Source organism: Mycobacterium sp. ITM-2016-00318 (genome assembly GCF_002968285.2).
GTDB lineage: Bacteria > Actinomycetota > Actinomycetes > Mycobacteriales > Mycobacteriaceae > Mycobacterium.
Map to the genome: position 1 here is coordinate 1,139,167 of NZ_CP134400.1, position 57,671 is coordinate 1,196,837.

Annotated in this window: 53 protein-coding genes and 1 pseudogene (2 of these 54 only partly in view); 33 read left to right on the plus strand and 21 right to left on the minus strand. The window is 65.1% G+C overall.

Annotated elements, in window-relative coordinates; all coding sequences use genetic code 11:
• From C6A82_RS05575 to C6A82_RS05620, 10 genes and pseudogenes are all read left to right on the plus strand, one after another.
• Nucleotides 1–188, plus strand: the end of a protein-coding gene (locus tag C6A82_RS05575) for a cytochrome P450 (protein ID WP_105348471.1). 1,060 nt of this gene lie to the left of the window's left edge; 188 of the gene's 1,248 nt are visible here — the last part of the coding sequence; its start codon lies off the left edge, out of view; the stop codon is at nt 186–188.
• Nucleotides 185–589: pseudogene (locus C6A82_RS05580) on the plus strand (nuclear transport factor 2 family protein); the annotation flags it as partial. The gene C6A82_RS05575 and the pseudogene C6A82_RS05580, both read left to right, overlap by 4 nt.
• Nucleotides 590–848: 259 nt before the next feature.
• Complete coding sequence (locus C6A82_RS05585; protein ID WP_199193942.1) at nt 849–1,619, plus strand: ABC transporter permease; 771 nt, start codon at nt 849–851, stop codon at nt 1,617–1,619.
• A 4-nt stretch (nt 1,620–1,623) separates the two neighbouring features.
• Entirely contained in the window at nt 1,624–2,487 is an 864-nt protein-coding gene (locus C6A82_RS05590) for an ABC transporter permease (protein ID WP_233217135.1), read from the plus strand.
• A 1-nt stretch (nt 2,488) separates the two neighbouring features.
• On the plus strand, nt 2,489–3,838 hold the full coding sequence (locus C6A82_RS05595) for an MCE family protein (RefSeq protein WP_105348467.1): 1,350 nt from the start codon (nt 2,489–2,491) through the stop codon (nt 3,836–3,838).
• 31 nt (nt 3,839–3,869) lie between these two features.
• Nucleotides 3,870–4,898, plus strand: a complete 1,029-nt coding sequence (locus C6A82_RS05600; RefSeq protein ID WP_105348508.1) for a virulence factor Mce family protein — start codon at nt 3,870–3,872, stop codon at nt 4,896–4,898.
• Complete coding sequence (locus tag C6A82_RS05605) at nt 4,895–6,142, plus strand: MCE family protein (protein ID WP_105348506.1); 1,248 nt, start codon at nt 4,895–4,897, stop codon at nt 6,140–6,142. Before C6A82_RS05600 ends, C6A82_RS05605 begins: the two co-directional genes overlap by 4 nt.
• On the plus strand, nt 6,139–7,440 hold the full coding sequence (locus tag C6A82_RS05610; protein WP_105348465.1) for an MCE family protein: 1,302 nt from the start codon (nt 6,139–6,141) through the stop codon (nt 7,438–7,440). Before C6A82_RS05605 ends, C6A82_RS05610 begins: the two co-directional genes overlap by 4 nt.
• A complete protein-coding gene (locus C6A82_RS05615) occupies nt 7,440–8,576 on the plus strand; it encodes a virulence factor Mce family protein (protein ID WP_105348463.1) in 1,137 nt (378 codons plus the stop codon). Before C6A82_RS05610 ends, C6A82_RS05615 begins: the two co-directional genes overlap by 1 nt.
• A complete protein-coding gene (locus tag C6A82_RS05620; protein ID WP_105348462.1) occupies nt 8,577–10,031 on the plus strand; it encodes an MCE family protein in 1,455 nt (484 codons plus the stop codon).
• A gap of 33 nt (nt 10,032–10,064) precedes the next feature.
• On the opposite strand, the gene rfbC is transcribed toward C6A82_RS05620, so the two are convergent.
• From rfbC to C6A82_RS05650, 6 genes are read right to left on the minus strand one after another with little or no spacing between them, the layout of a single operon-like run.
• Nucleotides 10,065–10,664 (minus strand): dTDP-4-dehydrorhamnose 3,5-epimerase, encoded by a 600-nt coding sequence (rfbC, locus tag C6A82_RS05625; RefSeq protein ID WP_311101701.1) that lies wholly within the window; start codon nt 10,662–10,664, stop codon nt 10,065–10,067.
• A 1-nt stretch (nt 10,665) separates the two neighbouring features.
• Nucleotides 10,666–11,652: a dTDP-glucose 4,6-dehydratase gene (gene rfbB / locus C6A82_RS05630; RefSeq protein WP_105342053.1), complete on the minus strand. Its 987-nt coding sequence runs from the start codon at nt 11,650–11,652 to the stop codon at nt 10,666–10,668.
• Nucleotides 11,653–11,679: 27 nt separating this feature from the next.
• Complete coding sequence (locus tag C6A82_RS05635; protein WP_105342051.1) at nt 11,680–12,531, minus strand: LLM class F420-dependent oxidoreductase; 852 nt, start codon at nt 12,529–12,531, stop codon at nt 11,680–11,682.
• Nucleotides 12,532–12,557: 26 nt separating this feature from the next.
• Nucleotides 12,558–13,433, minus strand: coding sequence for an LLM class F420-dependent oxidoreductase (locus C6A82_RS05640; RefSeq protein ID WP_105342049.1), 876 nt, complete (start codon nt 13,431–13,433; stop codon nt 12,558–12,560).
• A 38-nt stretch (nt 13,434–13,471) separates the two neighbouring features.
• A complete protein-coding gene (locus C6A82_RS05645; protein WP_105342047.1) occupies nt 13,472–14,971 on the minus strand; it encodes an ATP-binding protein in 1,500 nt (499 codons plus the stop codon).
• Between the two features lie 34 nt (nt 14,972–15,005).
• Nucleotides 15,006–16,703, minus strand: a complete 1,698-nt coding sequence (locus C6A82_RS05650) for an FAD-dependent oxidoreductase (RefSeq protein WP_311101702.1) — start codon at nt 16,701–16,703, stop codon at nt 15,006–15,008.
• 295 nt (nt 16,704–16,998) lie between these two features.
• Here C6A82_RS05650 and infA point away from each other — a divergent pair, with 295 nt between their 5' ends.
• From infA to truA, 8 genes are all read left to right on the plus strand, one after another.
• Nucleotides 16,999–17,220, plus strand: coding sequence for a translation initiation factor IF-1 (gene infA, locus C6A82_RS05655; RefSeq protein ID WP_003418601.1), 222 nt, complete (start codon nt 16,999–17,001; stop codon nt 17,218–17,220).
• Between the two features lie 44 nt (nt 17,221–17,264).
• Nucleotides 17,265–17,378 (plus strand): 50S ribosomal protein L36, encoded by a 114-nt coding sequence (gene rpmJ, locus C6A82_RS05660; RefSeq protein ID WP_003879483.1) that lies wholly within the window; start codon nt 17,265–17,267, stop codon nt 17,376–17,378.
• A 154-nt stretch (nt 17,379–17,532) separates the two neighbouring features.
• The gene (gene rpsM, locus C6A82_RS05665; RefSeq protein WP_105344209.1) at nt 17,533–17,907 is read left to right on the plus strand and encodes a 30S ribosomal protein S13; all 375 of its coding nucleotides are present in this window, start codon (nt 17,533–17,535) and stop codon (nt 17,905–17,907) included.
• A 4-nt stretch (nt 17,908–17,911) separates the two neighbouring features.
• The gene (gene rpsK, locus C6A82_RS05670; RefSeq protein ID WP_105344211.1) at nt 17,912–18,328 is read left to right on the plus strand and encodes a 30S ribosomal protein S11; all 417 of its coding nucleotides are present in this window, start codon (nt 17,912–17,914) and stop codon (nt 18,326–18,328) included.
• 15 nt (nt 18,329–18,343) lie between these two features.
• Nucleotides 18,344–18,949: a 30S ribosomal protein S4 gene (gene rpsD / locus C6A82_RS05675; RefSeq protein ID WP_105344213.1), complete on the plus strand. Its 606-nt coding sequence runs from the start codon at nt 18,344–18,346 to the stop codon at nt 18,947–18,949.
• A gap of 74 nt (nt 18,950–19,023) precedes the next feature.
• The gene (locus tag C6A82_RS05680; RefSeq protein WP_105344215.1) at nt 19,024–20,076 is read left to right on the plus strand and encodes a DNA-directed RNA polymerase subunit alpha; all 1,053 of its coding nucleotides are present in this window, start codon (nt 19,024–19,026) and stop codon (nt 20,074–20,076) included.
• Between the two features lie 58 nt (nt 20,077–20,134).
• A complete protein-coding gene (rplQ, locus tag C6A82_RS05685) occupies nt 20,135–20,776 on the plus strand; it encodes a 50S ribosomal protein L17 (protein WP_105344217.1) in 642 nt (213 codons plus the stop codon).
• A gap of 13 nt (nt 20,777–20,789) precedes the next feature.
• A complete protein-coding gene (truA, locus tag C6A82_RS05690; RefSeq protein WP_105344219.1) occupies nt 20,790–21,683 on the plus strand; it encodes a tRNA pseudouridine(38-40) synthase TruA in 894 nt (297 codons plus the stop codon).
• On the opposite strand, the gene C6A82_RS05695 is transcribed toward truA, so the two are convergent.
• From C6A82_RS05695 to C6A82_RS05710, 4 genes are read right to left on the minus strand one after another with little or no spacing between them, the layout of a single operon-like run.
• A complete protein-coding gene (locus C6A82_RS05695) occupies nt 21,680–22,381 on the minus strand; it encodes a cutinase family protein (RefSeq protein WP_199193701.1) in 702 nt (233 codons plus the stop codon). The genes truA and C6A82_RS05695 overlap by 4 nt on opposite strands.
• 58 nt (nt 22,382–22,439) lie before the next feature.
• A complete protein-coding gene (locus tag C6A82_RS05700) occupies nt 22,440–23,084 on the minus strand; it encodes a cutinase family protein (protein WP_105344221.1) in 645 nt (214 codons plus the stop codon).
• A gap of 5 nt (nt 23,085–23,089) precedes the next feature.
• Nucleotides 23,090–23,752, minus strand: a complete 663-nt coding sequence (locus C6A82_RS05705) for a cutinase family protein (protein WP_396836782.1) — start codon at nt 23,750–23,752, stop codon at nt 23,090–23,092.
• A 32-nt stretch (nt 23,753–23,784) separates the two neighbouring features.
• Entirely contained in the window at nt 23,785–24,807 is a 1,023-nt protein-coding gene (locus tag C6A82_RS05710; RefSeq protein ID WP_105344223.1) for a DMT family transporter, read from the minus strand.
• Between the two features lie 75 nt (nt 24,808–24,882).
• Between C6A82_RS05710 and C6A82_RS05715 the strand changes: the two genes are divergently transcribed.
• Nucleotides 24,883–25,437: a CGNR zinc finger domain-containing protein gene (locus C6A82_RS05715; protein WP_199193702.1), complete on the plus strand. Its 555-nt coding sequence runs from the start codon at nt 24,883–24,885 to the stop codon at nt 25,435–25,437.
• Between the two features lie 3 nt (nt 25,438–25,440).
• On the opposite strand, the gene C6A82_RS05720 is transcribed toward C6A82_RS05715, so the two are convergent.
• The 8 genes from C6A82_RS05720 to C6A82_RS05755 form a co-directional block, all read right to left on the minus strand.
• Complete coding sequence (locus C6A82_RS05720) at nt 25,441–28,563, minus strand: FAD-dependent oxidoreductase (protein WP_105344227.1); 3,123 nt, start codon at nt 28,561–28,563, stop codon at nt 25,441–25,443.
• Nucleotides 28,560–28,964 carry an SCP-2 sterol transfer family protein gene (locus C6A82_RS05725; RefSeq protein ID WP_105344228.1) on the minus strand — a complete coding sequence of 135 codons (405 nt, stop codon included), beginning with the start codon at nt 28,962–28,964 and terminating at the stop codon, nt 28,560–28,562. The genes C6A82_RS05720 and C6A82_RS05725 overlap by 4 nt, the downstream gene beginning before the upstream one ends.
• Nucleotides 28,957–29,979 carry a hypothetical protein gene (locus C6A82_RS05730; protein WP_105344230.1) on the minus strand — a complete coding sequence of 341 codons (1,023 nt, stop codon included), beginning with the start codon at nt 29,977–29,979 and terminating at the stop codon, nt 28,957–28,959. The genes C6A82_RS05725 and C6A82_RS05730 overlap by 8 nt, the downstream gene beginning before the upstream one ends.
• Nucleotides 29,976–30,251: a hypothetical protein gene (locus C6A82_RS05735; protein WP_311101703.1), complete on the minus strand. Its 276-nt coding sequence runs from the start codon at nt 30,249–30,251 to the stop codon at nt 29,976–29,978. The genes C6A82_RS05730 and C6A82_RS05735 overlap by 4 nt, the downstream gene beginning before the upstream one ends.
• On the minus strand, nt 30,248–30,706 hold the full coding sequence (locus C6A82_RS05740) for a hypothetical protein (RefSeq protein WP_105347992.1): 459 nt from the start codon (nt 30,704–30,706) through the stop codon (nt 30,248–30,250). The genes C6A82_RS05735 and C6A82_RS05740 overlap by 4 nt, the downstream gene beginning before the upstream one ends.
• Nucleotides 30,703–31,890 carry a polyprenyl synthetase family protein gene (locus tag C6A82_RS05745; protein ID WP_396836800.1) on the minus strand — a complete coding sequence of 396 codons (1,188 nt, stop codon included), beginning with the start codon at nt 31,888–31,890 and terminating at the stop codon, nt 30,703–30,705. The genes C6A82_RS05740 and C6A82_RS05745 overlap by 4 nt, the downstream gene beginning before the upstream one ends.
• Nucleotides 31,868–32,683 (minus strand): hypothetical protein, encoded by an 816-nt coding sequence (locus C6A82_RS05750; RefSeq protein WP_105347988.1) that lies wholly within the window; start codon nt 32,681–32,683, stop codon nt 31,868–31,870. The genes C6A82_RS05745 and C6A82_RS05750 overlap by 23 nt, the downstream gene beginning before the upstream one ends.
• Nucleotides 32,684–32,791: 108 nt before the next feature.
• Nucleotides 32,792–37,132: an AAA family ATPase gene (locus C6A82_RS05755; protein WP_199193916.1), complete on the minus strand. Its 4,341-nt coding sequence runs from the start codon at nt 37,130–37,132 to the stop codon at nt 32,792–32,794.
• 496 nt (nt 37,133–37,628) lie between these two features.
• Between C6A82_RS05755 and C6A82_RS05760 the strand changes: the two genes are divergently transcribed.
• The gene (locus tag C6A82_RS05760; protein WP_233217110.1) at nt 37,629–39,092 is read left to right on the plus strand and encodes a PE-PPE domain-containing protein; all 1,464 of its coding nucleotides are present in this window, start codon (nt 37,629–37,631) and stop codon (nt 39,090–39,092) included.
• A gap of 139 nt (nt 39,093–39,231) precedes the next feature.
• Nucleotides 39,232–40,614, plus strand: a complete 1,383-nt coding sequence (gene eccB / locus C6A82_RS05765; RefSeq protein WP_105347985.1) for a type VII secretion protein EccB — start codon at nt 39,232–39,234, stop codon at nt 40,612–40,614.
• Here eccB and mycP read toward each other — a convergent pair.
• Nucleotides 40,579–41,970 (minus strand): type VII secretion-associated serine protease mycosin, encoded by a 1,392-nt coding sequence (mycP, locus tag C6A82_RS05770; protein ID WP_105347983.1) that lies wholly within the window; start codon nt 41,968–41,970, stop codon nt 40,579–40,581. The genes eccB and mycP overlap by 36 nt on opposite strands.
• Nucleotides 41,967–43,349, minus strand: coding sequence for a type VII secretion integral membrane protein EccD (eccD, locus tag C6A82_RS05775; protein ID WP_105347982.1), 1,383 nt, complete (start codon nt 43,347–43,349; stop codon nt 41,967–41,969). Before eccD ends, mycP begins: the two co-directional genes overlap by 4 nt.
• Nucleotides 43,350–43,455: 106 nt before the next feature.
• Between eccD and eccCa the strand changes: the two genes are divergently transcribed.
• The 6 genes from eccCa to rpsI all read left to right on the plus strand — a co-directional run bounded on the left by eccCa (nt 43,456) and on the right by rpsI (nt 50,388).
• Nucleotides 43,456–47,223, plus strand: a complete 3,768-nt coding sequence (eccCa, locus tag C6A82_RS05780) for a type VII secretion protein EccCa (protein WP_105347980.1) — start codon at nt 43,456–43,458, stop codon at nt 47,221–47,223.
• 65 nt (nt 47,224–47,288) lie between these two features.
• Nucleotides 47,289–48,383 (plus strand): type VII secretion-associated protein, encoded by a 1,095-nt coding sequence (locus tag C6A82_RS05785; protein WP_158261664.1) that lies wholly within the window; start codon nt 47,289–47,291, stop codon nt 48,381–48,383.
• Between the two features lie 70 nt (nt 48,384–48,453).
• Nucleotides 48,454–48,777: a WXG100 family type VII secretion target gene (locus C6A82_RS05790; protein ID WP_105347977.1), complete on the plus strand. Its 324-nt coding sequence runs from the start codon at nt 48,454–48,456 to the stop codon at nt 48,775–48,777.
• An 11-nt stretch (nt 48,778–48,788) separates the two neighbouring features.
• Nucleotides 48,789–49,085, plus strand: coding sequence for a WXG100 family type VII secretion target (locus C6A82_RS05795; RefSeq protein WP_105347975.1), 297 nt, complete (start codon nt 48,789–48,791; stop codon nt 49,083–49,085).
• A gap of 341 nt (nt 49,086–49,426) precedes the next feature.
• Complete coding sequence (gene rplM / locus C6A82_RS05800) at nt 49,427–49,870, plus strand: 50S ribosomal protein L13 (RefSeq protein ID WP_105347973.1); 444 nt, start codon at nt 49,427–49,429, stop codon at nt 49,868–49,870.
• Between the two features lie 77 nt (nt 49,871–49,947).
• Complete coding sequence (gene rpsI, locus C6A82_RS05805; RefSeq protein WP_105347994.1) at nt 49,948–50,388, plus strand: 30S ribosomal protein S9; 441 nt, start codon at nt 49,948–49,950, stop codon at nt 50,386–50,388.
• A 52-nt stretch (nt 50,389–50,440) separates the two neighbouring features.
• Here the strand turns inward: rpsI and C6A82_RS05810 are convergent, their stop codons facing one another.
• Nucleotides 50,441–51,196: an AIM24 family protein gene (locus C6A82_RS05810; RefSeq protein ID WP_311101705.1), complete on the minus strand. Its 756-nt coding sequence runs from the start codon at nt 51,194–51,196 to the stop codon at nt 50,441–50,443.
• Nucleotides 51,197–51,618: 422 nt separating this feature from the next.
• On the opposite strand from C6A82_RS05810, the gene C6A82_RS05815 reads away from it, so the two are divergent.
• From C6A82_RS05815 to C6A82_RS05840, 6 genes are all read left to right on the plus strand, one after another.
• Nucleotides 51,619–51,975 carry a hypothetical protein gene (locus C6A82_RS05815; RefSeq protein ID WP_105347972.1) on the plus strand — a complete coding sequence of 119 codons (357 nt, stop codon included), beginning with the start codon at nt 51,619–51,621 and terminating at the stop codon, nt 51,973–51,975.
• A gap of 151 nt (nt 51,976–52,126) precedes the next feature.
• The gene (gene glmM / locus C6A82_RS05820; protein ID WP_105347970.1) at nt 52,127–53,464 is read left to right on the plus strand and encodes a phosphoglucosamine mutase; all 1,338 of its coding nucleotides are present in this window, start codon (nt 52,127–52,129) and stop codon (nt 53,462–53,464) included.
• Nucleotides 53,465–53,509: 45 nt separating this feature from the next.
• Entirely contained in the window at nt 53,510–53,815 is a 306-nt protein-coding gene (locus C6A82_RS05825; RefSeq protein WP_105347968.1) for a type VII secretion target, read from the plus strand.
• Between the two features lie 3 nt (nt 53,816–53,818).
• Entirely contained in the window at nt 53,819–55,264 is a 1,446-nt protein-coding gene (locus tag C6A82_RS05830) for a hypothetical protein (RefSeq protein WP_105347967.1), read from the plus strand.
• 60 nt (nt 55,265–55,324) lie between these two features.
• Entirely contained in the window at nt 55,325–56,434 is a 1,110-nt protein-coding gene (locus C6A82_RS05835; protein ID WP_105347965.1) for an FAD-dependent oxidoreductase, read from the plus strand.
• A 16-nt stretch (nt 56,435–56,450) separates the two neighbouring features.
• Nucleotides 56,451–57,671, plus strand: partial view of a thiamine pyrophosphate-dependent enzyme gene (locus C6A82_RS05840; RefSeq protein ID WP_158261663.1) — the 5' portion only. The gene runs 405 nt beyond the window's last position; the window shows 1,221 of its 1,626 coding nt (coding positions 1–1,221); the start codon lies at nt 56,451–56,453; its stop codon lies beyond the right edge, outside the window.

Consider the following 57,671-nt stretch of genomic DNA (forward strand, 5'->3'; position numbering starts at 1 on the left):
AGCTTTCGCTCGGTCATGGCCTGCACTTCTGTCTAGGCGCATCGCTTGCCCGCTTGGAGGTGATCGCCATGCTCAACGCGATACTCGATCGCTACCAGACGATCGCACTGACGGATGATCCCGGCACCAAGCAGACCGCCAGCCTGCTCACCCATGCGTACGTCCGCCTGCCGCTGCAGCTGTCATGACCGCCACGAACGAGTCGTGCAATATCGCGGCCACAAAGGCGATCTACGCGGCGGTACCCGCAGGCGATCTGCAGACCGCGCTCAGCCACCTCGATTCCGACGTGCGGATCACCTATTACGGGACCGATGAGATTCCTTACGCGGGCGACTACCGCGGCATCGAGCAGGCCACGACGTTCTTCGCCAAGGTCGCGCAAACGATCGAGATCGTCGAGATGGAACCGTGGAAGTTCATTGCGGAGGGAAATGATCTGGCGACCTGGGGCCGGCAGCGGTTCCGCCGACTTGCCACCGGACACGAATGGGAGTCGGAGTTCGCGCACATCATCACCTTGCGTAACGGCCGCTGGGTTCACTTTCGCGACTTCATGAATTCCGCCCTTACGCTGCAGGCATTCACCGATGGGCGGGACCGCACACGCGATGGCGGAATTTCCGTATATGGGGGTACTGCAGAGATACATCATGCAGAATAAACAGCCGTTGTAATCGAAGTTTAGAGGCTAGAAGGCGGCTCAGAGCCGTATCATCTATAGACATTTAGGCTGCGAGCCGGGTAGCCTCGCGAGTGCCACTCGTCCACATTCGACCTGTCCGGAGGGCCAGCGTGAGCAACTCCACCCGGCGACAGAACATCGACCTCAAGTGGCTCGCGGCGCAATGGTGACCGCTGCGCAGGTCGCCTCCAAGCCCGTACGCGCGATCGGCGGGTTCTTCGCGATGGCACTGGACACGTTCGTGATGATGACCAAGCCACCGTTCGCGTGGCGCGAATACATCATTCAGACCTGGTTTGTGGCAAGGGTTTCCGTGCTGCCCGCCCTGATGTTGACGATGCCCTACTCGGTGCTGCTGGTTTTCACGTTCAACATCCTGCTCAATGAGTTCGGCGCGGCGGATTTCTCCGGAACCGGCGCCGCGATCGGCACCGTCAATCAGATCGGGCCGATAGTCACGGTGCTCGTCGTTTCGGGCGCAGGGGCGACCTCGATGTGTGCTGATCTGGGTGCGCGAACGATCCGCGACGAACTCGACGCCCTGCGGGTGATGGGCATCAATCCCATCCAGGCACTGGTCGTTCCGCGTGTGCTTGCCGCTACCACGGTGGCGCTGGCGCTTTCCGCATCGGTCATCATCGTCGGCCTCGCGGGTGCGTTCTTCTTCTGTGTCTTCATCCAGAATGTCTCAGCGGGCGCGTTCATCTCGGGCTTGACCTTGCTCACCGGCGCGGGTGACGTCGCCGTATCGTTGACCAAGGCAGCACTTTTCGGCTTGGCTGCGGGCCTGATCGCCTGCTACAAGGGTATATCTGTCGACGGCGGTCCTGCCGGGGTCGGAAACGCGGTCAACGAGACGGTCGTCTTCACCTTCATGGTGCTCTTCGCCATCAACGTCATTGTCACCGCCGTCGGCATCCAGTTCACGGTGTAGCGCGATGACCCACGCGAGCACGAGCGAGTCGAGGACGACCCATGGGTGGCTGCGCAAAACCGCAGCCGAGGGCGCCGCTACCTGGAATCGAATCGGCGGTCAGGCCCGCTTCTATGCCAGCACATTGGCCGCCATACCGGATGCGGTCGCTCACTACCGAACCGAGTTACTGCGACTGATCGCTCAGATGGGGCTTGGCACAGGAGCATTGGCGGTGGTGGGGGGGACGGTGGCGATCGTCGGGTTCCTCACCATGACCACGGGTGCGCTGGTGGCGGTGCAGGGTTACAACCAATTGGCGTCCGTCGGATTCGAAGCGCTTACCGGCTTCGCATCGGCCTTCTTCAACGTACGCCTGATCGTCCCCGGTACGACCTCCGTTGCGTTGTCGGCGACCATCGGCGCGGGCGCGACAGCCCAGTTGGGTGCGATGCGGATCAACGAGGAGATCGATGCCCTCGAGGTGATCGGTATCCGCAGCGTCGCCTACCTCGCCGCTACTCGGGTGGTAGCTGGGGTGATCGTGGTGATCCCGCTGTACTGCATCGCCGTGATGATGGCTTTCCTGGCTGCCCGGTACGGCACCACGGCCATCTATGGACAGGGTTCGGGCGTCTACGATCACTACTTCAACACGTTCCTCAGCCCGGCCGACCTGATCTGGTCCTTCTTCCAATGCCTCGCGATGACTGTCGTCATCATGCTGGTGCACACCTACTACGGCTTCACCGCCTCCGGCGGCCCCGCAGGCGTGGGCGAAGCGGTTGGCCGTGCGGTGCGTACCTCGATGGTCGTCGCCGCAGTGGAAATAGTGATGATTTCACTGGCCGTGTACGGCCAGACCGGCAATTTCAACTTGGCAGGTTAGCGTGCGGCCAAGGCCGGGCGAAGCTCGCCTCAAGAATGCGTGGTGGACCGCCATCCTGTTGGCGGCGGTCGTGGTGTTCCTGTTCGTCACTACCACATCCTTCGCCGGCACGTTCCGCTCTTATGTGCCAGTGACATTGACCTCCGACCGGACCGGGCTGGTGATGGAGACGGGCGCGAAGGTCAAGATGCGCGGCGTCGAGGTGGGTCGGGTCAAGACTGTCGGCGGCTTGGAGGGCCACGCCAGAATCGAATTGGCAATCGATCCCGACCAGATTCAGTTCATCCCGGCCAACGTGCAGGCACAGATCCAAGCCACCACCGCGTTCGGCGCGAAATTCGTCGATCTTGTGGTGCCCGCCGACCCGAGCACGGTGCGACTTGTCTCGGGCGCGGTGCTGCACTCGGAGAACGTCAGTACGGAGGTGAACACAATCTTCCAGAACGTGTCCGCCCTGCTGGAGATGATCGACCCGGCCAAGCTGAATTCGGTATTGACCGCTGTCGCCGACGGTGTTCGCGGTCAGGGAGAGCGGATGGGGCGCGCCACCACCGACTTGAATCAGGTGCTGACCGCCCTGAACGCGCGCAGCGACACCATCCGAGAGGATTGGCGATCCTTTCAGAGCTTCAACGAAACATACGCCGCCGTCGCGTCGGACATCGTCACCGTGCTGGACAGCGCCAGCACCACGAGCGCAACGGTGGTCAACCACGCATCCGACCTCGATGATTTGCTGCTCAACACGGTTGGGCTGGCCACGTCGGGCACCGAACTGCTTGCTTCCAGCAAGGACAGCCTTATCGGACTCGTCAGTTCTTTGGAGTCGACGACCAGTCTGTTGCTGAAGTACAACCCGGTATATACCTGCTGGTTACAGGGAGCGACCTGGTTCCTCGACAACGGGGGGTTCGACGTCTGGGGCGGGGGCGACGGCCGCTCGATCCAGCTTGATGTCGGCCTGCTGTTGGGAAACGACCCCTACAGCTACCCGGAGAACCTGCCGATCACCGCCGCGAAGGGCGGCCCGGGAGGCACGCCCGGGTGCGGGTCGCTGCCGGACGCCACCAAGAACTTCCCTGTCCGCCAGGTCATTACGAATACCGGTTGGGGGACCGGCGTTGACATCCGGCCGAATCCCGGCATCGGCCACCCCTGCTGGGCCGACTTTCTTCCGGTCACGCGCGCCGATCCCGAGCCGCCAAGCATCAGGCAATGTCTACCGGGTCCCGCGCCGGGACCGATTCCGTACCCCGGAGCACCGCCCTACGGGGCACCGCTCTACGCCCCGGGCGGCACGCCGCTGTTTCCAGGTGTGGCACCCGCCGACCCGCCGGCGCCGAAACCGTGAACGCACCCCGTCGACCGCAGGAGACAGCACCGTGAAAGACGACTTCAAGGGCGCGGCGTGGCGCCTGCTGATCTTCTTGACGGTGTGTGCATTTGGAGCGTTCGCGCTGCTGGCGGTGTTCGCCCAGTTCCGGTTCGGCGAGGGCAAGAGCTACTTCGCCGAATTCACCAACGTCTCTGGCATGAAGCGTGACGACATGGTCAGGATCGCAGGAGTCGAAGTCGGTCAGATCAAGAACGTCTCGTTCAACCCCGACGCGACGGTACGGGTGGAGTTCTCGGCTGACGATTCCGTCCTGTTGACCGAGGGGACCCGGGCCGAAATCCGCTACGACAACGTGATCGGCGGACGCTATCTTGCGTTGCAGGAAGGGGCCGGCGGCCTGGAGGCGCTACGGCCCGGCCACACGATTCCGGTAACGAGGACGCGGCCCGCGCTTGACCTGGACTCCGTCGTCGGCGGTTTCAAGCCGCTGTTTCGAGCGTTGGACCCCGAACAGGTCAATGAATTGAGCGGCCAACTGATTTCGGCTCTGCAGGGACAGGGCTCCACTATCGTGTCGTTTTTGAATCAGGCGGCGGTGGTTACCAACACGTTGGCAGACCGCGACCAACTCATCGGCGAAGTCGTCAACAACCTCAACGTGGTTCTATCCTCGCTCGGCGACCAGTCCGATCGGCTCGACAGCGCAGTGACGTCGTTGTCAGAGCTGGTGCATCGGCTCGCCGAGCGTAAGACAGACCTCTCGAACGCTTTGGCATACACCGACGCCGCGGCCGAATCGATCGCCGATCTGCTGGCCCAGTCGCGCGAGCCATTTGCGAAGGTGGTCCACGAGACCGACCGGACCGCCGCGATCGCCGTTGCCGACCACGACTATCTCGACAATCTGCTCAACACGCTGCCGGAGAAGTACCGAGCGCTCGGACGCCAGGGCATGTATGGCGATTTCTTCAGCTTCTACCTGTGCGACATCGTGCTCAAGCTGAACGGAAAAGGCGGTCAGCCGGTATATGTGAAGGTCGCCGGCCAGGCGTCGGGGCGGTGCGCACCGAAATGAAATCTTTCACCGAGCGCAACCCGATGGTGATCGGTGCCGTCGGCGTCGCTGTGGTCGCCGCCATCGTCGTCGCGGCGCTGCAATACCAGAATCTTCCGCTTGTCGGCCAAGGCAAGACCTACTCCGCCTACTTCGCCGACGCAGGGGGACTTCTCTCCGGAGCCGATGTGGAGGTGTCCGGGTTTCCCGCAGGCAGAGTCTCGCGGATCGAACTCGACGGAGCGCAGGTACTGGTGCACTTCAGGGTCGACAAGAACATCCGAATGGGCGAGGCTACTCACGCCGCCATCAAGACGAAGAGTCTGTTGGGCACCAAGGTGCTTGACGTCGTGCCCCGTGGCGGCGGAACGCTCACCGGACCCATTCCGATGAGCGCCACGTCGTCGCCGTACCAATTGCCTGATGCACTCGGCGATCTCGCGAACACCATCAGCGGACTGGACACTGATCAGCTATCGGCCTCCATGGCGACGCTGTCGGAAGCATTCACCGACACCCCGGCAGAACTGCGCAACGCCGTACAGGGAGTCTCGCGATTCGCCGAGACGCTCAACCGGCGTGACGCTCAGTTGCGCAACCTGCTCGACAATGCCGCAACCGCCACGGGCGTGCTGGCCCAGCGCAGCGATCAGATAGTCCAGCTCGTTGGTGACACCAACGCGGTTCTCGCGGAGCTACAGACGCAAAGCAAAGCCGTGGAGGAGATCTGGACGAACATCTCTGCCGTCTCGCTTCAGCTCAAGGGTTTCATCGATGACAACCGGCAGCAGTTGCGGCCCGCCCTCGAGAAGCTCAACGGCGTGCTGACAATCGTCGACAACCGCAAGGAGCGCTTGCAGACCTCAATCAAACTGCTGAACAAGTATGCGATGTCGCTGGGCGAGTCGTTGTCGTCCGGTCCCTTCTTCAAGGCGTATGTCGCCAACCTGTTGCCGGGCCAGTTCGTGCAGCCGTTCATCGATGCGGCGTTCTCCGATCTCGGCCTCGATCCCAGTGTGCTGCTGCCCTCCGACCGGACCGACCCCCAGACCGGTCAGCCCGGTACTCCGGCGTTGCCGGTGCCGTTTCCCAGGACAGGGCAGGGGGGCGAGCCAGCGCTGAACCTGCCCGAGGCGATTACGGGCAAGCCCGGTGATCCGCGCTACCCCTATCGGGAACCCCTTCCCGCACCACCCCCCGGCGGCCCGCCGCCAGGGCCTCCTGCGGCTGTCGCTCCCGTCGAGAATCCGGTCATGCAGCCATGAACCGCAGGCTGCGCAGAACCCGTCCGTTGGTGGCCCTGATGCTGGTCCTCACGCTCACCGCCGGCCTGTTCGTCGTGTTCCGGCACGCTGACCGTGTCGGAAAAATCTGGCTGACAGCATATTTCGAGAACAGCAACGGGCTGTTCGCGGGCGACGATGTTCGCATTCTCGGAGTGCCGGTCGGCAAAGTGGACAGGATCGAGCCGCAGCCAACGCGGGCCGTTGTCACATTCTGGGTGGACCGCAATTATCCGATTCCGGCAGCAGCCAAGGCGGTGATCCTGTCACCGCAGCTGGTGACCGGTCGGGCGGTCCAGTTGACGCCCGCCTACACAGGCGGACCCGCACTATCCACAGGGGCTGTCATTCCCCTGGATCGCACCGCGGTCCCGGTGGAGTGGGATGACGTCCGGATTCAGTTACAGCGTTTGACGAAGCTGCTCAAGCCGACCGAACCGGGAGGATTGAGCACGCTGGGCGCGCTCGTCAACACCACCGCCGACAACCTGCGCGGGCAGGGCGCCAACATTCGCGATGTCGTGATCAAGCTGTCGCAGACGATTTCAGCGCTGGGTGATCACAGCAGCGACATTTTCACCACGTTCAAGAATCTGTCGACCTTGGTCTCCGCATTGCACGACAGCGCGGGACTTCTCGAGGAGCTCAACCAGAACATGGCCGCGGTGAGCTCGTTGATCGCCGACGACCCGCAGAAGGTCGGCAGTGCGGTTGAGGATCTCAGCGCCGTCATCGGCGACGTCCAGCATTTTGCCGACGACAATCGCGAGGCCGTCGGAACCGCCGCCGACAAACTCGCCGGGATCAGCGGTGCGCTTGTTGGCAGCCTCGACGACCTCGAGCAGACTCTGCACATCGCGCCGACGACGGTCGGCAACTTCTACAACATCTTCGAGCCTGCCAACGGATCGCTCACCGGAGCGTTGGCGGTCAACAATTTCGCCGACCCGATCAGCTTTCTCTGCGGCGCGGTCCAGGCAGCGTCACGCCTGAACGCCGAGCAGTCGTCGAAACTGTGTGTCCAGTATTTAGCGCCGATCGTCAAGAACCGGCAGTACAACTTTCCGCCGATCGCCGAGAACCTGTTCGTCGGTGCGCAGGCCCGTCCCAACGAGGTCACATACAGCGAGGACTGGATGCGTCCCGATTTCGTACCGCCGGCGCCTGAGGCACCGCTGGCGGCCGAAGCGCCGTCCGGCGACCAGGCACCTGGCGTCGGGGCGACCGACCCCACGGCGGGCCTGCCCGGCCTGATGATGCCTGCCGGCGGTGGCGGTTGATGACGCACATGCGCCGCATCGTGAGCGCTGTGATAGCGGTCGCGGTGCTGGCCGGGATATCGGGTTGTGGGGAGTGGCGAGGGTTGAACTCTCTGCCGATGCCGGGCACGCAGGGCGGTGGCGACGGTGCGTTCACGATCCAGGCGCAGTTACCCGACGTCAACAACATCCAGCCCAACTCGCGAGTCCGTGTCGGCGACGTGAACGTCGGCACGTTGACGAAGATCGAGCGCCAGGGATGGCACGCCCTCGTAACGATGCGCCTGAACGACGATGTGGTGCTGCCCGAGAACTCGACCGCGACAATAGGTTTGACCAGCCTGCTGGGCTCGCTGCATATCGAGCTGGCGCCTCCGGCCGACGTTCCGCCGAACGGCACGCTCCACAACGGCTCACTCATACCGTTGTCGCGCGGCGGAGCCTTCCCGAGTACGGAGCAGACCCTGGCGGCGCTCTCGTTGGTCCTCAACGGGGGCGGTCTTGGCCAGGTCCAGGACATCACCGAGGCGTTCTCCACCGCATTCCGTGGCCGCGAGCAGGATCTGCGCAGCATGCTCGAGCAGCTGGACCTCTTCATCCGCAACCTCAACGACCAGACCGGCGACATCATCGCCGCCACCGACAGCCTCAACAAGCTGGTTGGGACGTTCGCCGCGCAGCGACCCGTGCTGGACCGTGCTCTCGAGACGATTCCGGACGCGCTCGCAGTGCTCGCCGGCCAACGGGAGAACCTCGTCGATGCGGCGGATCGGCTCGCCGATTTCAGTGCGCTGACCGTCGATTCGGTCAACCAGACCAAGGAGAACCTCGTCAAGGAACTCAGCGACGTCGGGCCGGTGCTCGAGTCTCTGGCCAATGCCGGACCGAGCATGACCCGAGCACTCAGTCTGATCCCCACCTTCCCCTTCCCGAACGAGACCATCGAAAAATGGCAGCGCGGCGACTATGCCAACCTGACCGCCATCGTCGACCTCACCCTGAGCCGACTGGACGCAGGCATGTTCACAGGGACCCGGTGGGAGGGAAACCTCACCGAGCTCGAGCTGCAGTGGGGACGCACCATCGGTCAGTTCCCCAGCCCCTACACCCGAGGCAACCCGCTGACGGTGCCGTATCGCTGGGACCAGGGGCCTTAAATGCGGCTGACCGGACGTATGCAGATCCAACTCGCGATCTTCACCGTGATCGCGCTAGTGGCGATGGGTGTGATGGCTCTGCACTTCATGAAGTTGCCCGCCATGCTCTTCGGTGTCGGCCGCTACACGGTCACTGTCGAATTGCCTCAGGCCGGCGGCCTCTACGCCGGCGGAAACGTCACGTATCGGGGCACCGAGGTCGGCCGCGTCGATTCGGTACGGCTGAGCAGAACCGCCGTGGAAGCGGTGCTTTCACTGAAATCCGGCATCGACGTGCCATCCGATCTGCGGGCCGAGGTGCACAGTCAGTCGGCGATCGGCGAGCAGTACGTGACGCTGTCCCCGCGTGGCGGCGATGCGCGGCCGCTTCGGGACGGTGACGTCATACCGTTGTCGAACACGTCCGTGCCGCCCGATGTCAATACCCTGCTCGCCGACGCGAACTCCGGACTGCAGGCGATACCCCGGGACAACCTGAAGACGGTCATAGACGAGTCCTATACCGCTGTCGGCGGCCTCGGCCCCGAGCTGTCCCAAATCGTCAGAGGCTCGTCGAACCTCGCGATCGACGCACGCGAGAATCTCGATCCGTTGATCGCGCTTATCGAGCAGTCACAGCCTGTGCTGGATTCGCAGACCCATACTTCGGAAGCCATCCAGGGTTGGGCATCGCACATCTCCACGGTGACGAGACAGCTGCAGACCCACGACCCCGCCGTTGCTCGTGTCATCGAAAGAGGCGGAGCTGCGGCAGATTCGGCTCGGCGATTGGTCGACCGCGTCAAACCCACGCTTCCGGTCGTGCTGGCCAACCTCTTCAGTGTCGGCCAGGTCGCCGTCGCCTACCGCGACAACATCGAACAGTTGTTGGTGCTGTTTCCGCAGGTCGTTTCGGCGGGACAGGCCGGGCTGGTGGCCAACCACGACACCAAGCAGGATTACAAGGGTCAGTATCTGAGCTTCAACCTCAACATCAACCTGCCTCCGCCGTGCAGCACGGGCTTCCTGCCGGCGCAGCAGCAGCGGATGCCGACGTTCGAAGACGCTCCCGACCGGCCCGAGGGTGATCTGTATTGCCGCGTTCCGGCGGATTCACCGTTCAATGTGCGTGGTGCGCGCAACATTCCGTGCGAGACGGTGCCGGGGAAGCGCGCGCCGTCGGTTGAGTTGTGCGAAAGCGACGAACAGTATGTGCCGCTCAACGACGGTTTCAACTGGAAAGGCGACCCGAACGCGACAATGTCCGGCCAGCCGATTCCACAGCTGCCGCCCAGCGCCCCGGCGGATGGCGACCCGCCACCGTCTGCCGCACCGCCGGTGGCCGTCGCCGAGTACGACCCGGCCACCGGCGGTTACCTCGGACCCGACGGGCTGCAGCACACCCAAGATGATCTTGCGCGAGGTGGGGCCGCGGATAAGTCCTGGCAGGAGATGCTGCTGCCACCGGATCGATGAACGCCGTGGCGTGAGGCGGCCGGACGAAACTAGTCAGCGACCGCGCAGTTCCTCGACGAACGCCTTGGCGTCCTCCCACGTCGGCAACAATCCGGCGGCCTTGACCTCTTCGAGCGTCGGCGCCCCGGCATCGCGCTCCGACAGCACGTGATCGGTGCCGGGCCAACGGATGTCGAGCGCCGGATCGGTGGCGCGGATGGTGTGTTCGCGATCCGGGTCGTATCCCGCCGAGCAGAGGTACATGACCGTCGAATCCTCATACAGCGCTTGAAAACCGTGCGCCAGGCCCTCACTGATGTACACCGAGCGACGGCCGCGGTCATCGAGCAGCACCGAGTCCCACTGCCCGAATGTCGGTGAGCCGACGCGGATGTCGACCACTACGTCGAAAACCGCACCGCGCACGCAGGTGACGTACTTGGCCTGGCTCGGCGGCAGCGCAGCGAAGTGTAGACCGCGAAGCACACCGGCCGCCGACACCGAGCAGTTCGCCTGGCGCAGATCCAGCCGATGCCCCGTGATCTCTTGAAACCCCGCGTCGGTGAACCATTCGAAGAACAGGCCGCGGTCGTCGGCGTGCAGCTTCGGGGTGATCTCCCACGCCCCCGGTACGGCCAGCTCGCGCACCTCCACGTCACTGACCCCGCTTTGCGTACGTGTCCTCGACGGCTTCCTTCAGTGGGCCCCACCATGATTCGTTGTCGCGATACCAGGCGATGGTCGCCAGGAGCCCCTCGTCGAAGTCGGTGTGTTCGGGACGCCAGCCGAGCTCGTCCGTCAACTCCGACGGGTCGATCGCATACCGCAGATCGTGGCCGACGCGGTCGACGACGTGGTCGAAGTCGTCGGGATCGCGGCCCATCAACGTGAGGATCGTCCGCATCACCGACAGGTTGTCGCGCTCGCCCTCGGCGCCGATCAGATACGTGCGGCCGATCTGGCCGTCTTGCAGGATCCGCCACACCGCACTGTTGTGATCGTGAACGTGGATCCAGTCGCGCACATTGGCGCCGGCGCCATAGAGCTTGGGCCGCCTGCCTGTCAGCACGTTGGTGATCTGGCGCGGGATGAACTTCTCCACATGCTGGTAGGGCCCATAGTTGTTCGAGCAGTTCGAAATCGTCCCGCGCACGCCGTATGACCGCACCCACGCCCGCACCAGCATGTCGGCGGCCGCCTTGGTCGACGAGTAGGGGCTTGACGGGTTGTACGGCGTCGCGGCCGTGAAGCGGCGCTGTTCGCCGAGTTCGAGGTCTCCGTACACCTCGTCGGTCGAGATGTGGTGCAACCGCACGTCGTGCTTCCGCGCCGCCTCCAATACGGCGTAGGTACCGACGACATTCGAGTGCAGAAACGGTTCGGGGTCGGCGAGCGCGTTGTCGACGTGCGTCTCCGCGGCGAAGTTCACAACGGCGTCGGCCTCGGCGACGAGCTTCGCCACCAGCTCGGAGTCGGCGATGTCGCCCTGCACAAGGCGGATCTCGTCCGACACTGGCGCAAGCGATTCGCGGCTGCCCGCATAGGTGAGCGCGTCGAGGACGGTGACTTCGTGCTCGCCGACCGCGCCGTGCACGAAGTTGGCGCCGATGAAGCCAGCGCCGCCGGTGACCAGCAACCGCATGGATCTACCGTAGCGGTCGCGGCGTCGTCAGCCCTTCAGCCCCAGCGGTCCGGCGAGCTCCTGCAACGTCGGCAGCAAGTTGTCCCAACCGCCGAGCACCTGGATGGCGACGTGGTCTCCGCCGGCCTCGAGATGCTCGTTGAGCCGCCTCGCGACGTCGTCGGGCGTGCCGTAGGCGACCACGGCGTCGATCAGGCGGTCGCTGCCGGGCTTCTCGACGTCCTGATCGGTGAACCCCAGTCGCTTCCAACTGTTGAGGTAATTGCTCAGGTTGAGGTAGAAGTCCACGGTCTGCCTGCCGATTTCACGCGCCTGCGCCTCATCGGTGGTCAGCACCACTTTGTGTTCGGGCGCCAAAAACACGGTGGCACCGACCAATTCACGCGCAGACCCGGTGTGCTCCGGTGTCGTCAGGTAGGGGTGAGCGCCTGCGCTGCGCTGGGCGGCGAGCTTGAGCACCTTCGGCCCGAGGGCCGCCACGACGCGCCTACTCGTCGGCACCTTCGCGGCGTCGAGCACATCGAGATACTCGACGAGAACGTCGTAGGGCTTGCGGTACTCCTCGGTGTGCTCGGGATGGCCGATGCCGATACCGAGCAGGAACCGACCGGGATGGGCCTTCTCGATCCGGTGGTAGGCGTCGGCGACCTCGTCGGCCTGCGCCGTCCACACGTTGATGATGCCGGTGGCCACCTGGAGCGTCTCGGTCTGCTCGAGGATCGGTTCGACGTATTCGAGGTTGCCCGCGGGGGACCCGCCGATCCACAGCGCGCCGTAGCCGAGCTTCTCGATTTCGACCGCCTGCTCGGGTTTGGGCACTCCGAACGTCCACACCCCGTAGCGGCCAAGGTCTGGCTTGAGCGAAACAGCGTCAGTCATGCGGATCCCCCTTCGGTCCGAACGATTCATCGCAGGCCGAGCGGCCCGGCGAGTTCGGCGAGTGCAGTCACCAGCTTGTCAGGTCCGGTCAGCACCTGCACCGGCACATGGTCTGCGCCTGCGGATATGTGCTCCTTCAGCCGCGCGGCGATCTCGTCGGCTGTGCCCCAGGCGACGACGGCGTCGACCAGCCTGTCGCTTCCCGGCTTCGCCACGTCATCGTCGGTGAAGCCCAACCGCTTCCAACTGTTCAAGTAATTCGCAAGGTTCAAGTAGATCTCGAGTGCCTTGCGGCCGGTGGCGCGCGCTTTCTCCGGGTCGGTGGTCAGCACCGCCTTGTGTTCGGGCGCGATGAACGCGTCGGGGATCAGCTTGCGCGCCTCGGCGGTGTGCTCGGGCGTCGTGAGATAGGGATGCGCTCCGGCCGAGCGCTCCGCCGACAGCTTCAGCACCTTCGGACCCAGCGCAGCCACCACGCGGCTGTCCTTGGGTACGCCGTATTCGTCGAGTTTGTCGAGGTAGTCGGTGAGGGCGTCGACCGGCTTGCGATATTCCTGATGAGCCTCGGGATGACCGACGCCGATGCCGAGCAGGAAGCGGCCCGGATAGGCCTTCTCGATTCGGTGGAACGACTCCGCGGTGGGACCCGGCTCGGCTGTCCAGATGTTGACGATGCCCGTAGCCAGCTTCAGCCTGCTCGTCTGCTCGAGGATGGGATCGACCCACGACAGCTCTGCGGCCGGTGAGCCGCCGGCCCAGATGGCGCCGTATCCGAGCGACTCGATTTCCCGAAGCTGGTCTCCGGACAGCTGCTGCCACAGCGAGTGGTGGCCGAACGCGCCGAACGCGCCGAGATTGGGTGATGAGGGCTTGCCCGAAGAACGGAGTGCTTGAGTCGTCATGGTGAGTAAACCTACGGCGAGGCGGAGGGTATTCCGATTCAGGCGGGCTGCGTCGAATCCGCCGGCCCGGAAAGCTCTGTCGGCGTCGCTGCCAGCGGCGCGGGCGCGACCAGCGGCAGCAGGATGACGAAGCGCGTATTGCCCGGTTCGGACTCGACGCGGATATCGCCCTGGTGTTTCTCGACGACGATCCGACGGGCCAGATCGAGCCCTAGGCCGTCGCCCTCGCCGAACGGCTTGGTGGTGAAGAACGCGGTGAAGATGCGGTCGATGATCTCGTCGGGGATCCCCGGCCCGTCGTCGCAGATCTCGACCCGGATCTTGTCGTCGCCCTCGCGGGCGGTTCGGATCGTCAGCGTGCCGCTGCCCTTCATCGCCTGGATGGCGTTGTTGATGATGACGTCCCATACTTCGTTCAGACCGCCTGGGTAGCAGGCGATCTCAGGCAGGGACTTGTCCCAGTCCTTTACGCACTTGATGGGTTTGTCGGGTCCGACCTTGCCCCCGAAGAGAGTCTTCAACGTGCTGTGCAGAAGCTCGTGGACGTTCGCCACCTGATATTCGGCGCGGTCCATCTGGGAGTACTTCTTCGCACCGGCGAGCAGGCCCGAGATGCGCTCGCTGGCGTCGGCGATCTCGTTCATCCGGAGCTCGGTGTCGATGGTGTACTTCAACCACCCGATCGCGCTCTGCAGCGAAGCCGTCGCATCCACCGCGTCGACAGAACCTTCGATACGCTCCAGCCAGTCGATATCCAGACCCGCCTCGACGAACGTGGGCGCGTATTCCCAGGCGCTGGCGATGCCGTGGTCTTCGAGCCAGTCACCGATCTCGTCTTCCCGATCGGATGCCTCCAGTGCGGTCAGTTCCTGCGCCTTGGACTTGGCGACCTGCTCGGCGACCTCCTCCTGGATGCTGACCAAGGTCCGCAGCGCCTCGGGGGTGAACTTTCCGTCGGCGACCATGGCCAGCTTGTGCCGCATCTTGCCCACGCCTTCGCGCAGATCGGCCACGGCCCGTGCCGTGGCTGCCGCCGGGTTGTTGAGCTGGTGCGTCAGCCCCGCGGTGATGGTGCCCAACGCGAGCAGTTTCTGCCGCTGGCCGAGCACCTGGCTCTGCCGCCGGCCGCCGACTCTGTGCCCTTCGAGCAGGTGTACGGCCATCGGGAACTCGTCGCGCATGAACTGAGCGAACGCGTCCGCGTCGAGGACGAAGAACCGCGAGGGCTTGGTCACCCGCACCGACGCCTCGTAGAGGTGCTCCTCGCCGGGAATGTAGGCCGACCACGCACCGCAGTAGACGCCGCGTTGGGAGGTGCGGCCGGTTTCGACGTCGACCCCGCCGGAGTACTTGCTCATCACCAGTTCGCCGTCGAGCAGCACGTAGAAACACGACGCGGGCTCGCCCTCGATGCAGACCGGTCCGGTGTCGAACACCGCGATGTGCCCGTTCTGGCACAAGACCTGCAACTGCCGATCATTCAGTTTCTCGAAGAGAAACAGCGATCGCAGCTCGTCAGGCAGGCATTTCTCGCCCATGGTCGCTCCTTCGGCTCAGCCGGCGGGCCGGCTATCAGGCCTCTGCCAGATAGCGGTGAACCAACATCACTGCCATCGACCCTTCGCCGACGGCGGCTGCCACTCGTTTGGCCGAGTCGGCTCGCACATCACCTGCAACAAACACACCCGGCACACTTGTTTCCAGATGATGCGGCGGTCTGTCGAGCGTCCAGCCGCAGACGTCCTTCAAGTCGGGGCCCGTGAGAATGAATCCGCGGTCGTCGCGGGCCACGATTCCGTCGAGCCACTTCGTGCGCGGGGTGGCGCCGATGAAACAGCACATCCGCGACGCGGTGACGGTCTCCCGCTCGCCGGTCTGTCTGTTCTCCACGACGAGGCCGGTGAGGTGATCATCCTCGCCGAGGGCCTCGACGACCTCGGTGCAGGTGCGGACGTGGATGTTCTCCTTCTCCTCGATCTGCTGGATGAGGTAATAGGACATCGACGCCGCCAGTGACGGCCCACGCACCAGAAGCGTCACCGATTTGGCGGTCTTCGACATGAACATCGCGGCCTGACCCGCCGAGTTCGCGCCGCCGACGATGTAGACGTCCTCGCCCTCGCAGTCCGAGGCATCCGACACCGAGGCGCCGTAATACACGCCGCGGCCGATGTAGTTGCACGCGTCGCGATCATCGGGGTTATCCCAGCAGCCGGGGGCCTGCAGATGGCGGTAGTCGACGCCGGTGGCCAGGATCACGGCCTGCGCGCCGATCGTGCTGCCGTCCTCGAACTCGATGGTGCGGGCCTGGCCGCTGACCTCGAGCCCGACGGCCTTGCGGGTGGTGATCACCTCGGCGCCGAACCGCTCGGCCTGCCTGCGCGCCGATGTGGTCAGCTCTGCGCCTGAGATGCCGGTGGGGAAACCCAGGTAGTTCTCGATCCGCGAACTGCGTCCTGCCTGACCGCCGGTCGTCGTGCTCTCGATGAGCACGGTCTTGAGGCCTTCTGATGCGCCGTACACCGCCGCGGCAAGACCCGCGGGGCCACCGCCGATGACGGCGAGTTCGTACATCTCCAGCGACGGGGAGGTCGAGAGGCCGAGCATGTCGGCCAGTTCGGTGTTGGTCGGCTCGACGAGCGTCTCGCCGCCTTCGGTGATCACCACGGGCAGCTGCAGGCCGTCGAGCCCGGCCGCGTCGAGCAGCTGCTTGCCCTTGGACTCGTCCGCCATATAGCTGCGGAACGAATGCTGGTTGCGGGCGAGGAACTGCCGGACCTCCCATGACCTCGGATTCCACCGGTGCCCGATGACCTTGGTGACGGGAACCGCGCGGTCACCCTGAGCGCGCCACGCCTCGAGGAGGCCGTCGATGACCGGGTAGAGCTTCTCCTCGGGCGGGTCCCACGGCTTGAGCAGATAATGGTCGAGGTCGACGACGTTGATGGCGTCTATCGCGGCATGGGTGTCGGCGTAGGCGGTGAGCAGCACGCGGCGGGCCAGGGGATAGATGTCCATGGCATCTTCGAGGAACTCGATGCCGCTCATGCCCGGCATCCGGTAGTCGGCGACGAACACCGCGACGGTGTCGCCGCGCAGCTTGAGTTCGTTGATGGTCTCGAGCGCGTCGGGTCCTGATTCGGCGCGGACGATCCGATAGCGTTCGCCGTAGTGGCGGCGCAAATCGCGGGCGACCGCACGGGAAACCGCGGGGTCATCGTCGACGGTCAGGATCACAGGCTTGCGGGGCTGGGATACGGGTCCAGTCATTGCCATCAAGTATGCGCCGGTTGTCCAGCGGATATGGGGTCGTCTCGAGCACCCCGCCACATGCCTGCTTTCCGCCGCTGAGGTGGTGCTTCAGCGATTTTGGGGCACGCCCTCGAGCAGGTAGTATGGACCAACGGTGCGGTGTTCGCGCCGGCTCGTGCGTGCCCAGTTCTGGAATTTCTAGCTACCGGCTCACGTTTTGTAGTCGGAGTTGATGCTGCGCCAGAAATGTTGTCGCCGCTCGCGGCGACCGGCGCCAATGATCTAGATGGACACGGAGGATCTCCGAACAACAATGGCCAAGAAAGACGGTGCCATCGAGGTCGAGGGCCGCGTGGTCGAACCCCTGCCCAATGCGATGTTCCGCATTGAGCTGGAGAACGGACACAAGGTGCTCGCCCACATCAGCGGCAAGATGCGGCAGCACTACATCCGCATCCTGCCCGAGGACCGCGTCGTGGTGGAGCTGTCTCCCTACGACCTGTCCCGGGGCCGCATCGTTTACCGGTACAAGTAATCCCGCTTAACAGCACTTCAGATAAAGAACAGGATCGACGAGCCGTGAAGGTGAACCCGAGCGTCAAGCCCATTTGCGATAAGTGCAGGGTGATCCGCCGGCATGGGCGGGTCATGGTGATCTGCTCAGATCCGCGTCACAAGCAGCGGCAAGGCTGATCGCGGCCAAGCCCCGCACCCACAACTGAATGACGAAACCCCAGCACCACTGAGTGGATAAGCCGCTCATCCACGTCCGGCACGGAGGCCGGACCCCACACGACGAGGGAACGGGCTGGGACAAGACCTCCGCATAGAGAAGGAACACTGCCTGATGGCACGACTTGTGGGCGTCGACCTCCCGCGCGACAAGCGCATGGAGATCGCGCTGACCTATATCTACGGCATCGGCCGTACCCGCTCCCAGGAGATCCTGGACGCCACCGGCATCAGCCGGGACCTGCGCACCAAAGATCTGTCCGACGATCAGGTGACCCAGCTGCGCGACTACATCGAGGGCAGCCTCAAGGTGGAGGGCGATCTGCGCCGCGAGGTGCAGGCCGATATCCGCCGCAAGATCGAGATCGGCTGCTACCAGGGCATTCGGCATCGCCGCGGCCTCCCGGTGCGCGGCCAGCGGACCAAGACCAATGCGCGTACCCGCAAGGGCCCGAAGCGCACCATCGCCGGCAAGAAGAAGGCCAGGTAAGTAGATGCCACCAGCGAAGAAGGGCGCAGCCGCCCCCAAGAAGGGCCAGAAGACCCGCCGCAGGGAAAAGAAGAACGTCCCGCACGGCGCTGCGCACATCAAGAGCACGTTCAACAACACGATCGTCACGATCACCGATCCGCAGGGCAACGTCATCGCCTGGGCGTCCTCGGGCCATGTCGGCTTCAAGGGGTCGCGTAAGTCGACGCCGTTCGCCGCGCAGTTGGCTGCCGAGAACGCCGCCCGCAAGGCGCAGGAGCACGGCGTCAAGAAGGTCGACGTGTTCGTCAAGGGTCCGGGTTCGGGCCGCGAGACCGCGATCCGGTCGCTGCAGGCTGCCGGCCTCGAGGTCGGCGCGATTTCCGACGTCACCCCGCAGCCGCACAACGGCTGCCGTCCGCCCAAGCGGCGCCGGGTCTAGGAGGAGACAGAAAAAATGGCTCGTTACACCGGACCCGCAACCCGCAAGTCGCGCCGTCTCGGCGTCGACCTCGTCGGCGGCGACCAGGCTTTCGAGAAGCGCCCCTACCCGCCCGGTCAGCATGGCCGCGCGCGGATCAAGGAGAGCGAATACCGCCAGCAGCTGCAGGAGAAGCAGAAAGCCCGCTTCACCTACGGCGTGATGGAGAAGCAGTTCCGCCGCTACTACGAAGAAGCCAACCGCCTTCCAGGCAAGACAGGTGACAACCTGCTGCGCATCCTGGAAAGCCGGCTGGACAACGTCGTATACCGCGCGGGCCTTGCGCGCACCCGCCGGATGGCCCGTCAGCTGGTCAGCCACGGTCACTTCACCGTGAACGGTGTCAAGGTCGATATCCCGAGTTTTCGGGTGTCGCAGTACGACATCATCGACGTGAAGGACAAGTCGATCAACACGCTGCCGTTCGAGATTTCCCGTCAGACGGCGGGCGAGCGCCCGATCCCGGCCTGGCTGCAGGTCGTTGGAGAGCGGCAGCGCATCCTGGTGCACCAGCTGCCCGAGCGGGCGCAGATCGATGTTCCGCTCACCGAGCAGCTCATCGTCGAGCTCTACTCGAAGTAAGGCTTCCGGCCGTCCGGATGACGGCCGGGATACGCGACATCAAATAGCGGTTGTCGCGAAGGAGGATAAACACCATGCTGATTTCTCAGCGACCCACACTGTCCGAAGAGGTTCTCGCCGAAGATCGCTCCCAGTTCGTCATCGAGCCGTTGGAGCCCGGATTCGGTTACACCCTTGGCAATTCGCTTCGGCGCACGCTGCTGTCGTCGATTCCCGGCGCAGCGGTCACCAGCATCCGCATCGACGGCGTGCTGCACGAGTTCACCACGGTCCCCGGTGTGAAGGAAGACGTCACCGATATCATCCTGAACCTCAAGGGTCTGGTCGTGTCCTCCGAGGAGGACGAGCCGGTCACCATGTACCTGCGCAAGCAGGGCCCCGGTGCGGTCACCGCGGGTGACATCGTGCCGCCTGCCGGTGTGACTGTGCACAACCCCGAAATGCACATCGCCACCCTGAACGACAAGGGCAAGCTGGAGGTCGAGCTCGTCGTCGAGCGTGGCCGCGGCTACGTTCCCGCCGTGCAGAACAAGGCCTCGGGCGCCGAAATCGGCCGTATTCCGGTCGATTCCATCTACTCGCCGGTGCTGAAGGTCACCTACAAGGTGGAGGCCACCCGTGTCGAGCAGCGCACCGACTTCGACAAGCTGATCCTGGACGTGGAGACCAAGAGCTCCATCACCGCGCGTGACGCCTTGGCGTCGGCGGGCAAGACGCTTGTCGAATTGTTCGGGCTCGCACGCGAACTCAACGTCGAGGCCGAGGGCATCGAGATCGGCCCGTCGCCGGCCGAGGCCGACCACATCGCGTCGTTCGCACTGCCGATCGACGATCTGGACCTCACGGTGCGGTCGTACAACTGCCTCAAGCGCGAGGGTGTGCACACGGTGGGCGAGCTCGTCGCCCGCACGGAGTCCGATCTGCTGGACATCCGCAACTTCGGCCAGAAGTCCATCGACGAGGTGAAGATCAAGCTGCACCAGCTTGGTCTGTCGCTGAAGGACAGCCCGGCCACCTTCGATCCGTCCGAGGTCGCAGGCTACGACGTCGCCACCGGCACGTGGAACAGCGACGCCAGCTATGACCTCGAGGACACTGCGGACTACGCGGAAACCGAACAGCTCTAACCAACCCGTCCCGGTCCTACCTGATACGGGGACCGGCCCCATCTAGGAGATAGTCGCAATGCCCAAGCCCACCAAGGGCCGTCGCCTCGGCGGGTCCTCCTCGCATCAGAAGGCGCTGCTGGCCAATCTGGCCACCTCGCTCTTCGAGCACGGTCGGATCAAGACCACCGAGCCCAAGGCGCGGGCGCTGCGGCCCTACGCGGAGAAGCTGATCACCCACGCCAAGAAGGGCACGCTGCACAACCGGCGTGAGGTGCTCAAGAAGATCCGGGACAAGGATGTCGTGCACACCCTGTTCGCCGAGATCGGACCCTTCTACGCCGACCGGGCCGGCGGCTACACCCGCATCATCAAGGTGGAGGCACGTCAGGGCGACAACGCCCCGATGGCCGTCATCGAACTGGTGCGGGAGAAGACGGTGACGTCGGAGGCCAACCGTGCCCGCAAGGCGGGTGCGGCGAAGAAGGCTGCACCCGTCGCGGCCGCTGCGGCGCCGCAGGCTGCGGTCGAGCCGGAAAAGGCTGAAGGCCCGGTTGCGGAGGATTCGGTCGAGGAGGTCAAGGCGGAGGACGAGGCGATCGCCGACGCGCAGACCGCCGAAGCCGAGACCGCCGAGGTTGACGCCGACGAGGCTGACTCCGACGAGGCTGACTCCGAAGACAAGGCCGACTCCGAAGACAAGGCCGACGACGCCAAGTAGTGAAGCGTTGAACATGCCCGCCATCGACACCGGTGGCGGGCATGTTCGTCTTCGGCTCGACATCGCCTACGACGGAACCGAATTCGCCGGCTGGGCCGTGCAGGCCGGACAGCGGACGGTCGCCGGTGTGATCGACGAGGCGTTGACGACGGTGTTCCGAACACCGGTGGTGACCAGGGCGGCCGGGCGCACCGATACCGGTGTACACGCCACAGGTCAGGTTGCACATGTCGATGTGCCCGCCGACGCGATCCCGCACGCCTACCCGCGAGGTCAAAGGACCGGCGGCACTCGGGCCAATGTGGCCGCCGAAGCGGCTCCGGAGTTCCTACCGCTGGTGCGACGGCTGTCGCGGCTGCTCCCGACCGATGTCAGGGTTCGCGACATCGTCCGCGCGCCGGTTGGTTTCGACGCGCGGTTCTCGGCACTGCGACGCCATTACACCTACCGGCTGTCCACGGCGCCGTACGGTGTCGACCCGCAGCAGGCGCGCTACGTGACGCCGTGGCCGAGGCCGCTGGACGTCGACGCGATGGCTGTGGCGTCTCGGAAACTCGTCGGGCTGAAGGACTTCGCCGCGTTCTGTCGTTTCCGCGAGGGTGCGACCACGATCCGGGACCTGCAACGGCTGGACTGGTCGAGATCCGGTGACCTCGTCACGGCCTACGTCACCGCGGACGCCTTCTGCTGGTCGATGGTGCGATCGCTCGTCGGCGCACTTCTGGCAGTGGGGGAGGGGCGCCGCGAACCGGCATGGTGCGTGGCGTTGTTGACGGAGTCGCGTCGTTCCAGCGACTTCGCGGCCGCACCACCGCAGGGCCTGATGCTCGTCGGCGTCGACTATCCACCCGATGATCAGTTGGAGGCGCGCATAGCAGCCACTCGCGACCTGCGCCACCTCGACTAGACGTTGAGACGGCCCGCGACGAAGTCGGCGGCCTGGTTGACCATGCCCGCGTCAATGTATGCCCTGGAGGCATGGTCGACCCAGTTCTGTTCCCATGTATTCGGGTCCGCCGGGTTGCAGATCGGATCCGCGCCGTGGCACAACTCGATGGTTCGGTCGGAGTACAGCGGGCTGAAGTTCGTGATCGGCCCCATCCATGCCGCGCCGTTACCGAACAGCGCGACCGCGGCGACCTTCTGGTCCATGCCCGCAGGAAGCGGGTTGTCCCAGCTGAAGAAGCTGAACGGCACGGCGAGCACCACATCGGTGACGGCTGCGCCTAACGAATAACCGCCCAGCACCAGACGGGTGTCGGGGCAGGTGTTGGCCATGTTCTGGATGTGCGCGCTCATGTCGTTAGCACCCACGTCGATCTCGTTGTCGGCCGGGTAGCGCACCGCGTAGACATTGATGTTCTTGTCCACTTTGGACCGCAGCGCGTTGACGAAGGAATTGCCGATGACCCCGACACCAGGTGACTCGAGACGCCCGCGGGCGAAGATCACCTCGACCTGAGGGCACGCGGCCGACGCCGACGGAATGGCCGTGCCTCCGGGCAGCGATGACGGACCGATCAGCAGGCCGGCTGCTAGCAGGGTCGCAGTGACTGCGACCAGCACGCCGCGTCGGACCCGATGACCGTTGCGTTCAACACGAATGCTCACCAGGCCGATGTTAGCCGACGATTTGACGTCGTCGTCGCTTCGTTAAGGTTCGCTACACCCTGCCCGCGACGAAGTCCGCTGCCGTGTTGACGAATCCGCCGGTGTAGCTGGGCGACCTGTGCGCGGCGACACTCTCGCCGTCGGTCTGGCAGATCGGATCATTGCCGTTGCAGAGGTCGATGGACCGTCCGCCCCACACCGGGCTCATCGTGAGCGGCAGCCCGAGCTTGGCCGACGGATTCCCGAAGACAGCGATTGCGGCGACGAAGTCGGGTGCGTTGGGCGGCAGCGGGTTGGTGAATCCGATTACCGGGATAGGCACAGCGGCAATCACATCCATCACCGCGGCGCCCTGCGAATAACCGCCGAGCACCAATCGGGTGTTCGGGCAGGCGCCCATCATGTACTGGATATGCGCGCTGGCGTCGTTGGCTCCGACTGCGGCAGCGAGGAAGTCGTAGTCGGCGGGATAGTTGACGGCATAGGCACCGACGGACCTGCCACCTACCTTGCCCTTGAGCGAGTCGACGAAATTACCTCCGACGGCTCCGAGCCCGGCGGTGTCATCGGTCCCGCGGGCGAACACGACCTCGATGTCGGGGCAGTCAGCCGAAGCGACCGGCGAGAACGCGATCGACGGCGTGATGGCCGCTGCGGCGCCGATCAATAAGGCAGCTGTTGTCTCAACTACGCGCATTCTCTCTATATCCTTCCGGCGGCGAAGCTGGCTGCTTGTTGAGCCATCGCATCCTCGTAACCCCTGTGAGCGAGCGGGTTTCGCCCATCAGAACAAATAGGGTCACCGTCCTTGCACAGGTCGATGGACCGACCGGCGAATTGTCCCACCGATGACAGTGGTTGTCCGAACTTCGTCGCAGGATTCCCGAAGACGGTCACGGCGGCCACCGTGATCGCGGCGACCGGGGACAAGGGCGGCGCCGATCCCACACTGCCGATCTTGTTGCCGAGCGGGGGAACGCCGGCCAGCATGTCCACCACGGCGGCGCCCTGCGAGTACCCGCCGAGCACGATCTTGGTCGACGGGCACGACAGCGCCATCGACGAGATGTGGTTGGTGGCGTCGGTCGCGCCGTCGGCAGTGGTGAGGAAGTCGTAGTCGGCGGGGTAGTTCACCGCGTAGGAGCTGACGGTGCGCGGCGCCAGCTGTGCGGTCAGCGCGTTGGTGACTGCCTGGCCCACCCGGCCGACGCCCGAGGGCTCGGCGGTGCCACGCGCGAAAACGACCTCGACATCGGGGCACGGCACTGCCACTGCGCTCGGTGCGGTAGCGAGAAGGCCTGCGGCCGCGGATCCAACAATTGCCAGGACGGCGGCCCCACGGGCCGAGCTATGTGCCAGAGTCACGCCGTCATGTTTCCACACCGAACTGGTGGGAGCTAACCGTTTGCCCTGCTGCGCGGGGTGGGTTCATCGACTGCCCCGGCATCCAACCAGGTCACCGCGTCGAGGTTCTCGCTGCGGTCGCCCTGGCGCGCCAATGCCAGACCTGCCAGAACGACGGCTCCGCCGACGGCCTGGGTCACGGTGATCGCCTGGCCGAGCAGCAGCCACGCGGCCAGCACGGCAAACAGCACCTCGGAGAGCCCGACCAGTGATGCGAAGCGGGGTCGCAGCCGGGAGATGCCCATGATGCCCAGCGTGTATGCGATCGCGGTGGTGATCACACCGAGCGCGACGACGGGCACGATCGGTGACATCGTCAACCCCGCGACGACGGCGTCGTTGGTCGTGAATGTCAGCGGCATGATTCCGGTGACACCGAGCGCGCCGGTCGTGGCGGCGCCGACGATCAGGCCGCCCGCGGCGAGTGTGATCGGGTTCAGGTTTGCGTCGTCGTCGCCCGCGCCTGCGACTTTGTCGGACAACATGAAGTAGCTCGCCGCGCAGACCGCGGCGGCAAGGCCCCACGCCACGCCTGCCGCGTTGATGTGTGCGCCGGCGAAAACGTCCAGCACCAACATGATTCCAGCGACAGCGAGCGCAACACCGGCCAGCGTCAGATGGGTGGGCCTGCGCCGCGTCGTGGCCCACAGCCAGCCCACGACCAGAACGGGGGCGGTGTACTCGAGAAGCAGCGCGACGCCGACGGACAGGTGGGCGACGGCGTTGTAGTAACAGAGTTGCGCGCCGGCGATCGGGAAGATGCCGTAGGCGATGACCATCTTGCGGTGGGTGACGGCTTCGCGAACCCAGCCGGGCCGCACGATCGTCGCGAAGACCGCCATCGCCAGCGCGCCGACGATCATGCGCGCGGTGACCGCACCGGTGGGGCTCCAGCCGGCGTCCATCAGCGCTTTCGCCATCGGGCCTGACATTCCGAAGCTCAATGCGGAGCCGATCGCAAAAGTCAGGCCGAGCCGGAAGTGGTCAACGCCCTTGTCGAGCTGGGTCGCTGTCATGTGGCACCTCCCGGCGTGTAATGAGTAAAATGAATATTGGTCATGACACTAGCCGGAGGGGAGGTCATGAGTCAAATGATTTTCACTCATGACACCGAGCTCACGCTGAGAGCGGCGTGTGTGCTGATCAACACCGAGCGCGTGGACGGCGAGCGGCTGGTCGATCAGCTCGCGCTGGACGCCTACCTCGACAGCTTCGGCTGGACCGGCAGGCGCGACCGCGACGTAACGGAGCTGAAGTCGGTGATCCGGTTGCGCGAGCGGCTGGGCAACATCTGGGCGGCTGCCGACGACGAAGAAGCCGCCGTGGCGCAGGTCAACGCGCTGCTGAGTGACACCAAGGCGCAGCCTTGGCTTACCCGCCATCCCGAGATGCCCGAGTGGCACCTGCATCTGGCGTCGGTGCACGATCCGTTGTGGCAACGCATGGGTGCGGAACTGGCGATGGCCCTGGCCGACATCATCCGCGCAGGCGAATTGCGCCGGCTCAAAATCTGCGCGGCACCCGACTGCGAGGCGGTGCTCGTCGATCTGTCGCGCAACCGATCCGGGAAGTTCTGCGACACCGGTAACTGCGGGAACCGTCAGCATGTCGCCGCGTACCGCTCACGTCGCGCGCAGGAGAGTTGACTGCTACTGCTCTTTACCGCCGAGGTCCGTCGGCCGGAGCTGAAGCAGATTGCTCGCTTCGGGCTTGGCCACTGCGATGCCGGGCGGCTGCCCTTGGCCGGCCTCCCACCAGCGCGACGTTGCGGGCGGGGCGCCGCGCCGTGGGTCTTGCCCGGCCGGCGACACCGTCGGTGTCGGCGTGTTCCCAGCCCCCCCGCGGAACAACGAGCGTGCCGCGCCCGGTGTCGTCGGGCTGGGGATCGCGGAACGGGCTTTGGCGCCGAACGCCGAACCGCTGGAGGCAAACCGGGATTCAGCGTCTTCCCGGCCGGTGGTATGTGGTTTGTTGAGCGCGTCCTCAAGCCTGCTGATGGATTTGAAATCGGTGATGGTGCCGTAGTCATCAAGTGGTGGTAACTCGACCCTGTTGTCGGTTTTCGGCCCGAACGACGACGACGACGAGCCAGACCCCGACGAGTCAGACGACTCTGCCGACTGTGAGGCCGACGACTGCGAGTCGGATGCTTGGGCCTCGGAGGCGCCCGAGTCGGGTGAGCCGGTCGCCGATGACGAGGCCGTCGGTTGTGCTGTTGCGGGCTGGGCACCGGACGAGTGGCCGGGCGCCTGCGCCATCCCGGTGCCGGACGCAGCGCCGACAGCCTGCTCGAGGTACTGACGCCACGCCTGCAGATGGCTGAACAGCTGTTGCGCATAGTCCGTCGGCGGGTTCAGTGCACCACCGCCACCCGACCCGGGCATGCCCGGCGGCATGGGCGGTATCGGTGGAATGCCGCCGGGCATGGGGGGCATCGGTGGCATGCCTGATGTGCCCGGCGGGAAGAGCAAGGCGGGCGTGACGGATGCCGACGCCTCCAGAAGTTGTCGCCAGGCCTGCAGATAGGCGAGCAGGTGCTGGTTGGAGTCAACGGGAAATGTCATCGGTGGGCCTCCGTCGGGTGGGGTTGATGAGTTGTAGTCCGCGTCGATGTTGCGCAAAGTGCGAGTGTCGATCGGCTCCCGGTTCTCCAGGTCCATGACATAGCAGTAGTCCCCGGCGGGGGAAGGCATTCGGACCGGGGTCGTCAGACCCTGGTCGATGAAGCCGTATGGAGTGCGCCAGTGGAGCGCCGTCTGGCCCCGGCGATCGACACCATCGGACTCGACCCAGATGTAGTGATCGAGGATGGCGTTGACCGCGTGGCGGCCCGATTCGCACGCCGCCTCCATCGATGTCATACGAGTGAACGTCTTGGTCCATGTGCCAGCGAACACCACCGAATTGTTGTGCACCTGAAAGCCGCCGTGGCGGGCCTGCCAAACGTCGCGCTGCTCTAGGTCTGCCAGCCAGTCTTCATCGGTCGGCACCGTGCCGAAAGAATTGCCGGTCGGGTTCCACGGGTCGGTACAGGGCCGGTTGTCCCAGTCGCCGACGATCGGGATCAGATACGGCGTTTCGTTTCGCACCGGGCGACCGACGCCTTGACCGGGACCGCCTTCCATGATGATGCCGCGGTCGATCGCATACCACGCCGGCCACGGCAACAAAGCCTCGGCGACGTTGGCGGCGCTGCTGGTGAGTGCTTTGACGATCTGACGCCACACCTCCGCCGCGATCTCGTCGGCCGTGCAGTCGCGGGCGGCCTTGCCGTTTCCGTTGGCGTCCTTGAGGTGATTGGACGCAGAGTTGAAATCGCCGATGTCGACCGAGAGGACCGAGATGTGGCCGTCGCGATCCAGGATCGGCTTTCTCTCCCATAGTCCGTGCTGGTTTATCGACGACAACGCCCACTCCGTCCCGGAGTAGTACATGTGCCCTCGCAACAACTGGAACTCGGTGTCGAAGTAGAACTGGATGCCGCCGAGCGTCTGGAATCGGTCCCAGGGCTTCTTGCCCATGGCGTCGATGTCGTACGGGTCCCGGCGGTCCAGCGGACGGGTCGCCGAGGGCTGCAACGGGTCGTTGGGCGGGGGCACGAGGGTAGTGAAACCGTCCAGCCGCGCCACACTCCCTCCGGTGCCCGCCGCCCGCAGCTTCGCGGTGATGCGTTCGGCCGCAGGGGCATCAACCGCTACCACCGTGTAGTCAGGCGTCAGCCGGGTGCCGTCGGTCAGTGTCACCTGCACCCTCGGCCTGTGATGCGGCGGCAGGTTCACATCGGTATGCGGAGGATCCAGACTGGCAGCCTCGCCTCGGACGAATCGGACCCCCAGTTCGAGGAGGTGGCGGTACCAGTGGTCGAACCACGATTCGGTGGTGGGACCGTTGAGTACGCCGTCGGCCTTGGTGTCGCGGCGGTCCATCTGAAGCTGGAGTTGAAGGTAGGTGGAGACGTTGGTGCGGGCGTCCCCGTAGCGCGTGTCGAACGCTGCGAGCACCCGCGGCATTTCCAGAAGCGTCGCGTCGAAGCGTTGCGAGTAACTGAATCGGGGGGGTGCTTTCGGCGCGGCGCGTCCGACGAAGAAGTCGTACGCCGAGAGGTTCTGCAGCTGTGATGCCCGGCGCTGGGGACTCGTGACCAGGTACTCCATCAGCCTGCTCACGAACGTCCCGACGTCCTGGGCGGTGAAACCCAATTGGGTGAGTTGATATGCAGTGGTCAGGAATTCGGCTGCCGAGCGGGGTGCTTCGCGCGGAAACACAAGCGACGGTTTGCCTTCTACCGTGGTGCCCTGAGTGACCACTCGCCTCACGTTGTCCATGATCGTGCGCGAGGTCGGGATCCAGCGCACGTCGCCGTGGCCCAGCTCCAACCGCTCGTACACCGGAATTCGTTGGAACAGGTCCCAGATGTGGATGTAGTAGGCGGGAAAGAAGCGGAAGCCGTGCTCACCGGCGACCGCCCGTTTCGGCTCACGCGGCTTACCACGCCGGCCCGGGAACGGTCGTAGCTCGGCGAGGCTGCCGGTGTACGGGCCGGTCGTCGAGTACTGAGAGGCGGCGAGTCCGCCGAGTTTGATGGGTGGGTACGTGCCCGCCGGAGTGTCTTCCAGGCCGCAGCGCTCGTCGGCGCGGTTTTCGTACACGGTCACGTCGAAGCCGCGTTCTGCCAATTCGTGGGCGGCGCTCAGTCCGGCGATCCCGCCGCCGAGGACTGCGACCGTACGGCGTCGCTTGCAGGACGCCGGGGTTGAGATGGCTTCGGTCATGATCGCCCCGCCCGTAGCTCGGCCAGCAGTGCGGGCTGCGAAGGCGCCCGGACCGCGGCGTGCACGTACGACAGCAGAGTGTCGTGGGCGCGCTGCACGTCGTCGAGTGAGCCACGTACGGCAACGGTGCCGGCTTCCACCGCATGGCCCAGCCCGACCACCGCGTCGACCACGTCGAGGATTGCGTTGCGGGAGGTAGAAATGCGGGTGCCTGCCGTATCCACGGTGCCGTCGACCACCTCGAGCCGGTGGCCCCCTCGCAAGGAAAACAGCTCGCCGTCGACATCGAGTTCCACCACCAGCGGCCCGAGCTCGTGGAGCACGAGGCGATAGCTTTCCGGCACCTCGCGCGCCAGGTGCTCGACAGACTGCCGCAGCAGCGATGAAACGCGTTCAGCCATAGAGAAACTCGAATACTCCGGAGCCGACGAAGTCGATGCGCTCGCCGTTGACCGACCCGTCGACCGTTGCGGTGCCGGTGGTTTCACAGAGCACGGTCGAGCGCTTCAAGCTCACCTCGCTCGGTTGAGCTAGGCGCGCATAGGAATGCGACCGGAACTCGGTGTGCACCGCGTCGCCCGCCCTGGTCGCGTCAATCTCCACTTGTCGTGGAACGTCTGACACCTCGCCGTCCAGCAGGAGTCTCATCGGGGCAGGGAGCGTGCAGTCCGCGGGGCGACCGAGCAAGCCGTGAGATCGCATCGTCACTGCGGCGTGCCGGAATATCGCGGCCGGCTCGTCGCGATGCCACACGTACAGAGCCTGCGAGAGGCACCGCAACCGGCGTCGGTCCGTCATTCGCAGAAAGACCAGCGACCAAGGATTTTTGAGCTCGTGGGACAGCATCGTGCCCCACGTCCAGCCGAAGTCGCCACCCCAGCGGAACCGGCCCCAGTTGTGGTCGTGATAGGCGGTCTCGTTGTCGATGCGACACTCCTGGTCCCCGATGCGCAACCACCCGTCTGCGCGTAACTTCGGCACGAAGAGCCAGCACATTCTGCCGTCGCCGAGTGCCTGATTGTTGACGACGAACGGCCGACTGATCGACGTGAAGTGGACTACCCCGTGAATGCCTTGTCCCGGAAGGTCGATCACAACCTCATACCCCTCCGGATGCACGACCATTCGATTGCCGCCGATCGTGAGGATGCCCAGGTCGGCCGACACGTCGAGTTCTGATTCATCGAATCGTTCGATTGCTCCGGACCACTGCTCCTCGTGGTCGATCACGATGACGCGCGGCGCCAGTCGGTGTCGGCCTTTGCCAGTGGGCTCGCTGGTGAGGCTGAAGTTGATCAAGAGCCGCCGACCCGCGCCGTGGATCACGAAGTGGTACCACTCCTTGAAACCGTCGGGCAGCGCGGTGTTCAGGACCGGCGTGCGCAGAAAATCACTGCTGGCGAGCATCGCGGTCATCTCAGCCACCTGGTGGCGGTCGAGTCAGACTCGATCGCGGCGGCCGAAGAATCCCGCGGCGGAGCCGTTTCGGCCAGCCGCTCGATGGAGTCGCCGAGGCTGGCGAGGCCGAGCAGCAGATGGACGAAGTCGTCGTCGCAGACCGTGTCGATTCGCCGGTCGGCGTCGGCGGCCATCGCGCGCACGACCCGGCCGAGACTCGCCAGCCCCAACAGGTAATCGATGAACGTGCTCTGTTCTGCGAGCGCCTCGCGCGGATCAGTGAGCGTCATGCGAAGCCCTCCGGGCGGAGGCGGGCGAGAATGGAGTCGTCGAGTCCGTGGCCGATCACAGCGTCGGCCAGCAACTCGGCCCACGCGCTCGGCGCTGAATTGGGTGCGGCGGGACCGTCAAGAACGTTCAGGCTCAACGTTTCCCACACGCGGCGAAGGTTTTCGACGGCTGCGGACGTGATCAGCGCGTCGCGCAGTTGTGCGCCTGTGGGAGTGTCGGCATAGCGGCGACCTTCCGCGACAAGCATGTCGTGCAGGCTCCTGGCGGCTGCCGGATTACCGAGCACGGCGCGGCGGGCGCCGATGAGCAGATCGAATACCGATCGTTCCGGGCCGGTGGACTCGTCGGGCGGAGGTGGAAGTAGTCGGGGCGCGTTGCGCTCCACGAGGTCGAGGGTGAGTTCGCGGATCCGTTCCAGTTCCGCAAGCATGCCGATGAGGACTTCGGGAGTCATCGTGTGCGCTCATGTACGTATTCGACGAGAGCGTTGAGCACGTCCCGATGCCTGCTGCCCGGCAACCAGTCGAGGCCGGCGAGGACGCCGGCCGCGTCTCGGGTGTGTCCGGCGGCCACCTGCTTTGCGTGCTTGAACGACCCGAGACGCTGCATCAGCCCATAGAGCCAACGGATGTCGTCGAGACTCTTCGAATCCGCCGCGCGCAGTCCCTGCAGATGCGAGGCGATCTCTTCCAGACCGGCCCGGGACAAATCTCCATGATCGAAGAGGCGTGACAGTAGGTCGTCCAGCTTGAGTTCGTCGTCGGCACTCGGGCGGCGCTTGGCCAGGATCTGCACGGCCCGACGCTGATCGTCGGGGGCGGCATTCCGCATGGCGTGCAACAACATCAGGGTCCGCTTGCCCTCCCACAGGTCGCCGCCGATCTCCTTGCCGTAGTCCTCCGGATCAGCCCGCAGGTTCAGCAGATCGTCGGTGATCTGGAAGGCCGCGCCGAGATGTCGGCCGAGCGCTTCCAGCGGCTTCAACTGCTCGGGTCCCGCGCCGGCGGCGACCGCACCCACCTGCAGGGGCGTGATGAACGAGTACCAGCTTGTCTTGAGCTCCACCATCTGTAGATAGTCGGCGTCGGTGAGCTCCCAGGTGTTGTTGCGCACCCAGTCGAGCTCGAGAGCCTGGCCCTCGACGGTCCGCCGGGTCATGTGGGCGACGGCCCGCAGGATGCGAAGCGCCGGTCCGAGACCGACGCGTTCGACGTTGTCGAGGAGCGGCTGAAGGGACAGCGAAAGCATGGCATCACCGACGTTCACCGCGATCGGGATGCCATGGTCGATGTGCAGCGTGGGCTTGCCTCGCCGCGTCCACGATTCGTCCTCGATGTCGTCGTGAATGAGAAATGCGTTGTGGTAAAGCTCGAGGGTGGCCGCGGTCGGCAGGACAGCTTCGAGGTGACCGCCGAGCCCTAGACAGGTCGCGATGCTGAGCGCGGGTCGCAGGGCCTTGCCACCGCGAAGCGGGTATTCGAGGATCAGGTCATAAAGGCCGTTCGGCCCGTGCCGGCTGGGGCCATAGAGCCGGCTGATCTCGCCGTCGCAGGCTTCCTTGCATAAGGCCAGGTAATTGTCGAGCGCGTTCAAGACCTTAGGAACAGGTGTCGCGTCAGGGGACCACGACGGCAACAAGGCCACTGACATCCTTGATCCTTAGGGCGTAACGAATGCGGACAGCCCACTCGATCAAGCCGGTCCCATTGTCGCCGACACATTCGAGGCTGGGCGGGATGCTGACTGCCAGATCCGCGGGTTCCTCACCGGGCGACGCATCCGCCGCTCGTCCGTCCGCGATTAGTTGACGTCGTCCGAGCAAGAGGAGCCGCGCATTCGCGCCCCCACCCGACTGATCAAGTTTCCTAAAGCGCCGGAACGAGTTGATGTTCGGCACAGGCGAGAGATATTCGGTTGCGGGAACGCCGTCTATCAACGAGCTGAGTATCTTGAATGCCAACCTGTCCGCGAACAGACAGCATGGTGCCAGGTACCCGGCATCCTCCACAACCATCCGGGCGTCGATGAGCCCAGCGAGGACGTTCTCCGCACTCTTGGTCTTGACGAACCCGGGTACGGGGACCTTGGCGGTGAGCTTGTCCACAACATCATCATCAACAGCTTGCGCTAAGTGCTCCGTCCGTGCGATTACGGCGGCGAGGAGCGCATCAGGGGACGGTGCCATTGCTTGAGCCAAGCTCATCGCGAATCGCACGACCTGGCCTGTGATAGCGACCATTTCCACACCGAGCGGCGGCTCGACGTTGGGCGGGGCCACAGCTGTCGCATTCGTCAGGTCGGTGCGGACGTAGGTTTGGCCAGGATCGGCGGTGTCCCAGCGTGGGATCGACTGCCAGGCGATAGAGGTCTGCTCGAATGTCTCTCGAACCTGCTCGTTGGCAAGCGCTAGCCGCTCGGCACTCAGGTACATGTGTGAGACCCCCCTCGTCAAATGTGCCTCAAATCATGGCAGACCAGGTCAGCGTGCGCGGGGTAGTTCGCAAGAGTCTGCGCAATTGGAGTACTTCACTACGCGGCACTATTTCTGCAAAAGGGCGACTTCCTGGCCGGGGGACATCTCCCCGCGCGTCATGGCGTCGCAGTGCGCCAGATGCAGTGAGGCGACGGGGTCGTCCGGCAGCAAGTGTTGGCACCGCTCGAACGCCGCGCGCGCGCCGTCGACATCACCGGCGTCGAACAGCGCAAAAGCCTCGTCAAACGCGGGTTGAGCCGATCGCTTGGCAGCTCGTAGCTCGTCGGGGTCGTCGGCATAGACCTCATAGATGGTCACCGGATGGCGCCGGTTGACCACCATGACCCGCTCCATTCGGCGGATGTCGAACTCGTCGGGGTTCGGGAGCCCTCGATAGGTCTTGTCCGAGATGAGCAGACCCGAGCCGTAGCGCTTGTTGGTGCTCTCGATGCGGGCGGCCAGGTTGACGGCATCGCCAATGATCGTGAGCACCATGCGGTTCACGCCGCCGACGAGCCCAATGCCCAAGGCGCCGGTGTTGAGCCCGATTCCTGCGTGGAGCTCATCGGAACCGTGTGCCAGCCTGTCGTGATTGTGCTCCCGAAGCGAGCGCAGCATCCCAAGACCTGCCCGCACGGCATCCGCCTCCGACTCGAAAACGGCAACGATCTCGTCCCCTCGGACATCCTGGATCATTCCGTTCGAGCTGACGATCGGAACCTCGACGGCTCGCAGAAAGCCCATGGCGAGATCGCTCGCTTCCGAGACGTCCATGTCCTCGAGCATTGTCGTGTATCCGCGAATGTCGCTGATCATCACAGTCATTCGGCGTTCGACGCGATAGCCGCTACGCACCCGGCGCAGATCGTCGATATCGAGGATCCGCAGGAGCTCGTTGGGGACGAACTTCGACTGCACATCGATGAGCGATCGTCGATACTCGTCGGCTGCCCTCAACTGGGCCTCGAGTTGAAGGTTCCACAGCGGCGCAGCGGCCTGCGCGCACAAAAATGCGACGGCCTCTTCGTGGGCGGCCGTGAACCGCTTTCGCGGTTCGTGGTGCTCGGCGTATATCACGCCGATGGTCTTGTCCTGTACCCGAACTGGAACGACGAGCGTCGACTGGGCCTGCCGGTCATGCCCCACGCGCCCGTACAGTGCACCGCCCACACCGACGGTGTCGGCTGCAACGATGACCGGGGCACCGCTATCGACCACTCGTCTGACGAGCTCCCGGTCGTACGGCACGTTCGGCCACGGCCCCTCGATCGTCGTGGTCTTGCCGTTCTCGTAGAGGGCCCGGACCGTCAGCTGTTCATCCTCGCCGGTCAGTCCGATCACGCGGCTCGCGCCGGTCGTGTCCGCGACCGAGCCGAGCACGATGTTGGCCAGGCTTTCTGGTGTCCGTGCCGCCGATAACGTGCGGAATACCTGATGTGCTTGGGCCGGGTCGAATGCGGCACCCTCGGGCACAAGATCACGGCTGATCAGCCAGGGGTATTCGCGCGCAAGCCGATCCGTTCGCAGGGTCATACCCTGGCGCAGGAATTGGGTGTATGCCAGACGGAGCATGTGCTCGTGAAGTTGTGGGCGCCCCGTCTTGGCGTACAGCTCGGCGGCTTCTTCGTGGGCGGCCGCCGAGATCAACGGCAGGCGATGCTCTTCGGCGAGCGCAATCGCGCGGTGGAGATGACGCTCGGACTGACCGTGACGCCCGCGCGCGCTCGCCCACGCTCCCTGAATCAGCGCGTAGGGGGCTGCATAATTGGCCGGCGAGTCCGCCGCCCAAGCACGATGCTTTCGGAGCGCGCGAGCCACAGAGGCCTTCGTATTGCGGTCCTTCGGCGCGGCACGAATCCTGCTCAGGGATTCGGTGAGATAGATGATCTGCATGAAAGCGGTGCCCGCCATGCCGTCGATGTGCTCGATGGCTTCGTCTGCCGCGCCCTCGAGGGCACCCGCAAAATCGCCCGACCAGTAGTAGAGCCCCAGTCGTTGGGTGGCGATCGCGCTCAGCGTCACCTCGTCGCCCTCGGCAAGCGCCGCCGGGAGCGCTTCTCGTTCGTCATAGCCGCTCTCGCCCGCGACGAGATATGGGTCCTCGCTGCGGCCCATCATGTTGAAGCCGAACTGCTGGATCGCCGAACAAATTTTTCGCGGGTTCGGCTGCGAGCGGATCTGGGGGACAAGCGACCGTGCGAGCACATCGATCTCCCCGAGTGGGCGCCCCGCCCAGAACGACTGGCCCAACAGGGTGGCCGTGAGCCACCCGGCATACTCCTGATCGCCTTGGTCGAGCGCCTCGGTGATCGCATCCCGCAGCGGGCCAAGGCTTTCGCGAATCGGGTGGCGCCAATGATCGATGAAGTCGAAGTACAGAAACAGTGTGTGCGGGCGGACTTCTTTGAACTCCGGGCGCTCGACGAGCTGCATCGCCACGTCGCCAAAGCGTTGCGCGCCATCGCGGTCACCGGCGAGCACCAACACCAGTCCGTAGCTGGCGAGCACGACCGGAAGGCTCGGCGTATGGCCGTGCGCCAAGGTCAGGTCGAGCTGTTTGCGAACGATCAACGGGAGCAGGTTCGGCCGTCCGATGTAGGACAGGCTGTGCATCTCGGCGAGGATGCGCAGAAGCTGTATGACTCGAGGGTCGTCGCAGTCGGGAAGCGCCAGCAGCCGCTCGTTGCTCCAGCGGCTCATCTTCATCTTCATCCGGACCAGTTCCACGCCCAGCCGAGGAGTCCCTGGATGATGCGGCAACGGTTCACCGAATTCGTCGAGCGCGTGCAGCCCGATGTCGATCGCATCCTGGATGCGGTTCTCGCCGACTCGTCCCTTCAACCGCAGATAGGCCAGACGAACCCGGTCGACCGGCTCGCTGAGGAACTCCTCCGCCTCGTCGAGCAATTCGTGCAATGCGGTGACGTCGCCGACCAGCACGGCGGCTTCGGCGGCGCCGAGTTGCAGTTCGCGCGCCAGCGCGAAGTCGGCATCCCAGCGACGACCCCCCAGCAGCCGCAGCCCGGTGCGCGAGTACTCGAGGGCCAGCGGAAAGGACGCTTGAGCACGCGCCTTGCCCGCCGCGCGGTGGAGCAGCTGGACGAACCGGATGCGCTCCGCATCGTCGGCCAGACCCGTGCCGCCCGCACTGATGTGGCGTGCGGCCTCGAACAAGCGGCTGTCGCCGAGCTGGACAAGGCGTCGCGCGATCCGACGATGTACCTCGCGCTTGGCGTCGTCGGACAGGTCGGCGCGCGCAGCCTCGGCCACTCGGTCGTGACTGAACCGGTAGCGGGCGTCGCGGCTGATCGCGTTGGTGATGCGACGGCCGTTGCCGTCGACTGCTTCGACGAGCCGGAACTCCAATCCCGCCCACAGCGCCTGAGCCACGACGGCGGTCGGCAGGGCCGCGGCTGCCGCTGCGTCGTCGAGGTCGAACTCCCGGCCGATGCACGCCAGCGAGGCGAGCGCCTGACGGTCGACGGGACGCAACTGGTCAAGATATCGACCGAGGAACTCGGCGGCGGTGGCGGTGACCTCAATGGAGGAAAGGATCCGCAGATCCCAGCTCGAGTGGCCGTCTGCCTCCGAGGGCAGCAGCGCGCCTTCTCGCTGTGCGCGGTAAAGCAGCTGACGGATCTGCAACGGATTGCCGCCGGTCCGGTGCTGGAATTCGGTCGTCACGTCGCCGAGTTCGACAGTTCGACCGCAGATGGTCGCCAGCATCTCCTGAACATCGTCGTGGCTGAGCGCGGTGAGTTCGATGCTGCGGAGGCTCGTGGAGTCAAGACCCGCTGCGGTGGCGTCGAACTCACCGGCGCGGTGAGCACCGAGCACAAGTACGTTTCGGGGCGACACCGACAGCAGTTCCGCCAGGAGCAGCAGGGTGTCGCGATCGGCCCACTGCAGGTCGTCGATCGCCAGCACCACGGTCCGGTACGACGCGGTATCGGAGATCAACCTGATGGCCGCCCTATGCAGTCGGCGGCGTGCGTCGGCGGCGTCGAGGTCCGTCAGTTGTGAACCGTCGCCGAACAGCTCGGTCAGTTCAGGGACGAGCTGACCGAGGACCGCGGAAAGCGCAGATGTTCCGCTCAGCAGGTCGGAGCGCCAGCTGTCCCGTTCGGAAGGACCGGTGGACTCCATCGCGTGGACGATCGCCCGAAGCGCCTCAGCCAGTGCCGCGTATGGCGCGGATGCGCCTTCTCCGCAGCGGCCATAGGCGAATACGCAATTGCGTCCGGTGATCTCGAAGCCGAAAGCCTGGGTGAGCGTCGACTTGCCGACGCCGGGTGGGCCGCTCAGCAGGACGCAACCTCCGCCGGCGCGGCCCACTTCGTCAACGGCATCGCGGAGTTGGGTCATCTCGCGACGCCGGCCGAACATGCGGCCGTCGAGGTCGAGCAGCGAGGACGTCATCGTTCCGGGCGCACCGAGACTCGCGCCGTCCGCCCGACGGCGCAGCTATCGAACCGGTTCTGATCGTCCAACTTCAACATCTCGCCTACGACGACGCCCTCACTATGCGCTACACGCATCCCGGATTGCTGGAAACTGCACTTCCGCCCCGCCTTCACGGCTCTTGTGTCGCCGCCTCTCGATCGTCTGTAGCACGCGCTACGGAAGGTGAGCAGCTGACACCTGGGCGAACAGAAGATCCTGACGAAATACGTGTCCCTCCCCCAGAGAACTGCCCGCTTGGTCGTGTCCGGTCAAGACACGCTCCCACCGTTGCGAGCACCGCATCGTCATGTTAACCGCGAGGCGTGGTGTCGCGCGTAATTTTCCGCCGTGACAGTTTGCTGGTTTGCACGTCGTAGCATTAATCCAAGTGGCAGGATGCCTCCCGGAACCGAGGAAGGAGCCTCTGATGCCGACCGAGACACGATCCTTAGCAAGGTCAATGACCGTCGCGATCCTGACGGCATTTGCAGCACTGGTGGTCGGCGCGATGCAGTCGCTGACGACGGCCGTCACTGCGTCCCTCGGCCTGACGGCGTTCCAGGCGATCATCGTGCCGGGCACCGGCACACCCGACCCTTATGCGGCCGACGAGCAGAACTACCTGAACAACGTGATGAACTATTACGTGAATCCTGGGGGTGACTGCGGCGCTCAGCCAGGGCCCGCTACCGACTGTCCGCCGTTTACCGGTGTCAGGTACTACGCCACCTTCTGGCCGATCCCCCTGCCGGGGTGGGGTGGCCTCGAGGGCCAGAAGTGGAACGTCTCAGTCGCCGACGGCCTGCAGAACCTCACGACGATCTACAACGGGCTTCCCGACACGACCACTGATGTCACGATCTTCGGGTATTCGCAGGGCGCGACGGTAGCCAGCAATTTCAAGCGGCTGCACCCGCAGGACAGCACGGACCTTCCGCTTGGCGAGCCTCTGAACGATTACTTCTTCATCGGCAATCCGCAGCGTCCGACGGGAGGGTTCTTCGAGCGGCTGGCCTTCCTGGGCAATGTCCCGATCTTGGACGCTCAGTTCGGTAACCCATCGCCGACCGATTCTTGTGATGACGGCGACCGGATCTGCACCACGGACTTCGCACTGCAATACGACGGCGTCGCCGACTTCCCGCAATGGCTCGCCAATCCGGTCGCTGTCGGCAATGCGATCGCCGGCTTCCAGTACATCCACGGCACATACCTGGCGCCCAGCAGCGACGACCCGCCCACTGAGACGCCGTACGGCTATACGCCAGAAGAGATTCAGGTGGCAGTTGCGGCGGCTGAAGCCAATTGCAATGAAACGACCTACTGCCAGCGCGTTCCCGGGAGCGACACCCGCTACATCACGCTACCGGCGCGTTACCTGCCGATCTTCCAGCCGTTCGTCGACCTCGGTGACGCCACGGGGACGTCGGTGATCATTATTCCGATCACCGACTTCCTGTCGCCCTTCACGCAAACGCTGATCGAGACCGGCTATGACAGGACGAACTACGCCAACCCGCAGCCGGGAACGATCCTTCCGCCGAAGACCTTCAACCCAATCCAGACCGCGGTGGATCTCGTCAGCGACGTCCCCGAGGGCATCAACATGGCGCTGACGCCCGGCCGTACTCCGTTGCCGGGGTCGCCACTGGTGCAGACGACTACGCCGCTGTCGGACGCGAACACCACCAACGTGGCCGTCGCCAAGACAGAGGCGACCGAGACCGACCTCCGCCTGGGCATCTTCGCCGAGCCGGGTGAGAGCACGTCGTCCAGCGATGCCAACACCAATCGTCCGCTGCGCAATGCGCTGAAGGACTTCCACCCGGTCCGCGACGTCGCCAAGGCCGTGTCGGGCACGGTGAACAAGGCCCTCGGCAAGGACGGCTCCGCGGCCGGGTCCGGGGACGACTCGGCGGGCTAGCGGCGTCGAGGCTGCAATCCTGCAGGGAAAGTGCGAGAAGACCCCTGCGGGAATGCAGTCTCGCGGGCCGACTGGCCGGCCATCCGAATCGGTGAAAGGCCATGCCCCCGAGCGCCGTTAGGCTGGGTGCCGGGGGAGTATGGCTGGTCAACCGACAACCCGGCTGCAGGTCAGCGGGTACAGATTCCTGGTGCGCCGGATGGAGCACGCGCTGCTGCGCGGAGACATCAGCATGCTGCACGATCCGATGCGGGCGCAGGCTCTCTCGTTCATCGCGGGCTGCGTGTTGGCGGTCGTCGGCCTTGCGATTTGCGCCATCCTGGCATTCCTTCGGCCGGACACCCCGGTGGGCGACGCGGCCATCGTCATGTCCCGCGGCTCGGGAGCCCTCTACGTCCGAGTCGGCGACACTTTGCACCCCGTCCTGAACTTGGCGTCGGCGTATCTCGTCACAGGCAGCGCCGCGAAACCGCAGGCCGTGAATGACGCGCACATCAACAGCGCAAAGCGCGGCCCGCTGCTGGGTATCCCCGGCGCACCCGTCGTCGTCGCGAACCCCCTGTCGGTGAACGAGTCTGCGTGGACCATCTGCGAGGACACGACCACCACGTTGATCGCCGGCAAGACAGAAGGCCATGATCGAGGCGATCGGCAGCCCAACATTCTGGTGACGGCCCGCTCGGAGAGCGCCGCGACGACGTACCTGCTCTACGACGGGCAGCGGGCTCAGGTCGATCTTCGCAATCCAGCCGTCGTTTGGGCACTGCGGCTCGACGGTGTCGAGCCGCGACCCGTGTCGAGGTCGCTTCTTGATGCCATCCCCGAAGCACCGCCGATCGTCGTGCCCCACATCCCCGACGGCGGATCGACCAGCGCCCTTCGCGGCATGCGCGTCGGCGCAGTGGTGCGGGTGTTACGAGTCGACTCCGACGACTTCTTCGTCGTGATGGCCGACGGAGTTCAGCGCATCGGCGAAGTCGCGGCGAACCTGGTTCGTTCGCTCGACTCGCAGGGCAGCCGCGGCATCCCGGTCGTGTCGCCCGACGCTGTCAGCGGGCTCACCGTCGTCGACTCGCTCCCGGTGTCTACATACCCCCAGCGCGCTGGCGCCACTGTTGGTGCTCGCGATGGCGGTGCGCTGTGCGCGGAATGGCTTCCCGGCGGACCGAAGGTCTCTGTGTGGACCGAAGACGCCATGCCGGCCGCAGGCACCGCGGCTGTGCTGGCGCAGGCCGACGGCGAGGGAGCCGATATCGACAGCGTCGCTGTGCCACCGGGACGAAGTGCCTACGTACGGGCAGCGTCACTGGTGCGCGGGGATGGCGGCGGCGGTCCTCTGTATCTCGTGACCGACACCGGAGTGCTCTACGGCATTCGCGATGAGGACACTGCGAAGATTCTCGGCCTCCAAGGCGAACCTGTCACGGCGCCATGGCCGCTTCTGTCTCGGCTGCCCCGCGGACCAGAACTGAACCGCGACAGTGCGTTAGTCGCGCGGGACGTTGTCGATCTTCCGCCTTGAGCGACCGAGTGTGGCCGTCATCGCCAGCGCGGCTGTAACCATTGCGACGCATAACCCTGCACCGCCGAACGCGATACGTCGCCCGCTTCCGTCTTGCTGAGGATCACGCTCGGGCAAGTCGGGAACGACACCATCGTTGGCCGACTCGGTCATGGGTGCGACCATGCTCGTGGTCGCGGCACCACCGCTGACCGCGGCGAGCGCATCGACGACACCGTGACCGACGAAGGGGTCCCAACCGGCCGGGGGACGGTGCGCGGTCTCCTTGATCCGCTGCATCACCTGCCGCGCGGTCAGATGCGGGGATCGTGCTCGCACGAGAGCGACGATGCCACTCACCACAGGCGCCGCATAACTCGTTCCCACGATCGCCGTCGGGTTGCCCAGTACCGGAAGAGAATCGACAAGACCTTCTCCGTCGGCGTCGAGTGACACAACGCCCTCTCCCGGGGCCGCGACGTCGACCCATGGCCCCGCGAGAGTGAACCGTGACGGCACTCCCCGCGGATCGGTCGATCCCACCGTGAGCACGTACTCGTCATACCAGGCCGGGGTCACAACGACTTTCACGGCTGCCCAGTCGGGTTGGCCGGGATGAGCCGGATCCGACGGAGGATTCTGCTCCGGGCACTGGCCGAGTCCGCCGACATTTCCGGCCGCCGCGACGACAACGACGTTCTTGACATCCACCGCGTACGCGAGGGCTGCGCCGAGGGCGCGGTCGTCGAGATCGGCGGCCGCTTCGAGGCAGGCGATCGATGACACGTTAATCACCGAAGCTCCCATGTCCGCCGCGGTCCGTACCGCTTCGGCCAGCGTGTCGACGTCCCCGAAGCCAGGAGCCGACTGGCCGACAGGCGCGAACTTCACACTTGACTGCCTGATGCCGATGATCGTTGCCTCGGGAGCGACACTGCTGAATCCTGCATTGTCCGTGGGGTCGTCGGCGGCACCGATGATGCCGGCGACGATCGTTCCGTGCCCGTCGCAGTCGTCCGTGCCGTCGCCGCTGTGGACGTAATCGCCGCCGGGTACGAGGTGAGGCAGCAGACGGTGGCGCGCAACGCCGGTGTCGATCACGGCAACGGTCTGACCGGATCCTCGGCTGAGTGCCCAAACCTGGGGGAGATCGAGAGTCTCGAGTTGTTCTCCGGCCGCAGGCCTTTTCCGCGCAGGGGTCGAGACCAAGCAATCCTGGCGTTGCTCGGTTGCTTGCGGTGGAGCGGGCGGTCGCGGATCGGGTAACAGCGCATCATCGATCACCGGCGGCGTGACGGCAACGGCAACCGGTGACATCCAGACGGAGGCGGACGTCAGCGCTATGGCGCCCGCGATGCGCGCAGATCGGTAGCTCATGTCAGGCTCAGGCCACGGACAAGGTCGAACACGCCACCGATCCAGAGCGCCAAGGGTACGACCCCTGCGAGTGAGATGTAGTCCGCGGCCTCGAGACTGCGTCGCGTGAGCGGGCCCAGCCGCGACGCCAGATCAACCCGCGTGAGCCCCAATGCACCCGCGCCGACACCTACCGCGGTAAGACAGATCCAGGCGCCGTGAGCGGGCGACGACATCATCATCGACGCGAAAGCAGCGGTGACGCAGACAAACCCGGCAAGAAGCACAGATGCCGATCGGACTGCACCGCGTTGTTGGCAACCCCGAAATATCAGTGCCGCGGACACTGTGATCGCGAAGGCGGTGCGAACCCACACGCTTGTGCCGTGTCCGCCGAATACCACCAACACGACACCCAGTGCACAAGCCAACGAGAGGCCGGCCAATAGACCCGTCAACACATCGTGGCCCCGCGCGGCTTTCGGCAGGCCAGCGGCCACAGGGAGAATCGTGTCGTCGTCTGACTGTTCTGAGGTCGGCATCCGTGGCGAGAGCCCCGCTACGACGATGGAAACCTTGGCTGCGACAGTCAGCATGGCCAGTGATGCGGCCGAAAGAAAACATCCGAGTGTCGCGGGCGGTATGGGCCAAACCGTCGCGACGGCAAAGGCGATGGCCACCATCAGTGAGAATGTCGTGATCGCTGTGAACAACGTCGAGCCGCATGCGGTGACACGAAGCAACACCGTCGCCACAGCTGAGCAGATCGCCGCCGCCAGAAAGAAGCCCGGCGGTGTTGGGCCCCCTGGCACGATCAGGTATCCGGCCACTGCCCCGAAGGCGACTGCCGCCATGCCAATCGACGGGGTGGCCGATTGTTCCAATCCGAGACGGCCCGCGATCACAGCCGAAACCGCCGCCGCGATGGCGACGATTGCAGCGGTCACCGCACGGTTGTTCTGCGCCACCTCTGTCGGCCAGACAAGACTCGCCGCGCCGAGCCCCGCTGACCACAACCAGGCACCCTCGCCCAGACGGCGCACCCAGCCGGTGTCGCCGTGCTTCCGGGCTGATGTATCGACGACGTAGTCAATGAGATCGCCGCACGCAGGAGGAGGTATCAGATCAACTGTGGTGAGTAAGAGGAGGTCACCATCATGAACATCATTCTCCTGCAACGTCAACGACTCATCGAGCGTCGAACCATCCAGCTGCGACAACCTCCACTGCTGTCGGCTGTCTCCCGCGCCACTCGCATCGGGCTGCCCACCGACGAGGTCGACGACGCACGGCATCAGCTCGCCAAGGTCCATCCGCGCGGGCACCACGAGATCCACCGTTGACGAGTAGTCCTCGCCATGCGAACACACCGCGATCCGACATACTTCCGCAACCGTCATATCCACCCCCGCCGATCACCGTAACCGTGTCCGCACTTGGCGATCGGCGACGAATTGAAGGCTGTGGACATGGAACGGAATCGGTTGCAGCCGCGTCTACTTCTCGATGGAGTTCTTGACGCAGCCGCGTCTGGCGGCGCCCCAACCGGCGCAGGGCGAGATCATCGTGAAGCCTCCGCCTGACGTGCCGCGAGAGACACCGGGCAATCCGCTTGCGCGGCTGCTACCCGTTGCGATGCTCGTCGCAACGGCAGGAATGATGGTCGTCTACGTCGCATCGGGAACATCGGCGACGCGCAATCCCATGTTCGTGTTCTTTCCGGTCATGATGCTCGCGTCGCTGATCGGCACGCTCGCTACTGGCGCACGCGGCGGAAGCCGAGCCGGCGAGATCAATCAGGCCCGCCGCGAGTACTTCCGCTACCTCACTTCACTGAAGTCACAACTCGCGGAGACCACAGACCAGCAGCGGCGTTCGCTTTCCTGGCACAACCCAGAGCCGGCCTTGCTGTGGGCGATGATCGGCAGCAGGCGCATGTGGGAGCGCGAACCCGGCGACGGCGACTTCGGGCACACCCGAATCGGGACAGGGCCGAAGCCACTGTCAACACCGGTCGTCGTACCAGACCTCGGGCCCCCGGGAAATTCCGATCCGGTGACGTCTGCGGAATTACGGCGGCTTGTCCGGAGTCGCTCGACGGTGCCGGACCTTCCGCTGTCGATCGCGCTGACGGAGCTCAACACCATTGTGATCGACGGCGAGGCGACGGACGGCCGAAGCCTGATACGCGCACTGCTCTGCCATCTCGCCGTGATGCATGGCCCAGAAGATTTACGCATTGCCGCTGCGGTCGATCCGCTCACAGCTCGAGAATGGGATTGGCTAAAATGGCTGCCGCACCATCACCATCCGCATGCCGTCGACGACGGCGGACCTGCACGTCTGACGTACCACAGCCTTACGGCCGCCGAGACCGCGTTCGCTGACTGCAACAGCAGCCACGTAGTGCTCGTCATAGACAGCGACCTGATTCCCCGTAGACGTCAGTTGCCTGGCGCGGCAACGACTATCGCGCTAGGCACAGCCCGCGACCGCGTCGCCGACCTTCACATCGTTGTAAGCGACGGTCACCTGGTCGTCAGACGTGACGACGGTGACGAGGCACTGGGGTGCCCCGACGCGATGACCGCAGGGCAGGCGCTCGCTGTCGCTCGGCGACTCTCCCGATTCAGGCCCATCTCGACACCTTCGGCAGCGGTGCGTATTCCACCGTCGATCCCGTGGCCGCAGCTGATGGGTAGCGACGGTGGCGACGGGCTCGACCTCCTCGGACCCCGGCCTGCGCTTCGCCGCTTCGACGGCATGTTGAGTGTTACCATCGGCGTCTCGGAAATCGGTGAGCGGGTCGTACTCGACATCAAGGAGGCCGCCGCCGGAGGGATGGGGCCGCACGGGCTCTGCATCGGCGCAACAGGTTCCGGGAAGTCGGAGTTTCTGCGCACCCTCACACTCGGCATGGTCACCGCGCATCCAGCGGAGGTTCTCAACCTGGTCCTCATCGACTTCAAGGGCGGCGCGACGTTCCTGGGCTTCGAGCGAGCACCGCATGTCGCCGCGGTAATCACGAATCTGGCGGACGAAGCACACCTCGTTGCTCGCATGAAAGACGCGTTGGCCGGCGAAGTCAACAGGCGTCAGGAACTGCTGAGAGCGGCGGGCAACTTCGCCAATATCGCGGACTACAACGCAGCGCGTATCGACGGCGCCGATCTGCGCCCCCTGCCGGCCTTGTTCGTCGTCGTCGACGAATTCTCCGAACTGCTCAGTCAGCATCCCGACTTCATTGATCTGTTCATCGCCATCGGCCGGCTCGGCCGCTCACTCGGCATGCACCTCCTGCTTGCCAGCCAACGCGTCGACGAGGGCAGGCTGCGCGGACTGGAGTCACACCTGTCGTACCGAGTGTGCTTGAAAACGTTCTCGGCGGCCGAATCCCGTTCGGTTCTAGGCCTTCCCGACGCCTATCATCTGCCGAGCACACCCGGTGCGGCGTACTTGAAGACCGGCTCTGGTGACCCATTGCGATTTCAGACCGCGTTCGTCTCCGGGCCCTACGTGAGCACCCGAAGGCGTGTCGCCGGCACCGCCAACCCGCCGACGCCGCTTGTGTACACGGCGGCATCGATGGGCCCAGTCATATCATCGAGTGGGCTGCCGAGCCAATCATCGGCCACCTCCACTCGGACGATCCTCGACACGGTGCTCGATCAGCTCGAGGGCCGCGGCCCGACCGCTCACCAGGTATGGCTACCGCCGCTGAGGGACTCGCCGAAGCTCGAGTCCCTGCTGTCACACTTCCGAACCGATGCACCGCTGACGGTGCCGATCGGGCTGGTGGACTGCCCTTACGAACAGCGTCGTGACTTCCTGGCGGCCCAACTCGCCGGTGCCACCGGGAATGTCGCGGTCGTCGGTGGTCCGCGGTCGGGTAAGTCGACGGCGCTGAAGACCTTGATGCTGGGACTCGCCGAGACACACGACCCGCGCGACGTGCAGTTCTACTGCCTGGACTTCGGGGGCGGAATGCTGTCGTCGTTGTCCACGCTTCCGCACGTCGGATCGGTGGCGGGCCGACGTGACGTCGAGCTGGTGCGGCGGACGGTCGTCCAACTGGAGTCGCTGTTGCGATCGCGGGAGGAGCGGCGAAACTCGGGCGATGAGGCCGTTCGCGATGACCCGTATGGCGACGTCTTCCTCGTCGTCGACGGATGGGCCACTATTCGTCAGGAGTACGACGCCCTCGAGGCATCGATCACCGCTCTTGCGGCACAGGGCCTTTCCTATGGGCTTCATGTGGTTGTCTCGGCGTCACGGTGGGCCGAGATACGTCCGGCGTTGAAAGACCTGATCGGCACGCGGATCGAATTGCGCCTGGGAGATCCCGCGGAATCCGAGATGGACCGCAAGCGTGCCCGTCAGCTGATCCAAAGCCCACCCGGTCGCGGTACCACTCGCGATGGGCGCGAGCTAGTCATCGCGGATTCCCGATTCGACCCGTCAACCGCTGACAGGTTGCGCACCCGCTACTCGGATCGCGTCGCTCCACGCATAGAGGTGCTCCCGGCGCTGGTCGAATACAACGCGATTCTCGTCCATTCACGGGTCCAGCGGTCAGGGACACACATTCTGATGGGCGTGGGTGAGGCCGAGTTGGCGCCGATGACAGTCGATTTCGCGGCGGAGCCGCATTTAGTCGTCCTCGGGGAGGGGGAGTGTGGCAAGACGAGCGTGCTGCGGACACTCTGCAACGACATCGTCCGAACGAACACGGCGGAGGCCGCTCAGCTGTTCATTGTCGATTTTCGGCGCACGCTGCTCGGCGTCATCGAATCCGAACACCTCGCGGGCTATATCCCATCCTCCGCTGCGCTGACCTCGCGTCTTGGCGCCCTGGTGCAGCGCCTTCGTGCGCGGATACCCGGCGCGGACGTCACCCAGCAGCAATTGCGGACGCGGTCGTGGTGGACGGGCCCCGAGATGTACGTCGTCATCGACGACTACGACCTTGTGGCCCCGCAGGGGGGTGTCAATCCGCTTGCGGCGCTTCTCGAATTTCTCCCCTACGCGAAGGATCTCGGACTGCATATCGTTGTGGCCCGGCGCTCCGGCGGTGCTGCGCGAGCGATGTTCGATCCGCTGCTCGCCGCGCTGCGCGATCTCGGAACCATGGGTTTGATGATGAGCGCCAGTCCCGACGAGGGCGTCCTCCTTGGCTCCGTTCGCCCGTCGCGTCTGCCGCCCGGCCGCGGGACGCTAATCACACGCGAGCGCCCGCAACAGCTCGTCCAGATCGCGTGGATCGATCCAACATGAGCGGCTGTGTTGTGGAGGTGGGTCCGGCAACGGTCCGCGGACCGCGCCCCGTGCCACATCATCTGGTGACGACTGCTCTGGAATGCATCGACGACGAGATCGCGATCGTCGACGACGCGCCCGTGGCGGTGACAGCGCTTTGGCGCGAGGTGTTTCACGCGGCGCTGCCCGACGGCGCCGCCTCTGCTGTCCTTGTGTGTCCGACATGGTGGCCGACGACGCGCGTCGAATGCGTGCGTGAGGCTGCAGAGGCCAGGTCGGCGGAAGTCACCGTGCTGCAACGCGCCGAGGCGCTGGGCCGAACGGCTCCCGCCGGCTCGATCGTTATCGAAATCGCACCCGAGTTCGTTGTCACGATATGTGCGGGCGACGTCGTCGCGGCTGATCCGCGTTTAGGCGAGACGTCGGACGTCGCACGATCGGTTGCGGAGCACATCGGCCGGCCGACCGCTGTGCTGGTGGACGCACCGAAAGGGGTCGTCGGCGCAGTGGAACTCGCCGGTGCCATCTGCCGACACCTCTGCACCGACGGCGTATCCGCGACGACTGTGCACCCGGACCGGGTATTGCGTCCGAGCGAGAAGCCGCCGCACGCCAGCTACGTGACGGAGGCGGCGCGGTGGAAGCGGGGAAGACCCGCTGTACGAGCCGGCCTCGTCGGTTCGGTATCGATGACGGTTCTGTGTCTCGGCCTTGCTCTCGGTTCGAACGAACCCAACCCGATGTCGACCCCGATGACCCTTCTGGTCGAGGGTCGGGTCGCGCTGAAAGTTCCTGCGCTGTGGGCGGTACGGCGCATCACATCCGGGCCGGGGTCTGCGCGGGTGCAGGTGACGGCACCGGACGGTTCGAGCGCCGTGCTGGTGACGCAGTCGCGGGTGAAGAAGGGTGAGACGCTGACGACGACGGCGGCGGCATTGCGCAGTGCTCTCGGCGACCAGGACGCAGGTGTGTTCAGCCGCTTCAATCCCGACGACCGTCGTGCGAATCGGACAGCGGTCACATACCGGGAGATCCGCGGCGCACGCCAGATCGACTGGACGGTGTTGGTCGACGACACCGTGCGCATCGGTGTGGGATGCCAGAGCGCTCACGGCGATGACGACGCCGTCCGGCTCGTCTGCGACGAGGCGATCCGGTCGGTGCACGCGATTTTCTGATTCGACGGAACCAGACGCCGTCGCGTCGCGTCGTAAAACACAACTCGACCAAGAACGCGAAAGGACCCAGATGACAACATCGGCTGGCGGATCGCTCACGACCGACCTCGATCTGATGACGGCGGTGGCGGGCAAGATCGACGCCCGAAACGAGGAGATCCGCGCGATGCTGCAGTCGTTCATCGGCCGGATGGTCAGCGTGCCGCCGTCGGTGTGGGGAGGCGTGGCCGCCGCACGTTTCAGAGACGTCGTGGATCGCTGGAACGGAGAGTCGACGAAGCTCCATGCCGCCCTGCAGCGGATCGCGGAAACCATGCGCGTCAACGAGCGGTCGCTACGCGAGGCGGCGGACAGCCATTCGCATCAAATCGGCGCCGTCGGCACGAACATCTGAGGAGCCTGACCATGGAACCGGTTCTTTCGTACAACTTCGACGAGATCGAGTACACCGTCCGGCAGGAGGTTCACAACACCTCCGCACGGCTCAACGCAGCGCTCGACGACCTGCGGTCGCAGATTGTTCCGCTCCAGGAGGTCTGGACTCGGGAGGCCGCCGAGGCGTACCGGGTCGAGCAGGCCAGATGGGATCAGGCGGCGGCGGCACTGAACGAGATCCTGTTCAACCTCGGCAACGCCGTGCGCGACGGTGCAGACGACGTCGCGACCACCGACCGCAGCGCCGCGAGCGCCTGGGGCGGCTGACCTACAGACCACTGTGCGGTCCCGTCGGGAGGGGAGCCCGCGGGACCGCACAGTTCTGTCTAGGCTTTGACCTCGGCAGACGCCGAAATCTGCATGAGGGTCGTGAATGGCTTCGGATCGTAGCCCTGGCGCAGATCTCGACGTCGCGACCAAGGGCGGCGGCGACGCGAACGCGTTTTGACCTGCGGTGACGCTCGCCGGTATGCTGCTCGGTTGGCGTGCGGTGAGCCTTCGGGCACGCGGGTCTCGGGTCAATGTCGGTCGCCGAGCCCATTCGCCGAAACGCTTGACCGGCACCCGGTTACACCGGGATCCAACCCGAGATAGATAGGAAACGCGCTGTGCCTACGTACACGCCGAAGGCGGGTGACACCACACGCACGTGGCATGTCATCGACGCCACCGACGTGGTGCTCGGCCGGCTCGCTGTCGCGGCAGCCAATCTGCTGCGTGGCAAGCACAAGCCGACATTCACGCCGAATGTCGACGGTGGCGACTTCGTCATCGTCATCAACGCAGACAAGGTCGCCATCGGTGGTGACAAGCTGCAGAAGAAGTTCACCTACCGTCACTCGGGTTTCCCCGGTGGCCTCCACCGCCGTTCGCTCGGTGACGAGATGCAGCGCCATCCCGACCGTGTGGTCGAGAAGGCGATCGTCGGCATGCTGCCCCACAACAAGCTCAGCCGTCAGATTCAGAAGAAGCTGAAGGTCTACGCAGGGCCGGAGCATCCGCACACCGCTCAGAAGCCGGTGCCGTACGAGATCAAGCAGGTGAGCCAGTGACCGAGACAACCGATACCACTGATGTGACGGAAACCCCGGACGTCGAGGCCACTACCGCGCCTGAGGCCGTCGAGACGGTGACCGAGAACGAGGCCCCGCAGGCGCGTGAGCCCCGCGAACCGGTCATCATCGACCGCCCGATCCAGACCGTCGGCCGCCGCAAGGAGGCCGTGGTGCGGGTGCGTCTAGTGCCCGGCACCGGCCAGTTCAACCTCGACGGACGCACGCTGGAGGCGTACTTCCCGAACAAGGTGCACCAGCAGTTGATCAAGGCGCCGCTGGTGACCGTTGACCGGGTCGACAGCTTCGACATCCACGCCCACCTCGATGGCGGTGGCCCGTCCGGGCAGGCGGGCGCGTTGCGCCTGGCGATCGCCCGGGCACTGATCGTGGTGCAGCCCGAGGACCGGCCCGCGCTCAAGAAGGCCGGCTTCCTGACGCGTGACCCGCGTGCCATCGAGCGCAAGAAATACGGACTCAAGAAGGCCCGCAAGGCGCCTCAGTACTCCAAGCGCTGATCTGCTTCATCGCCGCCGCCCGGTATGCCTCGCGCATGCCGGGCGGTTTGCGTTAGCGGCCTAAGAAGTTGCCGAGGACCCCGGCGACTGCAGACCCGGCCTGGCCCGCCTGCTGGCCGCCGCCGGTGCCACCCACGAACCTGCCGGGCACCTCCTCCGACGGCTGTACGACGACGAAGCCCTGGCCGTTGAACGACATCGTGAAGGCCTCGCCGGTGCTGCGCCCGATCAGGGTGCCGAGCCCGAATTGGTCGGCGCGGTGAAAGCCGGTCTGCGGCGACGCCGACGAGGCCACGGCGGCCTGCGGGTCGGCATACGTCGGCTGGTCGACCTGAAGTATCACCGGCGGGCCCTTCGTGGTGATCGCAATACGACCCTGGCCGGAGAACACACAGTTGAACAGGCCGGCGTTCGACAGCACCCCCGCGCCCTGCACGCGACGGATGTCGTAGGACAGCATCGGCTCGAAGGCCAGGACGTTCTTGCCGTTTATGGTCAGTCCGTCGTGGCCGCCCTCGAGGTCGATCAGGTGGATGTCGGAGGCCAGGTCGGCGAGGAACACGTCACCGGCGCCGGTGCAGCGCATCAGCGGGACACCCTCACCGGTCAACTGCTGCTTGACGAACTGCCCGACACCGCTGGCGCCAACCCCTGGAACTGCATGTTGCCCTGGTAGGCCACCATCGCACCTTGGCACCATCATCTCGCCGTCGAGGGCAACCTTGAGCATCTTGCCGTTCTGCAGCTTCATACCGGGATGCTGCGTCTTTGTTTCGGCGTTCTGCGGGGAGAGCAGGTCGCTGCGCATGGAGATCCTTTCGACGTTGCGACGTTATCCACCGATCGCAGGCAGAAATAGGGCGTTTCCCTACCGAAGCGGGCCGGGGCGGAGCCGATACTGCCAAAGTACTTGCGTTTGCAAGGATATTTTTTTCGGAAGTTCAGTAACGATCTTGGTGGCCCAATCGGACATACGCATAGAGCGTTTACCTGCGCGTTAATCGTTTTCTAATTATCGGAGCAGTTAATTAGCTGATATGTAGTATCGGCGCCTAGATCAGGCTTTTCAGTTTCTTCTTGTTTAGCTACCTCGGTAACGAGGAAGTCCTGTGGCCGGAAGCGGGCACGCCGAGCGCGTGTCGGCAGTCCTACTGCCGCTGGTGGGCGAGTGCGTGTCAGTCACCTCGTCGGGGGACCAGAGCCGTTGCTTCCCGACTGAAAGGAACACGAATGCACAACATTATGAAGAAGACTGCAGCCGGGGCCGTAATGGGTGGAGCGCTGCTGTTCACGGGTGGTATGGGCCTCGCGACTGCCCAGCCGGTTCAGGTGCAGGACGGCTTGGTCAATCTGGCTATTGGCGATGTCGCCCTGCTCAATGACCTAGACGTTGCCGTCGCCGCGCAGATCGCTGCGGCCGTCTGCGGCCTGGACGTCGGGCCTGTTGCTGTGCTAGGCGAGGCCGTCGCGGCAGGTGGCCCCGAGGAGGTTGTTTGCACGAATAATCTTGGCCCGATCACCATCGAGCAGGCCGGGCCTGGCACCTCCGAGAATGCTCCTGGGGCTGCGAATCGTCCCCAGAGGTAATTAGTCGGTTCTGATTCTCACCGCCCGTATCCGAGGGGTACGGGCGGTGAGTGCCGTCTTTGGAGTCTCGATCGGGTCCCGATTGCGCGGCGGCATGAGCGTTGACGTCGCCGGTTGTGTCATTCGGTGGCATCTGTGAGAAATTTGTCTCGTGGGTCGGCTGTTCGGCACCGACGGAGTCCGTGGGGTTGCCAATCGCAATTTGACCGCTGAGCTGGCACTTGGCCTTGGTTCGGCGGCCGCGCGTCGACTCGGAAAAACCTCGCACGCCCGCCGCAGGGTCGCGGTGGTCGGTCGCGATCCGCGCGCCAGCGGCGAAATGCTGGAGGCGGCGGTCATCGCCGGGCTGACCAGCGAGGGCGTCGACGCACTGCGTGTCGGCGTGCTGCCCACACCTGCGGTCGCTTACCTGACGAACGCCTATGACGCCGAGTTCGGCGTCATGATCTCCGCGTCGCACAACCCGACGCCCGACAACGGCATCAAGATATTCGGCGCCGGCGGTCACAAACTCGACGACGCCACCGAGGACCGCATCGAAGAACTCCTCGCGGGCGGGTCCGGCGAGCGCCCCGTCGGCGCGGGCATCGGCCGCGTCGTCGACGCCGCCGACGCCCTCGACCGGTATCTGCGCCACGCGAGCAAGGCCTTGACCACCCGGCTCGACGAGCTGACCGTCGTGGTCGACTGCGCGAACGGCGCCGCGTCGGACGCCGCGCCCAAGGCTTATCGGGCCGCAGGCGCCAACGTGATCGCGATCAACGCCGAACCCAACGGACTGAACATCAACGACGGCTGCGGCTCCACGCATATGGAGGTTCTGCAGCAAGCCGTCGTGGCCCGAGGCGCCGACCTCGGACTGGCACACGACGGCGACGCGGACCGATGCCTGGCCGTCGACGCCGAGGGCAACATCATCGACGGCGACGCCATCATGGTGATCCTGGCGCTCGCGATGCAGGAGGCGGGCGAGTTGGCGTCCAACACACTCGTCGCCACCGTGATGAGTAACCTCGGGCTGCACCTGGCGATGCGAGCGGCGGGCATCGAGGTCCGCACCACCGGTGTCGGCGATCGGTACGTGCTCGAGGAACTGCGCGCAGGCGAATACTCGCTCGGCGGAGAACAATCCGGCCACATCGTGATGCCCGCGCTGGGCACCACCGGCGACGGCATCGTCACCGGGCTACGGCTGATGTCGCGGATGGCCCAGACGCGCACACCGCTGGCCGCGCTGGCAGCGTCCATGCATCAGCTGCCGCAGGTTCTCATCAACGTCGAGGTCGACGACAAGGCCACCGTCGCCGACGCGCCCCAGGTGCGTTCCGCCGTGGCCGAAGCGGAAGCCGAACTCGGTGACACCGGACGAATACTGTTGCGGCCGTCGGGAACCGAGCAGATGGTCCGGGTGATGGTGGAGGCCGCCGACGAGGACACCGCCCGCCAGCTTGCGATTCGCGTCGCCGAGTCGGTCAGCGACCATGGCTAGAAATTAGGGTGGAACCCCCAGGGGCTCACCGACGTCGTAGCCAGTGTGGGACTACCTGACTTCGCGCGTGTGGACGTGGCGGCGGTGCTCGACGTCGCGCGCCAGTACGACACCGCAGCCGAGATGATCGATGCCGCCGTCCGTACTCACTTGACGGCGTTGCGGTTCGACGGCGCTGTCGCAGGTCGTGTACACGCCGCCCAAGGTGACGCGCTGCGCCGTGCGGTCGACGACCTTACGCACCGCCTGCAGCAATGGGTGCGAGCCTCCACGGAGGTGGCGGCCGAATTGCGTTCGTCGGCAGACCGATACGTCGACGCCGATGCCAACGGCGCCCGCCGGATCGGCTGAGCCATGGCCGAACCGCTCGACGTCGACGCGCGGCTGGCGCAAGGGCGGCCGGCCGTCGACAACGTCGGCGACTACGTGTGGGCATGTCATCTGCTCGGCTACCAGAATCCGGACCTCACGCTGCATTCCGCGCAAGTACGCGACTGGTACAGCAGCGAGGACGGGTTGGACCTGGCCGCGCTGGAAGCGGATTGCGTGGCCCTCGAGTCGGTCGCAACGGCCGCAGAGGGTGCCCAGGAGCTTCAGGGGCGACAGCTCGACGCGCTGACAGACGCATGGCAGGGCCGCGGCGGCGACGCCTCACGCGAATTCCTGCTCCGCCACGGCGAGGCGTCCGCGGCCGCTGCGTCGGCGGTGCGCAATGCTGTCGATGCGCTCGCCGCATTGCGCGACGATCTGTGGCGCGCGGTCGACGAGAAGGTCGCCACCGCCATCGCAATCGATGACCGCAGACAAGCTGAGCGCTCGCAGTGGCAGGCCGCCACGCAGACGGTTACGACGGGGGCGGGGGACCGCGCGATCGCCAGCGAACTCGTCGACCAGCAGGTGAAGCCGTTCGTGGACAACGATGTTCGTTCTGATTGGCTCACCGCGATGCAGAAAGCGATGGCCGCCGTCTCCGCCGCATTCGACGCCGCGACCGGCGCTCTGACAGCTGATCCGCTATCGACATTCGAGGTGCCCGGAGACCTGGGACCGACGCCAACACCGACGCCATCGTCGCCGCCGAGCAGCGCGACGCCCGCCGAGATAGCGGGAACTGTACCTGCCGGGTGGTCGCCGCTGATGCCGTCGGCCAGTCCACCGGCGGCTCCGTCACCGCCTCCGGCCGCGGCGCCAGAACCGTTCGCATCGACGATGCCGGCTGCTCCACCCGTGGCCCCGCCTGCAACCGCTTCCATGCCTGCGGCGCCGTCGCTGCCCTCGATGCCGTCACTCGGCGAGACGGGCGGCGGGCTGCCGGGGGGAGCAGGCGGGCTCACCGGACTCGGGACGCAACTCGCGGATGCCATCGGTGGCCTGTTCGGTCGTCCGGACGACGCGCTTCCTGATCCGCAGGAGTTGAACGACGATGTCGTGGACGGAGACGAGCCTGAACCGGATGACGTAGACCAGACACCCGACGGTGAGGACGTCGAAGACGATGACCTCGAAGACGAAGACGAGGACGTCGACGAGGAACTCGAGGACGAGAAACTCGAGGACGGGGACGAGACAGACGGTCTCGCCGAAACCGATGATCCGGCGCAGGACCCGGACGACGTCTGTGCGGACGAGCCACCGGTCGAAGCCGTGCCACCTTCAGACCCGGCTGCGACCCCTCCGCCCCCGTCGATGCCGCCACCGCCGGAGCCAATCGAGGAACCGCCGCCGAGTGAGCCGTTGGGCGCGGAAACACCGTGCGAGATTGCGGCCGACGAGTTGCCGCAGGCCGGTCCAGAGAACTGATCGACACGGGTAGCGCATTACCCGTGTGCGGCGGCCCTGTGCGTGCCTACGCTCCGTGACATGCCTCCAGGCGCCGACCTTCCGACCCCAGACTTCACGTTCGATCCGACAGCGCCCGGTGCGTGCGTCGCAGGCGTGCGGCCTTACCGCAAGCGGTCATATCGACTCGACCATGAGATGGCGGGCGAGAAGTTCCTGGTGCACAACTACGGGCACGGCGGGGCAGGCATCACGATGAGCTGGGGCTGCGCCCAACAGGTACACGACATCGTCGCCGGCCGTATCGCCACGTCACACGACACCTCGGCGGCGGTGCTGGGCGCTGGCGTGATGGGTTTGACGGCGGCGACATTGCTGACTGAACTCGGGCTCGAGGTCACGATCTACTCTGACCGCAAACCCATTGACACTACGTCACACAAGGCAGGCGGTCAGTGGGCGGTCTCGGTCGTCGAGTACGCGCGCGAACAGGAACTGAAGAAGATCCTCACGGATTCCTACACGCGGTTCCGCTGTGAACTGGGCCCGCAATTCGGTGTCTACGAGCGGTCGAACTACACCCACGAACGGACGAAGAACTTCGACGTCGTGCTGCAGTTGTGTCCGGGTCTGATCCCCGAACCGGTCCCACTGACGCGCATGCCATTTCACGGACACACCAAGGCCGGTTACGAGTACCGCACGCTGTTGATCGAGCCGCCGGTGTTCCTCGCACGACTCGAGAACGATCTGAGGCAGCGTGGGGTGATATTCCTGGAGCGGCGCTTCGATAGCCGCGCGGACATCCTGGCAACGGTTCCGCAACACGTCATCGTCAACTGTACGGGTATGGGCGCGAAGAACTTGTTCAACGATGCTGACATGCAACCGATCAAGGGCCAACTGGCGATGCTGCCCGCACAGACCAACCTCACGTACCTGTACAGCGGTGATGGTTACTTGTTCCCGCGATCAGACCATGTCGTGATCGGCGGAACCTATGAGGAGAATGTCGCCGACGAAGACGTGTCGCACGCGGTCTGCAAGAACGTTGTGAAGTACATGGCGGCCCACTTCGGCGTCGTGCCGCCGATGCCGATGCCGAGAATCCACATCAATCATCCCGATCACGCTGCCGTCTACGATCCGGTACTGCCCAACGGCCCGGCGCAGCCGAGCGTGAACGTCTGAATGCGAGGTGCACGCTGTGCCATTCACTGTCGTCGACTACGTCTTGACCCGGTTGAAGGAGCAGGGTGTCACACACCTCTTCGGTGTCCCTGCGCTGTACTGCGCCGCGCTTTTCGATGCGGCACCGACTCATGGCATCACTCCTGTCGTCACGGCCAGTGATCTCGAAGCCGGTTATGCCGCAGACGGATACGCGCGCACCAAGGGGTTGGCGGTCGTCGCGGTCGCCAATGGTGTCGGCACGCTGAGCCTCATCAACGCCGTCGCGGGCGCCTATGTCGAGCGCAGTCCGATCATCGTCATCAACGGAGGACCCACGGCGGGACATCTGGCTGATCTGGCGCAGCGGGATGTCGTGTACTCGCATTCGACCGGGCGCGCCAACATCGAACTCGACGCCTTCGCTCTTGTCACCGCCAAGTCGGTGCGGGCGGCGACCAGAGAAGCGGTGCCTTCCGCCGTCGACTCCGCGATCTCTGCGGCGCTGACCTCGAAGCGGCCCGTATATCTCGAAATCGCCATGGATCTGTGGCGGCAGACCTGTGACAACCCCGGTGCGCCGCTGACGTCGAACGTTGCTGCTGTTGGTAGCGAGACACAGCTTGCCGCAACGATTGTCAACCTGATTCGCGGCGCGCAGAAGCCGGTGATCCTGATCGGCACCGAGGTCGCGCGCTACGGTCTTGCCGATGCGGCCGCGGATCTGATCGCCAAGCTGGGCGTCCGGTGGGCAAGCGACATGCTCTCGAAATCAACGCTGGCCGAGAAGGGTGCGGGCTGGATAGGCGTCTACGATCCGCCGTATGTGCCGCAGGTGATCCGGACGCAGGTCGAATCGACCGACCTGCTCGTGACGCTCGGATGCGTGTTTCCCAACAGTTTCGCGCCGCTGGTCACCCAGAAGTTCAACAGCATGGTCGCCGTCTACGACGGCAAGGTGCGGGTAGGAAACCAGCCCAAGCAGAGCGCCGAAATCCGTGCGCTGGTGGCGGCGATGGCCAACAAGGCGGCCGAACAGCCGCCAGCGACTGTTCCCGCCGGTGCAGTGCCGGCGGCCCCTCCCGCAGCCGCGGGCACATTGACCTACAAGCAGGTCTTCCAGCGCGTCGGCGTCGCCCTGGACGAAACGCTGATCACCATCCCTGACACGTTTCTCGGCACATACTCGGCGGCGAACCTGCCGGTCGAGGGCAAGGACGCGTTCCTGTGCGACGCGGTATGGGCGTCGATCGGGCAC

Excerpts from the sequence above, each read along its gene's own strand:
- C6A82_RS05585 (WP_199193942.1), top strand. The coding sequence starts at position 849 with ATGGTGACCGCTGCGCAGGTCGCCTCCAAGCCCGTACGCGCGATCGGC.
- C6A82_RS05590 (WP_233217135.1), top strand. The coding sequence starts at position 1,624 with ATGACCCACGCGAGCACGAGCGAGTCGAGGACGACCCATGGGTGGCTG.
- C6A82_RS05605 (WP_105348506.1), top strand. The coding sequence starts at position 4,895 with ATGAAATCTTTCACCGAGCGCAACCCGATGGTGATCGGTGCCGTCGGC.
- C6A82_RS05610 (WP_105348465.1), top strand. The coding sequence starts at position 6,139 with ATGAACCGCAGGCTGCGCAGAACCCGTCCGTTGGTGGCCCTGATGCTG.
- C6A82_RS05615 (WP_105348463.1), top strand. The coding sequence starts at position 7,440 with ATGACGCACATGCGCCGCATCGTGAGCGCTGTGATAGCGGTCGCGGTG.
- C6A82_RS05620 (WP_105348462.1), top strand. The coding sequence starts at position 8,577 with ATGCGGCTGACCGGACGTATGCAGATCCAACTCGCGATCTTCACCGTG.
- rfbB (WP_105342053.1), bottom strand. The coding sequence starts at position 11,652 with ATGCGGTTGCTGGTCACCGGCGGCGCTGGCTTCATCGGCGCCAACTTC.
- C6A82_RS05635 (WP_105342051.1), bottom strand. The coding sequence starts at position 12,531 with ATGACTGACGCTGTTTCGCTCAAGCCAGACCTTGGCCGCTACGGGGTG.
- C6A82_RS05640 (WP_105342049.1), bottom strand. The coding sequence starts at position 13,433 with ATGACGACTCAAGCACTCCGTTCTTCGGGCAAGCCCTCATCACCCAAT.
- C6A82_RS05645 (WP_105342047.1), bottom strand. The coding sequence starts at position 14,971 with ATGGGCGAGAAATGCCTGCCTGACGAGCTGCGATCGCTGTTTCTCTTC.
- C6A82_RS05650 (WP_311101702.1), bottom strand. The coding sequence starts at position 16,703 with ATGACTGGACCCGTATCCCAGCCCCGCAAGCCTGTGATCCTGACCGTC.
- infA (WP_003418601.1), top strand. The coding sequence starts at position 16,999 with ATGGCCAAGAAAGACGGTGCCATCGAGGTCGAGGGCCGCGTGGTCGAA.
- rpsM (WP_105344209.1), top strand. The coding sequence starts at position 17,533 with ATGGCACGACTTGTGGGCGTCGACCTCCCGCGCGACAAGCGCATGGAG.
- rpsK (WP_105344211.1), top strand. The coding sequence starts at position 17,912 with ATGCCACCAGCGAAGAAGGGCGCAGCCGCCCCCAAGAAGGGCCAGAAG.
- rpsD (WP_105344213.1), top strand. The coding sequence starts at position 18,344 with ATGGCTCGTTACACCGGACCCGCAACCCGCAAGTCGCGCCGTCTCGGC.
- C6A82_RS05680 (WP_105344215.1), top strand. The coding sequence starts at position 19,024 with ATGCTGATTTCTCAGCGACCCACACTGTCCGAAGAGGTTCTCGCCGAA.
- rplQ (WP_105344217.1), top strand. The coding sequence starts at position 20,135 with ATGCCCAAGCCCACCAAGGGCCGTCGCCTCGGCGGGTCCTCCTCGCAT.
- truA (WP_105344219.1), top strand. The coding sequence starts at position 20,790 with ATGCCCGCCATCGACACCGGTGGCGGGCATGTTCGTCTTCGGCTCGAC.
- C6A82_RS05700 (WP_105344221.1), bottom strand. The coding sequence starts at position 23,084 with ATGCGCGTAGTTGAGACAACAGCTGCCTTATTGATCGGCGCCGCAGCG.
- C6A82_RS05710 (WP_105344223.1), bottom strand. The coding sequence starts at position 24,807 with ATGACAGCGACCCAGCTCGACAAGGGCGTTGACCACTTCCGGCTCGGC.
- C6A82_RS05715 (WP_199193702.1), top strand. The coding sequence starts at position 24,883 with ATGATTTTCACTCATGACACCGAGCTCACGCTGAGAGCGGCGTGTGTG.
- C6A82_RS05720 (WP_105344227.1), bottom strand. The coding sequence starts at position 28,563 with ATGACCGAAGCCATCTCAACCCCGGCGTCCTGCAAGCGACGCCGTACG.
- C6A82_RS05725 (WP_105344228.1), bottom strand. The coding sequence starts at position 28,964 with ATGGCTGAACGCGTTTCATCGCTGCTGCGGCAGTCTGTCGAGCACCTG.
- C6A82_RS05730 (WP_105344230.1), bottom strand. The coding sequence starts at position 29,979 with ATGACCGCGATGCTCGCCAGCAGTGATTTTCTGCGCACGCCGGTCCTG.
- C6A82_RS05735 (WP_311101703.1), bottom strand. The coding sequence starts at position 30,251 with ATGACGCTCACTGATCCGCGCGAGGCGCTCGCAGAACAGAGCACGTTC.
- C6A82_RS05740 (WP_105347992.1), bottom strand. The coding sequence starts at position 30,706 with ATGACTCCCGAAGTCCTCATCGGCATGCTTGCGGAACTGGAACGGATC.
- C6A82_RS05750 (WP_105347988.1), bottom strand. The coding sequence starts at position 32,683 with ATGTACCTGAGTGCCGAGCGGCTAGCGCTTGCCAACGAGCAGGTTCGA.
- C6A82_RS05760 (WP_233217110.1), top strand. The coding sequence starts at position 37,629 with ATGACCGTCGCGATCCTGACGGCATTTGCAGCACTGGTGGTCGGCGCG.
- eccB (WP_105347985.1), top strand. The coding sequence starts at position 39,232 with ATGGCTGGTCAACCGACAACCCGGCTGCAGGTCAGCGGGTACAGATTC.
- mycP (WP_105347983.1), bottom strand. The coding sequence starts at position 41,970 with ATGAGCTACCGATCTGCGCGCATCGCGGGCGCCATAGCGCTGACGTCC.
- eccD (WP_105347982.1), bottom strand. The coding sequence starts at position 43,349 with ATGACGGTTGCGGAAGTATGTCGGATCGCGGTGTGTTCGCATGGCGAG.
- eccCa (WP_105347980.1), top strand. The coding sequence starts at position 43,456 with ATGGAGTTCTTGACGCAGCCGCGTCTGGCGGCGCCCCAACCGGCGCAG.
- C6A82_RS05790 (WP_105347977.1), top strand. The coding sequence starts at position 48,454 with ATGACAACATCGGCTGGCGGATCGCTCACGACCGACCTCGATCTGATG.
- C6A82_RS05795 (WP_105347975.1), top strand. The coding sequence starts at position 48,789 with ATGGAACCGGTTCTTTCGTACAACTTCGACGAGATCGAGTACACCGTC.
- C6A82_RS05810 (WP_311101705.1), bottom strand. The coding sequence starts at position 51,196 with ATGCGCAGCGACCTGCTCTCCCCGCAGAACGCCGAAACAAAGACGCAG.
- C6A82_RS05815 (WP_105347972.1), top strand. The coding sequence starts at position 51,619 with ATGCACAACATTATGAAGAAGACTGCAGCCGGGGCCGTAATGGGTGGA.
- C6A82_RS05830 (WP_105347967.1), top strand. The coding sequence starts at position 53,819 with ATGGCCGAACCGCTCGACGTCGACGCGCGGCTGGCGCAAGGGCGGCCG.
- C6A82_RS05835 (WP_105347965.1), top strand. The coding sequence starts at position 55,325 with ATGCCTCCAGGCGCCGACCTTCCGACCCCAGACTTCACGTTCGATCCG.